At 69.2% G+C, this 56782-nt stretch carries 53 protein-coding genes and 1 tRNA gene (1 of these 54 cut by a window edge); 31 read left to right on the top strand and 23 right to left on the bottom strand.

Translation table 11 applies throughout. The features are described from left to right. Window positions 1-999 carry the 3' portion of an AMP nucleosidase gene (locus AX750_RS19115; RefSeq protein ID WP_066718848.1) on the top strand. It extends 456 nt beyond the left edge of the window, so only the last 999 of its 1455 coding nucleotides appear in the window; its start codon lies beyond the left edge, outside the window; it ends in the stop codon at window positions 997-999. A gap of 20 nt (window positions 1000-1019) precedes the next feature. Here AX750_RS19115 and AX750_RS19110 read toward each other — a convergent pair whose 3' ends face one another. From AX750_RS19110 to AX750_RS19100, 3 genes are all read right to left on the bottom strand, one after another. Next, a complete protein-coding gene (locus AX750_RS19110) occupies window positions 1020-1952 on the bottom strand; it encodes an aldo/keto reductase (protein WP_066718851.1) in 933 nt (310 codons plus the stop codon). Window positions 1953-2063: 111 nt separating this feature from the next. Continuing rightward, complete coding sequence (locus AX750_RS19105; protein ID WP_066718853.1) at window positions 2064-2909, bottom strand: universal stress protein; 846 nt, start codon at window positions 2907-2909, stop codon at window positions 2064-2066. A 26-nt stretch (window positions 2910-2935) separates the two neighbouring features. Then, on the bottom strand, window positions 2936-3337 hold the full coding sequence (locus AX750_RS19100; protein WP_066718856.1) for a hypothetical protein: 402 nt from the start codon (window positions 3335-3337) through the stop codon (window positions 2936-2938). 135 nt (window positions 3338-3472) lie between these two features. On the opposite strand from AX750_RS19100, the gene AX750_RS19095 reads away from it, so the two are divergent. After that, on the top strand, window positions 3473-4312 hold the full coding sequence (locus AX750_RS19095) for a universal stress protein (RefSeq protein ID WP_066718858.1): 840 nt from the start codon (window positions 3473-3475) through the stop codon (window positions 4310-4312). A gap of 75 nt (window positions 4313-4387) precedes the next feature. Here the strand turns inward: AX750_RS19095 and typA are convergent, their stop codons facing one another. Next, complete coding sequence (typA, locus tag AX750_RS19090) at window positions 4388-6211, bottom strand: translational GTPase TypA (protein ID WP_066718861.1); 1824 nt, start codon at window positions 6209-6211, stop codon at window positions 4388-4390. 175 nt (window positions 6212-6386) lie between these two features. Further along, a complete protein-coding gene (locus AX750_RS19085; protein ID WP_197426567.1) occupies window positions 6387-7766 on the bottom strand; it encodes a TAXI family TRAP transporter solute-binding subunit in 1380 nt (459 codons plus the stop codon). Window positions 7767-7809: 43 nt separating this feature from the next. Between AX750_RS19085 and AX750_RS19080 the strand changes: the two genes are divergently transcribed. The 3 genes from AX750_RS19080 to AX750_RS19070 all read left to right on the top strand — a co-directional run bounded on the left by AX750_RS19080 (window position 7810) and on the right by AX750_RS19070 (window position 11773). Continuing rightward, complete coding sequence (locus AX750_RS19080; protein WP_066718869.1) at window positions 7810-8496, top strand: phosphoribosylanthranilate isomerase; 687 nt, start codon at window positions 7810-7812, stop codon at window positions 8494-8496. Continuing rightward, window positions 8493-9710, top strand: coding sequence for a tryptophan synthase subunit beta (gene trpB / locus AX750_RS19075; RefSeq protein WP_066718874.1), 1218 nt, complete (start codon window positions 8493-8495; stop codon window positions 9708-9710). The genes AX750_RS19080 and trpB overlap by 4 nt, the downstream gene beginning before the upstream one ends. A gap of 131 nt (window positions 9711-9841) precedes the next feature. After that, complete coding sequence (locus tag AX750_RS19070) at window positions 9842-11773, top strand: glycosyltransferase family 2 protein (protein ID WP_066718875.1); 1932 nt, start codon at window positions 9842-9844, stop codon at window positions 11771-11773. Here the strand turns inward: AX750_RS19070 and AX750_RS19065 are convergent. Further along, window positions 11718-12311: an SCO family protein gene (locus AX750_RS19065; RefSeq protein WP_066718877.1), complete on the bottom strand. Its 594-nt coding sequence runs from the start codon at window positions 12309-12311 to the stop codon at window positions 11718-11720. The two genes, AX750_RS19070 and AX750_RS19065, sit on opposite strands and share 56 nt — an antisense overlap. 45 nt (window positions 12312-12356) lie before the next feature. Further along, entirely contained in the window at window positions 12357-12542 is a 186-nt protein-coding gene (locus AX750_RS19060) for a hypothetical protein (protein ID WP_066718882.1), read from the bottom strand. Window positions 12543-12741: 199 nt separating this feature from the next. Between AX750_RS19060 and AX750_RS19055 the strand changes: the two genes are divergently transcribed. From AX750_RS19055 to AX750_RS19045, 3 genes are all read left to right on the top strand, one after another. Next, window positions 12742-13041, top strand: coding sequence for a PepSY domain-containing protein (locus AX750_RS19055; RefSeq protein WP_066718885.1), 300 nt, complete (start codon window positions 12742-12744; stop codon window positions 13039-13041). 34 nt (window positions 13042-13075) lie between these two features. Next, window positions 13076-13618 carry a hypothetical protein gene (locus AX750_RS19050; RefSeq protein WP_066718888.1) on the top strand — a complete coding sequence of 181 codons (543 nt, stop codon included), beginning with the start codon at window positions 13076-13078 and terminating at the stop codon, window positions 13616-13618. 205 nt (window positions 13619-13823) lie between these two features. After that, a complete protein-coding gene (locus tag AX750_RS19045) occupies window positions 13824-15524 on the top strand; it encodes an AMP-binding protein (RefSeq protein WP_066718892.1) in 1701 nt (566 codons plus the stop codon). A 64-nt stretch (window positions 15525-15588) separates the two neighbouring features. Here AX750_RS19045 and AX750_RS19040 read toward each other — a convergent pair. Continuing rightward, window positions 15589-15663 (bottom strand) — tRNA-Gly (locus AX750_RS19040). 110 nt (window positions 15664-15773) lie between these two features. Beyond that, window positions 15774-16862, bottom strand: coding sequence for a 2'-deoxycytidine 5'-triphosphate deaminase (locus AX750_RS19035; protein ID WP_066718895.1), 1089 nt, complete (start codon window positions 16860-16862; stop codon window positions 15774-15776). A gap of 198 nt (window positions 16863-17060) precedes the next feature. Here AX750_RS19035 and apaG point away from each other — a divergent pair, with 198 nt between their 5' ends. After that, window positions 17061-17453, top strand: coding sequence for a Co2+/Mg2+ efflux protein ApaG (apaG, locus tag AX750_RS19030; protein WP_066718897.1), 393 nt, complete (start codon window positions 17061-17063; stop codon window positions 17451-17453). After that, window positions 17450-18625 (top strand): acetylornithine deacetylase, encoded by a 1176-nt coding sequence (argE, locus tag AX750_RS19025; RefSeq protein WP_066718899.1) that lies wholly within the window; start codon window positions 17450-17452, stop codon window positions 18623-18625. Before apaG ends, argE begins: the two co-directional genes overlap by 4 nt. An 18-nt stretch (window positions 18626-18643) precedes the next feature. Here argE and AX750_RS19020 read toward each other — a convergent pair whose 3' ends face one another. From AX750_RS19020 to AX750_RS19005, 4 genes are read right to left on the bottom strand one after another with little or no spacing between them, the layout of a single operon-like run. Beyond that, window positions 18644-19363, bottom strand: a complete 720-nt coding sequence (locus tag AX750_RS19020) for an HAD family hydrolase (RefSeq protein WP_066718902.1) — start codon at window positions 19361-19363, stop codon at window positions 18644-18646. A gap of 25 nt (window positions 19364-19388) precedes the next feature. Next, window positions 19389-20396 carry an Hsp33 family molecular chaperone gene (locus AX750_RS19015; protein ID WP_066718904.1) on the bottom strand — a complete coding sequence of 336 codons (1008 nt, stop codon included), beginning with the start codon at window positions 20394-20396 and terminating at the stop codon, window positions 19389-19391. Continuing rightward, window positions 20396-21316, bottom strand: a complete 921-nt coding sequence (gene argF, locus AX750_RS19010) for an ornithine carbamoyltransferase (RefSeq protein ID WP_245282448.1) — start codon at window positions 21314-21316, stop codon at window positions 20396-20398. Before argF ends, AX750_RS19015 begins: the two co-directional genes overlap by 1 nt. A 50-nt stretch (window positions 21317-21366) precedes the next feature. Continuing rightward, the gene (locus tag AX750_RS19005) at window positions 21367-22593 is read right to left on the bottom strand and encodes an aspartate aminotransferase family protein (protein WP_066718911.1); all 1227 of its coding nucleotides are present in this window, start codon (window positions 22591-22593) and stop codon (window positions 21367-21369) included. Window positions 22594-23155: 562 nt separating this feature from the next. On the opposite strand from AX750_RS19005, the gene AX750_RS19000 reads away from it, so the two are divergent. Beyond that, window positions 23156-23713 carry a GcrA family cell cycle regulator gene (locus AX750_RS19000; RefSeq protein WP_066718914.1) on the top strand — a complete coding sequence of 186 codons (558 nt, stop codon included), beginning with the start codon at window positions 23156-23158 and terminating at the stop codon, window positions 23711-23713. A gap of 69 nt (window positions 23714-23782) precedes the next feature. Here AX750_RS19000 and AX750_RS18995 read toward each other — a convergent pair whose 3' ends face one another. The 5 genes from AX750_RS18995 to AX750_RS18975 form a co-directional block, all read right to left on the bottom strand. Next, a complete protein-coding gene (locus tag AX750_RS18995; protein ID WP_066718917.1) occupies window positions 23783-24832 on the bottom strand; it encodes an amino acid ABC transporter permease in 1050 nt (349 codons plus the stop codon). Then, window positions 24829-25992, bottom strand: coding sequence for an ABC transporter permease subunit (locus AX750_RS18990; protein WP_156446482.1), 1164 nt, complete (start codon window positions 25990-25992; stop codon window positions 24829-24831). The genes AX750_RS18995 and AX750_RS18990 overlap by 4 nt, the downstream gene beginning before the upstream one ends. A gap of 125 nt (window positions 25993-26117) precedes the next feature. Beyond that, the gene (locus AX750_RS18985; protein ID WP_197426569.1) at window positions 26118-27149 is read right to left on the bottom strand and encodes an amino acid ABC transporter substrate-binding protein; all 1032 of its coding nucleotides are present in this window, start codon (window positions 27147-27149) and stop codon (window positions 26118-26120) included. A 99-nt stretch (window positions 27150-27248) separates the two neighbouring features. Continuing rightward, on the bottom strand, window positions 27249-28292 hold the full coding sequence (locus AX750_RS18980; protein ID WP_066718923.1) for a GMP reductase: 1044 nt from the start codon (window positions 28290-28292) through the stop codon (window positions 27249-27251). A 114-nt stretch (window positions 28293-28406) separates the two neighbouring features. Then, a complete protein-coding gene (locus AX750_RS18975) occupies window positions 28407-29477 on the bottom strand; it encodes a DMT family transporter (protein WP_067254853.1) in 1071 nt (356 codons plus the stop codon). Window positions 29478-29779: 302 nt separating this feature from the next. Here AX750_RS18975 and AX750_RS18970 point away from each other — a divergent pair, with 302 nt between their 5' ends. Next, on the top strand, window positions 29780-30889 hold the full coding sequence (locus AX750_RS18970; RefSeq protein ID WP_245282447.1) for an AbrB family transcriptional regulator: 1110 nt from the start codon (window positions 29780-29782) through the stop codon (window positions 30887-30889). Window position 30890: 1 nt separating this feature from the next. Here AX750_RS18970 and AX750_RS18965 read toward each other — a convergent pair whose 3' ends face one another. Beyond that, a complete protein-coding gene (locus tag AX750_RS18965; protein ID WP_066718929.1) occupies window positions 30891-32060 on the bottom strand; it encodes a glycosyltransferase in 1170 nt (389 codons plus the stop codon). Between the two features lie 179 nt (window positions 32061-32239). On the opposite strand from AX750_RS18965, the gene AX750_RS18960 reads away from it, so the two are divergent. Beyond that, window positions 32240-33268: a glycosyltransferase gene (locus AX750_RS18960; protein WP_082735346.1), complete on the top strand. Its 1029-nt coding sequence runs from the start codon at window positions 32240-32242 to the stop codon at window positions 33266-33268. Window positions 33269-33277: 9 nt separating this feature from the next. On the opposite strand, the gene AX750_RS18955 is transcribed toward AX750_RS18960, so the two are convergent. Both AX750_RS18955 and AX750_RS18950 read right to left on the bottom strand, forming a co-directional pair. Next, window positions 33278-35668, bottom strand: coding sequence for a Wzz/FepE/Etk N-terminal domain-containing protein (locus tag AX750_RS18955; RefSeq protein ID WP_156446483.1), 2391 nt, complete (start codon window positions 35666-35668; stop codon window positions 33278-33280). Between the two features lie 81 nt (window positions 35669-35749). Beyond that, window positions 35750-36838: an endo-1,4-beta-xylanase gene (locus AX750_RS18950; RefSeq protein WP_066718934.1), complete on the bottom strand. Its 1089-nt coding sequence runs from the start codon at window positions 36836-36838 to the stop codon at window positions 35750-35752. A 136-nt stretch (window positions 36839-36974) separates the two neighbouring features. Here AX750_RS18950 and AX750_RS18945 point away from each other — a divergent pair, with 136 nt between their 5' ends. After that, a complete protein-coding gene (locus AX750_RS18945) occupies window positions 36975-38234 on the top strand; it encodes a hypothetical protein (RefSeq protein WP_066718937.1) in 1260 nt (419 codons plus the stop codon). Here AX750_RS18945 and AX750_RS18940 read toward each other — a convergent pair. Then, entirely contained in the window at window positions 38209-39099 is an 891-nt protein-coding gene (locus AX750_RS18940) for a DUF6492 family protein (RefSeq protein WP_066718940.1), read from the bottom strand. The genes AX750_RS18945 and AX750_RS18940 overlap by 26 nt on opposite strands. Further along, window positions 39096-39902 carry a WecB/TagA/CpsF family glycosyltransferase gene (locus AX750_RS18935; protein ID WP_245282446.1) on the bottom strand — a complete coding sequence of 269 codons (807 nt, stop codon included), beginning with the start codon at window positions 39900-39902 and terminating at the stop codon, window positions 39096-39098. The genes AX750_RS18940 and AX750_RS18935 overlap by 4 nt, the downstream gene beginning before the upstream one ends. A 419-nt stretch (window positions 39903-40321) precedes the next feature. Here AX750_RS18935 and AX750_RS18930 point away from each other — a divergent pair, with 419 nt between their 5' ends. From AX750_RS18930 to ybeY, 17 genes are all read left to right on the top strand, one after another. After that, window positions 40322-41068: an SDR family NAD(P)-dependent oxidoreductase gene (locus AX750_RS18930; protein WP_066718944.1), complete on the top strand. Its 747-nt coding sequence runs from the start codon at window positions 40322-40324 to the stop codon at window positions 41066-41068. 9 nt (window positions 41069-41077) lie between these two features. Then, window positions 41078-42337: an allantoate amidohydrolase gene (locus AX750_RS18925; protein WP_245282445.1), complete on the top strand. Its 1260-nt coding sequence runs from the start codon at window positions 41078-41080 to the stop codon at window positions 42335-42337. 87 nt (window positions 42338-42424) lie between these two features. After that, window positions 42425-43636, top strand: coding sequence for a 5-aminolevulinate synthase (hemA, locus tag AX750_RS18920; RefSeq protein WP_066718949.1), 1212 nt, complete (start codon window positions 42425-42427; stop codon window positions 43634-43636). A 149-nt stretch (window positions 43637-43785) separates the two neighbouring features. Further along, complete coding sequence (gene hslV / locus AX750_RS18915; protein WP_245282444.1) at window positions 43786-44355, top strand: ATP-dependent protease subunit HslV; 570 nt, start codon at window positions 43786-43788, stop codon at window positions 44353-44355. Further along, on the top strand, window positions 44352-45428 hold the full coding sequence (locus AX750_RS18910) for a hypothetical protein (RefSeq protein ID WP_066718952.1): 1077 nt from the start codon (window positions 44352-44354) through the stop codon (window positions 45426-45428). Before hslV ends, AX750_RS18910 begins: the two co-directional genes overlap by 4 nt. Next, on the top strand, window positions 45425-45967 hold the full coding sequence (locus AX750_RS18905; RefSeq protein WP_245282443.1) for a GNAT family N-acetyltransferase: 543 nt from the start codon (window positions 45425-45427) through the stop codon (window positions 45965-45967). Before AX750_RS18910 ends, AX750_RS18905 begins: the two co-directional genes overlap by 4 nt. Next, window positions 45964-47274 carry an ATP-dependent protease ATPase subunit HslU gene (gene hslU / locus AX750_RS18900; protein WP_066718955.1) on the top strand — a complete coding sequence of 437 codons (1311 nt, stop codon included), beginning with the start codon at window positions 45964-45966 and terminating at the stop codon, window positions 47272-47274. Before AX750_RS18905 ends, hslU begins: the two co-directional genes overlap by 4 nt. A gap of 24 nt (window positions 47275-47298) precedes the next feature. Next, the gene (murJ, locus tag AX750_RS18895) at window positions 47299-48870 is read left to right on the top strand and encodes a murein biosynthesis integral membrane protein MurJ (protein ID WP_066718961.1); all 1572 of its coding nucleotides are present in this window, start codon (window positions 47299-47301) and stop codon (window positions 48868-48870) included. Between the two features lie 90 nt (window positions 48871-48960). Continuing rightward, window positions 48961-50022, top strand: coding sequence for a tryptophan--tRNA ligase (gene trpS / locus AX750_RS18890; protein WP_066718963.1), 1062 nt, complete (start codon window positions 48961-48963; stop codon window positions 50020-50022). 92 nt (window positions 50023-50114) lie between these two features. Continuing rightward, window positions 50115-50609: a universal stress protein gene (locus AX750_RS18885; protein WP_066718966.1), complete on the top strand. Its 495-nt coding sequence runs from the start codon at window positions 50115-50117 to the stop codon at window positions 50607-50609. Window positions 50610-50718: 109 nt separating this feature from the next. After that, the gene (locus AX750_RS18880) at window positions 50719-51279 is read left to right on the top strand and encodes a NifU family protein (RefSeq protein ID WP_066718969.1); all 561 of its coding nucleotides are present in this window, start codon (window positions 50719-50721) and stop codon (window positions 51277-51279) included. Window positions 51280-51346: 67 nt separating this feature from the next. Next, window positions 51347-52030, top strand: coding sequence for a tRNA (adenosine(37)-N6)-threonylcarbamoyltransferase complex dimerization subunit type 1 TsaB (gene tsaB / locus AX750_RS18875; RefSeq protein WP_066718972.1), 684 nt, complete (start codon window positions 51347-51349; stop codon window positions 52028-52030). Window positions 52031-52096: 66 nt separating this feature from the next. Beyond that, window positions 52097-52594 carry a GNAT family N-acetyltransferase gene (locus AX750_RS18870; RefSeq protein ID WP_066718983.1) on the top strand — a complete coding sequence of 166 codons (498 nt, stop codon included), beginning with the start codon at window positions 52097-52099 and terminating at the stop codon, window positions 52592-52594. Between the two features lie 19 nt (window positions 52595-52613). Beyond that, window positions 52614-53423, top strand: coding sequence for a lysophospholipid acyltransferase family protein (locus tag AX750_RS18865; protein ID WP_067254850.1), 810 nt, complete (start codon window positions 52614-52616; stop codon window positions 53421-53423). Between the two features lie 106 nt (window positions 53424-53529). Continuing rightward, window positions 53530-54915 carry a tRNA (N6-isopentenyl adenosine(37)-C2)-methylthiotransferase MiaB gene (gene miaB / locus AX750_RS18860; RefSeq protein ID WP_066718989.1) on the top strand — a complete coding sequence of 462 codons (1386 nt, stop codon included), beginning with the start codon at window positions 53530-53532 and terminating at the stop codon, window positions 54913-54915. Between the two features lie 207 nt (window positions 54916-55122). Further along, a complete protein-coding gene (locus tag AX750_RS18855; RefSeq protein WP_082733163.1) occupies window positions 55123-56220 on the top strand; it encodes a PhoH family protein in 1098 nt (365 codons plus the stop codon). Further along, window positions 56217-56782: rRNA maturation RNase YbeY (gene ybeY, locus AX750_RS18850; protein ID WP_082737733.1), on the top strand; the 566-nt coding region annotated here is incomplete at its 3' end. The genes AX750_RS18855 and ybeY, both read left to right, overlap by 4 nt.

Below are 56782 nucleotides of genomic sequence, written 5' to 3'. Positions count from 1 at the left end.
GGCGACGAGATCGCCGACGGCACCTTCGACATCGTCGAGGGGCAGCCGCGGCCGCTCTCGCTGTTCGACGCGGTGCGCGTGGATTACTCGCTGCGCCGGCTGGTGCATTACACCGGCACCGACTGGCGCGCGGTGCAGCCCTGGGTGCTGCTGACCAATTACCACCGCTATGTCGACCAGTTCGTGCGGCTGGGGCTGGCCGAGATCGAGGCCGGCACGGCGCAGGCGCTGGTGACGCCGGGCGGGGTGCGGATCGAGCGCGACGGGATCGATGTCAGCGCGGCGGAGCGGGTGATGTCGGCCCCCTGGCACCGTTTCCAGATGCCGGCCTATCACCTCATCCGCGAGAACGGGCAGGGCGTGACGCTCGTCAATATCGGCGTCGGCCCCTCGAACGCCAAGAACATCACCGACCATCTCGCGGTGCTCAGGCCCCATTGCTGGCTGATGGTCGGCCATTGCGGGGGTCTGCGGCAGACGCAGATCATCGGCGACTATGTCCTCGCCCATGCCTATCTGCGCCAGGATGGCATCCTCGACGAGTTGGTGCCGCCGGACGTACCCGTCCCGGCCCTGGCGGAGGTCCAGGTCGCGCTGCAGGAGGCAGCGGCCGAGGTCACCGGCGAGAAGGGCGACCAGCTCAAAAACCGGCTGCGCACCGGCACCGTGGTGACGCAGGACGACCGGAACTGGGAGCTGCGCTGGACCAAGGAGCGCCGGCGGATCAACCTGTCGCGCGCCATCGCGGTGGACATGGAGTCGGGCACGATCGCGGCCCAGGGTTACCGCTTGCGCGTGCCCTATGGCACGCTGCTCTGCGTCTCCGACAAGCCGCTCCATGGCGAGATCAAGCTGCCGGGCGCAGCCAACGCGTTCTACGAACGCGCCGTCAGCGAGCATCTGCGGATCGGGCTCGCGGCTCTGGAGAAGCTCAAGAAGGCCGGCTCGACGATCCATTCGCGCAAGCTGCGCAGCTTTGACGAGCCGCCCTTCCGCTAAAGGCGGCGAGACCGCGGGTCCTACGCGGTGATGCGGTCGATCTCGGCGAGCTCGTCCGCCGTCAGCGCCCAGTCGGCCGCCTTCACATTGGCGGCGATCTGCTCGGGCCTGGTCGCACCGGCAATGACGCTGGAGACGACCGGCTGGGCCGCGAGCCAGGAGAAGGCGAGCTCGACCAGCGTCCTGCCGCGCGCCTCGCAGAAGTCGGTCAGCGCCTCGATCTTCGCCCAGTTCGCCTCGCTGAAGATCTGGCCAGCGCGCTCGGGCAGCTTGGTCAGCCGCGCCCCGTCGGGCATCGGGGCGTTGCGCTTGTACTTACCTGTCAGCGCGCCGTTGGCGAGCGGGAAATAGGGCAGCAGCCCCATGCCGTAATGCTTCAGGGCGGGTATCAGGTCCTTCTCGGCGCCGCGCTTGAGAAGGCTGTACTCGTCCTGTGCCGAGGCGAAGCCGGTCAGGCGCAGATCGCGCGCCGTCCATTGCGCGTCCGCGACCTGCCAGCCCGGCATGTTGGAACAGCCGACATAGCGGACCTTGCCTTGGGTCACGAGATCCTCGAGCGCACGCAGCGTCTCGTCGATGGGCGTGAGCGGGTCGGGCGTGTGGAACTGGTAGAGATCGAGCCAGTCCGTCTTCAGCCGCGTCAAGGATTCCTCGACGGCGCTCATGATGTAGCGGCGGGAACCGCCCTGCCCGCCATGGAACATCTTCATGCCGAACTTCGAGGCCAGGACGATGTCCTTGCGGCGCGCGCCCAGAACCTCGCCCAGCACACGCTCGGATCCCGCCTTCTCGCCATAGATATCGGCGGTGTCGAACAGGGTGATGCCGTGCTCGATCGCGGCATCGACCACCTTGCGCGTGGCCTCGTCGTCGATCCGGCCGCCGAAATTGTTGCAGCCGAGGCCGACGAGCGACACGCGCAGGCCGGAACGGCCGAGATTGCGGAACTGCATGGAACTCTCCCCTCAACGAGAGAGTGAAGAGGACCAGAGCCCGGGAGCGCCGGCAAGGTCGCAGCGAGGCCGTCCCGGCTGCGCCGGACGCAGGGCGGGCGCAGCCGACTCTCAGTGGGACATCAGGCAGCAGACCGGCGTGGTTTCGATCAGGTCGCGCGTCACCCCGCCGAAAATCCATTCACGCAGGCGGCTGTGCCCATAGGCGCCCGCCACGATGAGGTCGGCATTCTGCAGCTTCGCCAGATCGGCGATCTCGGCTGCGACGGTGGCGCTGCTCTTCGGCCGCGTCACCACGCGCGCCGCGATGCCGTATTGCGCGAGATAGCCGCAGACATCCTGCGCGCCGTCATCGGCCGGATCGGCACCGACGGAGAGGACGGTGACGACATCCGCCCGGACGAGGAAGGGCAGTGCATCCTGTACGGCGCGGCGCGACTCGCGTGTGTCCTTCCAGGCGATGACGACGCTTCTTGCCGCGAGCCTCTCCACCTCCTGCGGGACGATCAGGATCGGCCGGCCCAGCTCGAGGACCACGTCCCCCGGGGCGACGCCCATGCGGCCGAGCGGCGGATCGCCGCCGCCCTGGCGGGCGAGAACGACGAGGTCGGCCGCCCGCGATTGGGTGAGGACGAAGCCGGCCGGAGCATCCACTGCGCTGCGCCAGTCCAGCGCCACACCGTCAGCAGCCCGGCGGAACAGGGCCTGAGCCTTGGCGAGATCCTCCTCCATCACGGCGCGGGCATTCTCGACCAGCACTGCATCGACCATCCCGGCGCCGTCCCCGTAATAGGGCAGCTCGAGCTGATCGGCGCCGGTGCCGATGAGGCGGCAGGAGAGGCAGCGGGCCAGCTGTGCGGCAAAGCGGATGGTCGCTTCCGCCCCCGTGCCGAGATGGACGGGAGTCAGGAGCGTGCCGAAGCCGAGGGGCTGGGCGGTGGAGCGGGTGTCTGACATGGACTTCGTCTCCAAGGGCCGGGCTGTCAGGCGCCGGCCGGAGCGGGTGCCGCAACGGCTCGGAGGGCGACGACCTTGTAAGGCCTGAAGTCGCCGTCCTGGTCGCGGATCGAGACATATTCGCCGAGCTGGAAGCGATGGCGGTCCAGCTTGTAACCGACCTCGTCATCGTCGCTGGAGGCGTCGTCATAGTCGATGCCCCAGCTCGCACCGCCCTCGCCGCCGGCGCGGTGCAGCAGCCAGCCATGGCGGTCGGGCTCGTTCGGCGCGAAGCGCCGGACGCGGCATTTGTCGCGAGCGGCATGCCACTCCTCGGCCAGGAGCCGGCCCTCGGCATCGAGCGGCGCGGTGATCTCGTAGCCATCGCGGGCATTGCCCTCGGGCTGGGCGGGCATGCGGCCCAGATGAAGCGTGATGCGGTGAAGCATGATGACGTCTCCTCCGTCGGTGGCCGACGGATCGCACTGTCCCACCGATCGGGAGAAGCCGGGTTGATCCAGCGCAAGGGCGTTGCCGCCGGTTCGGGCATGCTGCCGGCAAGAGCAACCCGTGGAGGATCCGTCATGCCCCTGTCGATCAAGAGCGTTCTCGTCGGCTTCACCGAGGACGGACGCGGCAATCACAGCTCGGCCGTCGCCTACGCGATCTCGCTGTCTCAGGTCGCCGACGCTCACCTGACGCTGGAGGCCGCCTCGATGCGCTATGCGGTGCCGGGCTCGCTGGTGGGCGCCTTCGGTGCCGAGCTGATCGCGCATGAAAACCGCCGCATCAAGGAACTGGCCGAGGCCTTCGCCGAACAATCGAAGGGCCGGGCCGACCTCGCCGGCGTCGTCTGCAGCGTCGAGACCCCGTCCCTCGTCTTCGCCAGTCTTTGCGACCGGCTGCTTGCTCATGCCCGCGTCCACGACGTCACGGTGCTCGACATGGAGACCGATCCGGTTCAGCGCGACCGGGGGCTGATCGAGGCGGCGCTGTTCGACAGCGGTCGCCCCGTCCTCATCGTGCCCCCGGGCTGTGAGCGCCATGCCGGCAAGCGCGTCCTGATCGCCTGGGACGGCGGCTCCTCGGCGGCGCGGGCCGTGGCGGACGCGCTGCCCTTCCTGAAGGAGGCGGAGGAGGTCGAGATCCTCACCGTCACCGGCGAGAAGGATCTGGCCGGCCTGCTGCCAGGCGCGGACCTCGCCCCGCATCTGGCCCGCCACGGCATCAAGGTGAGCGTCCGCAATGTCGCGCTCGGCGAGGCGGATGTCGCCAGCGAGATCCGCCAGGCGGCCAGCGGCTTCGCCGCCGATCTGATCGTCTGCGGCGCCTACAAGCATTCGCGCCTGCGCGAATGGCTGCTCGGCGGCGTGACGCAGTCCTTGCTGCAGGAATGCCGCCTGCCGATCCTGATGAGCCACTGAGCGCGGCGGTTCCTTCCGAAACGACGAAGGGCGGGCCTTGCGGCCCGCCCTTCGCAATCCTCCGGAGCGCCCGGTTCAGGCGACGTCCTGCTTCATCTTCTGCGAGCGCTTGCGCTCGTTGGGGTCGAGGATCGCCTTGCGCAGGCGGATCGACTTCGGCGTCACCTCGACCAGCTCGTCATCGTCGATCCAGGCCAGCGAACGCTCCAGCGTCATCCGGATCGGCGGGGTCAGGCGCACGGCCTCGTCCTTCGAGGTGGTGCGGATGTTGGTGAGCTTCTTGCCCTTGAGCACGTTCACCTCGAGATCGTTCTCGCGGGTGTGCTCGCCGACGATCATGCCCTGATAGACCTTCCAGCCGGGCTCGATCATCATCGGGCCGCGATCCTCGAGGTTCCACAGCGCATAGGCCACGGCCTCGCCGGTTTCCATCGCGATCAGCACGCCGTTGCGGCGGCCGCCGATCTCGCCCTTGTAGGGCATGTAGTCATGAAACAGGCGGTTCATGATCGCGGTGCCGCGGGTGTCGGTCAGCAGCTCGCCCTGATAACCGATCAGTCCGCGGGTCGGGGCGTGGAAGGCCAGGCGCAGGCGGTTGCCGCCGGAGGGGCGCATCTCCAGCATGTCGGCCTTGCGCTCGGACATCTTCTGCACGACGACGCCGGAATGCTCCTCGTCGACGTCGATGATGACCTCCTCGATCGGCTCGAGCAGCTGGCCGCTCTCGTCGCGCTTCAGCACGACGCGCGGACGCGAAATGCCGAGCTCGAAGCCCTCGCGGCGCATCGTCTCGATCAGGATGGCGAGCTGGAGTTCGCCGCGTCCGGAGACGATGTAGCTGTCCTTGTCGGTCGCCTCTTCGACGCGCAGCGCGACATTGCCCTCCGCCTCCTTGAGCAGGCGGTCACGGATGACGCGGGTCGTGACCTTGTCGCCTTCCGTGCCGGCCAGCGGCGAGTCGTTGACCATGAAGGTCATCGAGACGGTCGGCGGGTCGATCGGCTGGGCCTTGATCGGCTCGGTGACGGACGGGTCGCAGAAGGTGTCGGCGACGGAGCCCTTCACCAGACCGGCGATCGAGACGATGTCGCCGGGGATCGCTTCCTCGATCGGCGTGCGCTCGAGGCCGCGGAAGGCGAGGATCTTGGTGATGCGGCCGGTCTCGACGGTCGAGCCGTCGCCGGAGAGCACCTTGATGGTCTGGTTCGGCTTGGCCGAGCCGGAGACGACGCGGCCGGTGATGATGCGGCCGAGATAGGGGTTGGCCTCGAGCAGCGTGCCGATCATGCGGAACGGGCCTTCCTCGACGCGCGGCTCCGGCACATGGCTGAGGATGAGGTCGTACATCGGGGCGAGGCCCTGGTCCTGCGGACCCGCCGGATCATGCGCCATCCAGCCCTGCTTGCCCGAGCCGTAGAGGATCGGGAAATCGAGCTGCTCGTCGGTAGCGTCGAGGGCGGCGAAGAGATCGAAGACCTCGTTGATGACCTCCTGGACACGGGCGTCGGGCTTGTCGACCTTGTTGATCGCCACGATCGGACGCAGGCCGAGCTTCAGCGCCTTGGAGACCACGAACTTGGTCTGCGGCATCGGACCCTCGGCGGCGTCGACCAGGACGATGGCCGAATCGACCATGTTCAGGATGCGCTCGACCTCGCCGCCGAAATCGGCGTGGCCGGGGGTGTCGACGATGTTGATGCGCGTATCCTTCCAGACGACCGAGGTCGCCTTGGCGAGGATGGTGATGCCGCGCTCCTTTTCCAGATCGTTGGAGTCCATCACGCGCTCGATGACGCGCTGGTTGTCGCGGTAGGTGCCCGACTGCTGCAGCAGCTGGTCGACGAGCGTGGTCTTGCCGTGGTCGACGTGGGCGATGATGGCGATATTGCGCATGGACATGCGGGAAGGGCCTTTGTCATGGCCACAAGCCGGCGAGGATCGAAGCCCTGCCGGCGCAGCCCGTCTCGAGGAAACTGGAATTCGCTGCGCTGCACATAAACGCTGACGGGCGTTTGGGCAACCACGAAGGGCCCGCAGCCGCGGCGCAGGGTGAATCGCGGGCGGTTTCCGCCCGTCAGATCTGGACGGCGGCCGCCCGGATCTTCGCCTCGACGACCGCGCGGCTGACCTGGTCGAAGACCAGACGGTAGGCGGCGATGGCCGAGGAATCGAGATTGCCCTCGCCGAAATCGCCGAGGACCTCGAGCAGAATGGCATCGGCTTGGGCGCGGTAGTTGTCGAGCGCCTCGAGATCGGTCGTCGCGCGGATCTGCGGCAGGATCGCCAGAAGCCGGTCGAGCCCCATCATGGCTTGGCGGCGGCGGGCCGCGCTCTCGCGCCCGAGCAGACCGGCCGCGCCGGTTCCCAGGAGCGAGAGTCCCATCACGCCGAGATAGAACCAGTCGCCATAGCGTTCGAAGAAGGTCTTCTGCTCGCCATCGATGAAGGCGGCCGCGCCAGCATGGACCGGCAAGGGCGCGTCCTTGTCCGTCGCCGGTGTCTCCAGCGCCTGGATCTGCGGCAGTTCGGCCGCCAGCGTGACCCGTAGGCCGAGCAGGGCGCTGACCAGATTGCCGACGACATCCTCGTCGAGGTCCTGCGCGGCGACGAGGCGCGAGGTCACCGCGATGGTCGGCAGGTTCTCAGAGGGGCGCGGGGGGTCGCCGCCGAGCGCGCCGCGCACGATCTCGCCGGTCTCGATGGTGCGGATGCGGGCCGCCAGCGCGTCCGCCTCGCGGATCGGGATCAGGACGGGGTCCTCGCCCCAGGCCGAGCGCAGCCGCCCGGCGCCGTCCCCGCCCGCCCGCGCGCCCACCGCGTTGACGGTGAAGAAGGCGTCGATGCGCCGTTCTTTCGCCGCGGGCACGATCTCGTCGGGTGTGAGCCCGACAATCTCGACATCCTGCGGGCCGACCTCGTACTGCGCGAGCACCAGCCGGAGCAGGGCGATGTTGCCCTGCGGATTGCGCACGACGCCGACGCGCCGGCCGCGCAGATCGGCGATGCGGCCAATGCCGCTCTCCTTGTCGGTGATCAGGAAGGGAAAGGAGCGGCGGGTGATGAGCGCGGTGTCGGCCTTGGCCGGCAGGGCGATGTCGGGCCGGACGATGGCGAGCTCGGCATCGCCCGCATCGACCTTGCGCGCGCTCTCCTCGGACCCTTCGGTCAGGATCAGGCGCAGACGAATCTGGGATTTCTCGCGGTTCAGGCCCTGTACGAAGCCCGCCGCCATGCGCGCATCCTCCGAGCCGAGCGGCCCGACAGCGAGGCGCAAGGTGCGCGGCTGGCTGACGACATAGAAGACAGCTGCGGTGACGCCGGCGAGCGCCAGCAGCCCCGCGAGAATGGTGAAACCGCGCCGCCCCTTGCCGAACAATCGAGTCCGCCCGCCCTGTCGCCGCTTCGTTTCGCCGGCACTGCCTGGCCGCGCCAGCTTTGCTTCGCCCGTCATCATGTCGCAAGTGCGGCGACGATCACCTTCGTGTAAAGCCGGGCACATGTCCGCTTCCGCCCAGCCCCTCGCCATCAAGATCTGCGGCCTCTCGACACCCGAGACGCTGGAGGCCGCGCTGGCGACCGGGGTCGAGATGATCGGCCTCGTCTTCCATCCGAAGAGCCCGCGCTTCGTGCCGCCAGAAGAGGCGGCCGCGCTGGCCGCTATGGCGCGTGGCCGTGCCGAGATCGTGGCGCTGGTCGTCGACCGCGACATCGCCGAGCTCACGGATCTCGTCGAGGCCGTCCGGCCGGACTGGCTGCAGCTGCATGGTCGCGAGACTCCCGAGGCAGTGCGCGCCATCAGGGCCGCGACCGGGCTGCGGGTGATCAAGGCGCTCGGCATCGCGGACCGGCACGATCTCGCCGCCTTCGCCGCCTATCAAGGTATCGCGGACCGTATCCTGCTCGACGCCAAGCCGCCCAAGGACGCCGCCTATCCCGGCGGGCACGGACGGACCTTCGACTGGTCGATCCTGGCGGCGCTCGACCGGACTTCGCCCTTCATGCTATCGGGCGGGCTCGATCCGGTGAATGTCGCGCAGGCCATCGCGATGGCACGGCCCTGGGGCGTCGACGTTTCCTCCGGGGTGGAGCGGGCGCCCGGCGTCAAGGATGTCGACCGGATCACGGAATTCGTCGTCGCGGCCCGCGCCGCGGCGGCCGCAGCAGCAGAGGCAGGCCGGACATGAACGCCCCCCAGAACCCGAACACCTACCGCTCCGGCCCGGACGAGAACGGCCGCTTCGGCCTGTTCGGCGGGCGCTTCGTCGCCGAGACGCTGATGCCGCTCGTGCTCTCGCTGGAGAAGGCCTATGAGGCCGCAAAGGCCGACCCCGGCTTTCAGGCCGAGATGGCGAGCTATCTCAAGCATTATGTCGGGCGGCCCTCGCCGCTCTATTTCGCCGAGCGCATGACCGAGCACCTCGGCGGCGCGAAGATCTATTTCAAGCGCGACGAGCTCAACCACACCGGCGCGCACAAGGTGAACAACGTGCTCGGCCAAATCCTGCTGGCACGGCGCATGGGCAAGAAGCGCATCATCGCCGAGACCGGCGCCGGCCAGCACGGCGTCGCCACCGCCACGCTCTGCGCCCGCTTCGGCCTGGAATGCATCGTCTATATGGGCGCGGTCGACGTCGCGCGGCAGGCGAGCAACGTCTTCCGCATGAAGATGCTCGGCGCCAGCGTGGTGCCCGTGCAGTCCGGCACCAAGACGCTGAAGGACGCCATGAACGAGGCGCTGCGCGACTGGGTGACCAATGTCGCGACGACCTTCTACTGCATCGGCACGGCGGCGGGTCCGCACCCCTATCCCGCGATGGTACGCGACTTCCAGTCGGTGATCGGCAGCGAGACCCGCGAGCAGATGCTGGCGGCGGAGGGCCGCCTGCCGGATTCGCTGATCGCGGCGATCGGCGGCGGTTCGAACGCGATCGGCCTGTTCCACCCCTTCCTCGACGATCCGAGCGTCAGGATGTGGGGCGTCGAGGCGGCCGGCCACGGCCTCTCGACCGCCCAACACGCCGCCTCCCTCACCGGCGGCAAGCCGGGCGTCCTCCACGGCAACCGGACCTATCTGCTGATGGACGACGACGGGCAGATCAAGGACGCGCATTCGATCTCGGCGGGGCTCGACTATCCCGGCATCGGACCGGAGCATGCCTGGCTGCACGACACCGGGCGCGTCACCTACATCTCCGCGACCGATGACGAGGCGCTCTCGGCCTTCCAGCTCTGCTCGAAGCTCGAGGGCATCATCCCGGCGCTGGAGCCGGCCCATGCGCTGGCCAAGGTGATCGAACTCGCCCCGACCCTGCCCAAGGACCACCTGATGGTGATGAATCTGTGCGGGCGCGGCGACAAGGATATCCCGCAGGTGGCGGAAATCCTCGGCGGAATGTGAGCCGAGGACCCGCTGCGACCCGAAAATCGCGCCGCCCCTCTCGACTCCCCGCTCCGATCCGGCAACCATGAGTTGTCCCGGGCCAATCAGGCCCGGGCAGTCTCGTCGTTGCGTGGGGCGGAACCGGGCCAGTGGGGGGCAGCGGTCACGAGGGGCATCCGGATGGTCCGGCGACGGCTTCGGCCGGCCTGCCGGTGGAGATCGCTTTTCTCGCAGGCCGGGGCATTGCGCCGGTCCAACTCGCCGAGGCGGCCCGTCGTGCCGAACGCCGGCGCAGCGAGCCGGCTCGCGAGGTGTTCGCAGCCGGGCTGATCGACGAGGAGAGCTACTACCGCGCGCTGGCGGCCGAGCTCGGCCTGCCCTTCCACGCTGGCCCCTTCGCCCCGAGGCCGGGCGGCGAGCATGAGGCGATCCTGCGCGGCGGCATCGCGCCCGTTCGCTCCGACAGCTCCAGCGGCCCGCGATTCGTGATGGCTCCCGAGGGGCCGGCCCTGCGTGCCATGCTCGAATCCGGGCCGCGCCGGCGCGACGATGTCGCTGTGGTGACGCCGCGACGCTTTCATGCCGCGCTGCGCGAGGCCAATGCGGACAGGCTCGCGCTTCGCGCCGCCAATCTCGATGCGCCCGGCCTCGCACGCGACAGTGCCAGGACCGGCTCGAGCCGAGGCCAGCGGATCGCCGCGACCCTTGCGGCGGCGGCCGTCCTCGCCGGCGCGGTGGTCGCGCCGCTCGAAACCTTCTTCGCGGTGGCGCTGCTGCTGGGGCCGCTCTTTCTCGGGCTGATCCTGCTGCGGCTGGGAGCGGCGATCGAGCAACCTCTTCCCGATCTCTGGCGCCAGCATCGCTGGCGTGTCGACGACAGCCGCCTGCCCGTCTACACGGTCGCGATCCCGCTCTACCGGGAGGAGGCGGTGCTGGCGCAGATGCTCACCGCGCTCAAGAGGCTCGACTATCCGCCGGCGAAGCTCGATATCCGTCTGCTGATCGAGGCGGACGACATCGGCATGCAACGCGCCTTGGCGCGGATCGCGCTGCCGCCGCAGATCGCGGTGACGATCGTGCCTCCAGGCGAACCGCGGACCAAGCCGAGGGCACTGAACCTCGCCTTGATCGAGGCCCGCGGCGCACTGTTCACGATCTTCGACGCCGAGGACATTCCGGATCCGCAGCAGCTGCGCATGGCGGCGGCGCGCTTCCTGCGGGCCCCGGAGGATCTCGCCTGCCTGCAGGCCCGGCTGGTGATCGACCATCCGGAAGAGGGATTGCTGCCAGCCCTGTTCGCGCTGGAATATGCCGGGCTGTTCGAGGTGCTGAACCCGGGCCTGCTGCGCGCGGGACTGCCGATCATGCTGGGCGGCACCTCCAACCATTTCCGTACCGACGCGTTGCGGGCGGTCGGCGGCTGGGACGCCTGGAACGTGACCGAGGATGCCGATCTCGGCGTCAGGCTGGCGCGGGCCGGTTACCGCATGGGCGATCTGCCCTCGCAGACGCGCGAGGAGGCCCCGCTGACGCTGAGGGCCTGGCTGAAGCAGCGCTCGCGCTGGATTAAGGGTTACATCCAGACGCTGGTGACGCATTCACGCGCGCCTATCGCGGTGCTGCGCGAGGCCGGCCCGCCGGCCAGCTTCGCCTTCCTCTCGCTCGGATTGGGGACGATCGTCACCGCGCTGGCCTATCCGGTCTTTGCGGTGGCCGCCTTTCTGGCCTGGCGCGAGGGCTCCCTCTTCGCGCCGACGCATGTCTTCGGCAGCGTGGCCTCGGCACTGGCGGTCGGGGTCTGGCTGTTCGGAGCCGTCGCGCTGTTCCTGCCGCCGGCGCTGGGCGCGCTGCGGCGCGGTTCACCGAAGCTGCTGCTGCTGCTCCCCCTGCTGCCGTTCTACTATGGGCTCGTCTGCATCGCGGCCTGGATGGCGCTGCACGAGTACCGGGCGCGCCGCTTTACCTGGAACAAGACGACCCATGGTCTGGCACGGCGGCGCGCGCCGCTCGCTGAACCCGGCGGCGCTAGAGGTGACGCAGCCATTCCTGCGCCGCCTGCGCCGGCGGCTGTTCGACATTGAAGGCGCCGATGAAGCGGCCGTCCTTGCCCATCAGATAGACCAGTGCAGTGTGGTCCATGGTGTAGTCGTCACCCTGGAGGGGGACCTTGCGGGCATAGGCGCGATAGGCCCGGATCATGGCGTCGATGGCCGGCCTGTCGCCGCTCAGCCCGACGATGCGCGGATCGAAGGAGCCGAGATAGCTCTTCATGATCTCGGGCGTGTCGCGCTCGGGATCGACCGTCACGAAGAGCGCGCGCAGCTTCTCTCCCTTCGGCCCGGCCGCGCGCAGCACCTCCGATATCTCGAAGAGCTTGGTCGGGCAGATGTCCGGGCAGTGGGTGAAGCCGAAGAAGACGAGGAAGGGCGCGCCCTGCAGATCCTTGTCGGTCAGCGACCGACCCTCCTGTGTCGTCAGGGTGAACGGCCCTCCGACGCTCGCCGTACCCGTGCCGGAGGCGCCCTGCCGGCTCGGGGCGAAGGTGATGATGGCGGCAGCGGCGAGGACGAGCGCGCCGGCGAGAAAGACGACGAGGGGCAGGATGAGACGGCGGTTCACGGGAGCGGTCCTGTCGGGAGCCTGGGAGCGGCGCGGCGTTGCGCCTCAGAAACAGGCGACGATGGCGGCGATGAGGCCGTCGGTGAAAAGACGGGCGCCCTCGCGCCACCAGAGCAGCACTCCGGCCAGGAACAGCGTCAGGGCGCCGCCGCAGAGCAGTGCGATGCCGAGCCGCGACGGTGCGGGGTCGGCCGGGGCACTGTCCGTCTGTCCGGTCTCGAGGGGGCTCATTCAGCGGATATAGCGCTCCGGGACGCTCGCCGGAAGCGTCCTCCGCGCCGCACGGCTCGGCGCAGGACGCTCGCGAACGGCGGCAGGGCGATCCGGTTCCGTCGGGCGGCCGGGGTTATTTCGGGAACGTTCGCCTCAGCTTGCCGTTTCTTTGAGCATCAGCGGCCTCGGGCCGCCCTGCCTCACGGAGACCCTACCCATGAAGAAGCTGCTCATCGCGACGATGATCGTCTCGGCGACCTCGTTCGGCGTCCTGGCGCAGACCTCGACGACCTCGCCCATGCCCGCGCCGAAGGCGGAAGCCGACAAGAACGCGCCGCTGCCGGGCGCCAACAGCTTCACCGAGGGGCAGGCCAAGAGCCGGCTCGAAGCCAATGGCTATTCGGACGTCTCCGGCCTGAAGAAGGACGAGAACGGCGTCTGGAAGGGCATGGCCACCCATGCCGGCGCCAAGGTCAACGTCTCCGTCGACTATCGCGGAAACATCGTCCGCAACTGATCCTTCCCATCCACCTGCCTGCTCGGAGGTCACCATGACCCGCACCATCACCCGTTCCTATGACAGCTACGCCATCGCCGCCGACGTGGTCGAGAAGCTCGAGACCGCCGGCATTCCGGCCTCGGACATCAGCCTCGTCGGCCGCAATGAGCGCGGCGAAGAGAGCAACGCCGCCGAGGGCGCCGGCATCGGCGCCGGCGTCGGCGGCGCCGCTGGCCTGCTGGCCGGGCTCGGCATGATCGCCATCCCAGGCATCGGCCCGGTCGTCGCGGCAGGCTGGCTCGCCGCCACAGCGGCTGGCGCCGTCGCGGGTGCCGCCGCCGGCGGCCTCGTCGGCTCCTTCATCAATGCCGGCGTCGACGAGGAGGATGCGCATTACTATGCCGAGACCGTGCGACGCGGCGGCAGCGTCGTCTCGGTCAAGACGAGCGAGTCGCAGGCCCCGGCCGCCGAAGCGATCATGGATGGCGCCACGCCGATCGATCGCGACGCTCGCCTCGCCCAGTATCGCCAGGAAGGCTGGTCGCGCTTCGACGAGAAGGCCGAGCCCTACCGCGCCACCGCGCCGGTGATCTGATCTCGCATCCGATCACGACGACAACCTCCGGGGCTCGCGCCCCGGAGGTTTTTTGTATGGGAACGCCATACAGGCACCTGTCGGCACGAAAACGCAGAGCCGGCGGCCTTGCGCCGGGCGAAGCCGCCGCTACCCTCGCCTTTTGCCAGGACCATCATGAGGGCAGGTCTTCTGATGGGCGGCAGACAGGCAGGCCGACCCGACGATGAACACCGATGAAGCCGCCTATTTCGAACGCCTGCGTCAGCTTCAGAGCGCGGCATGGCCGCCTGGGATCGCCCGCGATCCGCATTACCCCCTCGGCCCCATCGCGATCAGCGACCATCTGCGCGAATGGGCTCGGCGTCAGCCGGACAAACCAGCCTGCATCTTCTACGGACGCGCCATCACCTATCGCGAACTCGACGATCTGAGCGACCGCTTCGCAGGACTGCTGCACGAACATGGCGTGCGGCAGGGAGACCGGGTGGCGGTCTATCTGCCTAACTGCCCGCAATTCATCCTGGCCTTCTTCGGCATCCTCAAGCTCGGTGCGGTGCATGTGCCCGTGAACCCGATGTTTCGCGAAGCCGAACTCGCCTATGAACTCAACGATACGGGCGCGCGGGCCATTCTCTGCCTCGACAGCCTGATGCCACCGCTTCGGCAGGTGCGCGACCGGACGCAGGTTGAAGCCGTCTTCGTGACGAGTTTCGCCGAGATGCTGCCCGCCGAACCGAGCTTTCCCGTGCCCCCAGCGCTGGTGCAGCCCAAAGTCGCTTGCGAGGATGCCATCGATCTGCTGCCGGCGCTGGCCCGTGTGACGGCGCCGGCTCCCGCCTTCGCGCCGGATCTCGATGCGGTCGCTGCGCTGAACTATACCGGCGGCACGACGGGCATGCCGAAGGGCTGCATCCACACCCAGCGTGACATGCTCTACACCGCAGGAACGTCCCTGGCGGCGAGCTTCCAGCTCTCGCCCGACGATGTGGTGCTGAATTTCGTACCGATCTTCTGGATCGCCGGCGAGGACACCGGGCTGCTCTTTCCACTCGTCGCGGGCGCGACCCTCGTTTTGATGGCGCGCTGGGATGCGGTGGGCTTCATGACGGCGGTGGAGCGCCACAAGGCGAGCTTCGCCTATCTGCTCGTCGATAACGCGGTGGAAATTCTCGACCACCCCCGGACGCCATCCTTCGACCTAACCTCGCTGCGCAAGGTGCGCGTCTCGTCCTTCGTGAAGAAGCTCAATCCGGATTTTAGGGCCCGCTGGCGGGCACTGACGGGGGCCGACATGATCGAGGCCGCCTGGGGGATGACCGAAACCCACACGATGGACAGCTTCACCATCGGCATGCAGCAGGACAATTTCGACCTGCTGTCGCAGCCGGTCTTCGTCGGTCTGCCGGTGCCCGGCACCGATTTCAAGATCTGCGATTTCGACAGCGGCGCGCTGATGCCGTTGGGCGAGACCGGCGAAATCTGCGTGCGCACGCCTTCGCTGTTCAAGGGCTACTGGAACAAGCCCGAAGCCAGCGCCGAGGCGATCCGCAACGGCTTCCTGCATACGGGCGACATCGGTGTCATCGACGAGCAGGGCTATCTGCACTTTCTCGGGCGCCGCAAGGAGATGCTCAAGGTCAAGGGCATGAGCGTCTTCCCGGCCGAGATCGAGGCCATGCTCGGCCAGCATCCCGACATCGCCGGATCGGGCGTGATCGGCCGCGAGGATGCCGAGCGCGGGCAGGTGCCGGTCGCCTTCATCGCGCTTGGCGAACAGGCGGTGGGGCTGGACGAAGCGGCGCTCTCGGCCTGGTGCCGCGAGCGCATGGCCGGTTACAAGGTGCCCGAAATCAGGCTGGTCAAGGCCTTGCCAATGACGGCGACCGGCAAGGTCAAGAAGGAGGAGCTGCGAACCCTGCTGTGAGGGTCGCAGCCTGGCCCACGCTGTCGTCGCCAGCGCTTCATCGCAGATCGTCAGGAACAAATGTTGGAGCGGGCGATCGGGATCGAACCGACGACATTCAGCTTGGGAAGCTGACGTTCTACCACTGAACTACGCCCGCATGCGTCGGCGCGGCCCGGGGGCGGCGCGAAGCAGCATGTTCATAGCGCCTGATGCGGCGGGTGTCATCCGGGAATCGCGGGCGGCGCCATGCCAGGCGGCGTGCCGCGCTCAGTCGTGAAAATGCTTGGAGAGCTTGAGCGCCTGGCCCTGATAGTTCGACTTCAGCCCGGCGCCATAGAGCGCGGCGGGGCGGCTCGCCATCGCCTCATAGACCAGCCGGCCGACGATCTGGCCGTCCTCGATGATGAAGGGCACGTCGCGCGAGCGCACCTCGAGCACGGCGCGCGCGCCCTGCCCGCCGGCCCCGCTATGGCCGAAGCCGGGGTCAAAGAAACCGGCGTAATGCACGCGGAACTCGCCGACCAGCGCGTCGAAGGGCGTCATCTCCGCGGCATAATCCGGCGGGACATGCACGGCCTCCTTCGAGGCGAGGATGTAGAACTGGCCGGGATCGAGGATGAGCGCGCGCGAGCCGTCGCTGGGGATCGGCTCCCAGAATTCGGAAGCGCGGTAGGCACCGACGCGGTCGACGTCGATCAGCGCGGTGTGGTGCTTGCCGCGATAGCCGATCAGCCCGCCGAAGCCCGAGAGATCGACGCTGACGGCGACGCCGCCCTGGAAGGAAGGCTCGGCCGCCGTGACCAGCGTCTCGCTTTGATGAAGCTCGCCGAGCGCCCGGTCGTCGAGCCGGCTCTCGCCGGCGCGGAAGCGGATCTGCGAGAGGCGCGAGCCCGAGCGCACCAGCACCGGGAAGGTGCGCGGCGAGATCTCGATGAAGAGCGGCCCCTCATAGCCGTCCTCGACCAGATCGAATTCGCGGGCGCGGTCGGTGATGACGCGGGTGAAGACGTCGAGCCGGCCGGTCGAGCTCTTCGGGTTGGCCGCCGCCCGCAGGCCGGCGGGGAGCTTCAGCCCCTCCATCAGCTCGGCGATGTAGACGCAGCCCGTCTCCAGCACAGCGCCGCGAGTCAGGTCGATCTCGTGCAAGGCGAGCTCATCGAGCCGGCGCCTGACCGTCCGGTCCGGCCCCGGCAGGAAGCTGGCGCGGACGCGATAGGCCTTCTCCCCAAGGCGCAGATCGAGGCTGGCGGGCTGGATCTGTCCTTCGGCCGGCGGCTGGGCGAGGCGGATCGCCCCCGCCTCGACGAAGGCCTGGATGCAGTGGTCGGGCTGGATGCCGGGCTGGAAGGTCAGCATGCGAAATCCCGGAAGGACAATCGGTCACGCCTAGCGAAGCCCGACGCAAAGGCCAAGCGCGGACGCCGCCGCGAGGATGCGCGGAAGCGGGTTGTCCACGCGAGATTGACCGGCTGCGGCATTGACCCTTCCGCCCCGGCGTCGCTAACAAGTCTGCGGCCCGCCGGGCCGGGCGCATCAGGGACGGAGCCGTTCGCGATGTATCAGGCTGAGACGCAGGGCGTGCGGGTCACCGCCGTGCCGAGCTTCATGGAGGGCGAATCCTCCCCGGCGCAGGGCCGCTATTTCTGGGCCTATACTATCGAGATCCTCAATCTCTCGGCGCAGACCGTGCAGCTGATGAGCCGGCACTGGTTCATCACCGACGGGCGGGGCGAGGTCCATGAGGTGCGCGGCGAGGGCGTCGTCGGGCAGCAGCCGGTGCTGCGGCCGGGCGAGAGCTACAGCTACACCTCCGGCTGCCCGCTGATGACGCCGGACGGCTCGATGCGCGGCTTCTATGCCATGCTGGCGGAGGACGGCACGATCTTCGATGTCGAGGTGCCGCTGTTTCCGCTCGATTCCCCTTATGTGAAGAAGGTCCTCCATTGACCCTGTCCGCCTCCACGGGCCAGCGCCTGGCGCCGCTCGACATGCTCGCCCGGCTCGTCGCCTTCGATACGGTGAGCCACAAATCCAATCTGGAGCTGATCGCCTTCGTCGAGGACTATCTCGCGAGCTGGGGCGTCTCCTCGATCCGCATCCCGAACGCCACCGGCGACAAGGCGGCGCTGTTCGCCACGATCGGTCCCCCGGACCGGGGCGGCATCCTGCTCTCGGGGCACACCGACGTGGTGCCGGTGGAGGGCCAGGCCTGGAGCCGCGACCCGTTCACGCTGCATATCGAGGATGGCAAGGCCTATGGCCGCGGCGCGGTCGACATGAAGGGTTTCATCGCTCTGGCGCTGGCGCTCGTGCCGGATTTCCTGGCGGCGGATCTCAAGACGCCGATCCACCTCTTCTTCTCCTATGACGAGGAGGTGACCTGCCTCGGCGTCGTCGACGGCATCGCCCGCATGGGCGTGGATCTGCCGAAGCCCCGCGCCGTCATCGTCGGCGAGCCGACCTCGCTCGAACTCGCCGACGCCCATAAGGGCATCCGCACCTTCTTCACCACCATCACCGGCGCCGCCGCCCATTCCTCCAAGCCGCATCTGGGGGCGAGTGCCGTTCATGGCGGCATCCGGCTCTCGGCCGGGCTCGTGGCGATGGCCGACGAGCTGGAGGCCAGGCCCGACGGCAGCGGGCGCTTCGATCCGCCCTACGACACCGTCCATGTCGGCAAGTTCCATGGTGGCATCGCCCGCAACATCCTGGCCGATCGCTGCGACCTCTCCTGGGAGGTCCGCACGCTGCCGGGCTCCGATCCGGAGGACGTGCCGGCGCGCTTCGCCGCTTTGTCGCAGCAGGTGCTGGAGCGCATGCGCAAGACCGCGCCCTCGGCGACGATCGAAACCGTCATGAGCTCGGACGTGCCGGGGCTGGCGCCCGATCCGGGCTCGGAGGCCGAGACGCTGGTGATGCGGCTCGCCGGCCGCAACCGCACGATCGCGGTCGCCTATGCGACGGAGGCCGGGCATTTCCAGCGCGCGGGGCTGCCGACGATCGTCTGCGGGCCGGGCTCGATCGACCAGGCGCATCAGCCGGACGAGTACATCACGCTGGAGCAGTTCGCCGCGGGCGAGGCCTTCATGCGCAAGCTGATGGCGGAGTGCAGGGGGTAGGGTCCGCGCGGCGGCGACCTATCCGGCCGCCGCCTCCGCCTCGATCAGCCCGACCAGTTCGTCGAGCGCCGACAGCCGGGCGAGGCGGCGATAGCGCGGCGCGCCGACCGGCTCTTCGGCATGCTCCAGCGCCCAGGTCAGCTCGTGCGGGATGTGGACGGCCCAGGAGCCGGCGGCAAGCGCCGGCAGAACGTCCGATTTCAGCGAATTGCCGACCATCATCGCGCGCTGCGGGCCGTCGCCATGCCGCTCGAAGATGCGGCGATAGACCTCCGGCGTCTTGTCGCTGACGATCTCGACGCCGTGGAACAGCTCGCCGAGGCCGGACTGCGCCAGCTTGCGCTCCTGGTCGAAGAGATCGCCCTTGGTGATCAGGACAAGGCGATGCGTAGAAGCGAGCCGCTCCAGCGTCTCGCGCGCCTGCGGCAGGGTCTCGACCGGATGGGCCGCCATCTCGCGGCCGGCGGCCAGGATCTCGCCGATGACGGAAGCCGGCACGGTGCCGTCGGTGATCTCGATCGCGGTCTCGATCATCGAGAGCACGAAGCCCTTAATGCCGAAACCGTAGAAGGCGAGGTTGCGGCGCTCGGCCTCGAGCAGCCGCCCGGAGATTTCGGCCGCAGCGCCATGGGCACCAAGCAAAGCGACGAAGCGCTCCTCGGTCAGGCGGAAGAAGCGCTCGTTCTGCCAAAGGGTGTCGTCGGCGTCGAAGCCGATCGTGGTGATGGGGCGCGTCATCGATCCCGCTCCCTTCGGCCGTCGATCAGGCTTCGGCGGACATGCCGTCCTCGACCTCGCCGGGTGTAAAGACATAACGCCGCGAGCAGAATTCGCAGGTCACGGCGAGCTGCCCGTCATCGGCGACCATCGCCTTGCGATCCTCCGGCGAGAACCCGCGGAGCATGCCGAGCACACGCTCGCGCGAGCAGCGACACTCCTCGCGGACCAGAACCGGCTCGAAGACGCGGGCGCCGCGCTCGTGGAAGAGCCGGTAGAGCAGCCGCTCGCTCTCCAGCAGCGGGTCGAGCAGCTCGTGATCCTCGATCGTCTCGACGAGCGAGCGCGCTTCCGTCCAGGCGTCGTCATCGATGCCGTCCGGATCCGAGGCGGTCAGGATCTCGTGGCCCTGCGGCGCATCGCCGGGATGGATGTCGGCGGCCCGCAGCCGGTCGATGGAATGCGGCATGAACTGCACGAGCAGCCCGCCGGCGCGCCATTGCCGGCCTTGCCCGGTGACGATCGAACCGACGCCGAGGCGCACCCGGCTCGGAATCTGCTCGGACTGGCGGAAATACTGGTGCGCCGCCTCTTCCAGGCTCTGGCGCGTCAGCGCCACGAGGCCCTGATAGCGCGTGGCGACGGAGCCCTGGTCGACCGTCATGGCGAGGTGGCCCTCGCCCAGCAGATCGCCCGTCGAGAGCAGGCCTGCGGCCTCGGCCTCCGCCAGCCGCTCCGCATCGAAATGGGCGACGGCGCGGTAGACATCCGGCGCGTTGAAATCGACGACGAGCATCGAGATCGGCCCATCGCTCTTGGTCTGGAGCTGGAAGCGGCCCTCGAACTTCAGCGCCGTGCCGAGCAGGACGGTCAGAGCCGCCGCCTCGCCGAGGACTCGCGCCACGGCGTCGGGATAGCCATGCCGCGCGAGGATGGTGTCGATCGAGCTGCCGAGCCGCACGACACGGCCGCGCACGTCGAGATCGGGCACGGTGAAGGGGACGACGCGATCGTCCAGCGCCGAGACCTCCGCGCCGCTGTCAGTGCCGTCCATCAGGCGGAGACCCCGCCGAAGCACCAGGCGAGGATGCCCTTCTGCGCATGCAGGCGGTTCTCGGCCTCGTCGAAGACGGCCGATTGCGGGCCGTCCATGACGGCGTCGGTGACCTCCTCGCCGCGGCTGGCCGGCAGGCAGTGCATGAAGATGGCGTCCTTCTCGGCCCGGCCGAGCAGGCGCTCATCGACCTGGTAGGGCCTCAGCAGGTTGTGACGCGTGCCTTCCTCGTCGCCCATCGAGACCCAGCAATCGGTGATGACGCAGTCGGCCCCCTCGACGGCGGCCTCCGGCTTCGTGCTCAACGACAGCCGGGCGCCCTGGTCCTTCGCCCAGGCGAGCAGAGCCGGCGGCGGCGCCAGCTCCTCCGGCGTCGCGATGGCCAGTTCGAAATCGAGCCGGCCGGCGGCGTGGATCCAGGAGGTCAGCACGTTGTTGGTGTCGCCCGTCCAGGCGATGCGCTTGCCCCTGATCGGCCCCTTGCGTTCCTCGAAGGTCATGACGTCGGCCATGACCTGGCAGGGATGCTGGCGCTTGGTCAGCCCGTTGATCACCGGAACGGTAGCATGCTCCGCCATCTCGACCACGGCGTCATGGTCGAGCATGCGGATCATGATGGCGTCGACATAGCGCGAGAGCACGCGGGCGGTGTCGGCGATGGTCTCGCGCTCGCCGAGCTCGATCTCGCGACCGGTCACCATCATCGGCGAGCCGCCGAGTTCGCGGATCCCGACATCGAAGGAGACGCGGGTGCGCAAGGATGGCTGTTCGAAGACCATCGCCACGACCTTGCCCTCGAGCAGACGGTCGGCGGCGGCCGCCGGGGTGCGGCGGCGAGCCTTGATCTCCTCGCCGGCGCGCAGGATGGCGCGCAACTCGGTCGCGGAGAAATCGGAGAGATCGAGGAAATGGCGCGTCACGGGCGCATCCTTCGCTTGCCTGATGGGGGCGGGGCCGGAGCGGGCCGGCTCTATTCAGCCGCGGGCCGCTTCAGCGAGGCTTCGACGGCGCTCGCGGCGCGGTCGAGACGCGCGACGGCCTCAGTGACATCGGCCTCGCCGATGATCAGCGGCGGCAGCAGGCGCACGACATTGTCGCCGGCGCCGACGACGAGAAGGCCGGCGGCGCGGGCCTCGGTGACGAAATCGGTGTTCGGCGTGTGCAGCTTCAGGCCGAGCATCAGGCCCTCGCCGCGGATTTCGGCGATGACCTGCGGATGCCTGTCCTTGAGCTCGGCCAGCGACTGCTTCAGACGCAGCGCGATCTGCCCGACCTTCTCAATGAAGCCCGGCGCCAGCACGACGTCCAGCACCGCATTGCCGACCGCCATGGCGAGCGGGTTGCCGCCGAAGGTCGTGCCATGCGTGCCCAGCGTCATGCCAGAGGCAGCCTCTTCCGTGGCGAGGCAGGCGCCCATCGGAAAGCCGCCACCGATGCCCTTGGCGATCGACATGATGTCGGGCGTCACGCCCGAGAGCTCATGGGCGAAGAACTTGCCGGTGCGGCCCACGCCGGTCTGGATCTCGTCGAAGATCAGCAGCAGCCCGCGCTCGTCGCAGAGCGTGCGCAGGCCGCGCAGGCATTGCGGCGGCACCGAGCGCAGACCGCCCTCGCCCTGGATCGGCTCGATCATGATCGCGGCCGTCTCATCGGTGATCGCGGCCTCGAGCGCCGCATGGTCGCCGAACGCGACCTGGTCGAAGCCGTCGACCTTGGGCCCGAAGCCTTCGATGTATTTCTGCTGGCCGCCGGCCGCGATCGTCGCCAGCGTGCGGCCGTGGAAGGCGCCCTCGAAGGTGATGATGCGGTAGCGCTCGGGATGGCCCTTCGCGGCATGGTATTTCCGCGCCATCTTGATGGCGGCCTCATTGGCCTCGGCCCCCGAATTGGCGAAGAAGACGCGCTGCGCGAAGGTCGCCTCGCAGAGGCGCCGCGCCAGCTTCTCGCCCTCCGGCATCGTGTAGAGGTTGGAGGTGTGCCAGATCTTCCCGGCTTGGGTCGTCAGCGCCTCGACCAGATGCGGATGGGCGTGGCCGAGCGCATTGACCGCGATGCCCGCGCCGAAATCGAGATAGCGGGTGCCGTCGGCGGTGATCGACCAGGGACCTTCGCCCCGCTCGAAGGCGACGGGCGCGCGCGCATAGGTCGGCAGCAGGACGGAGGGAGCGGCGGAAGCGGAAACGGGGGCAGAGGCCATGGGATGCGATCCTCGCGACGGCGATGGTGAAAACGGAATGGCGCCGGACTGAAAACGGTGGTCCGGGCGAGACGGCGCCAAAAGGGTGGCGGCCGAACGCGACCCGGCGACGACGTTATCGTCGCAGCCAGAGTCCGGTTTCTCGTCGCGCCGTCATCCGCATCGCTGCAAAGCCCTGATCCGCAAAACATAAGCGCCGCCCGAGAGGGCGGCGGCGTCGTTGCCGAACTATGCTAAAGGGCGCCGCCTCTGTCAATTCCGCAGCGGCCCGGCCCAGATTCCGCTGCCGGGAGGCAGTGTTGCCGAAAGGATTCGGTTTCGGGCGGATCGTCGAATCGACTGGGGAAAAAGCGATTTCCGATTCGCCGACTCTTGTCGCCGAGTCAGGGCATCTTGTAGGGTCGGCTTCGTCAGATACGACATTTCGTGCGGCGACCCCAGTATCCGTCAGTTTCGACTGTCACGGCTCCCGTCTTCGACGGGCGCCGGGGATATCGGATTCCGCCACGATCCGCCCATAGGACGGCTCCGCCAGGGGCCGGCCGAGATGACAGGTGAGCCGATGAACGAAGCCGGAGCATGGACGGAAGAGCGCGTCGAGCTTTTGAAGAAGCTCTGGAGCGACGGGCTCAGCGCCAGCCAGATCGCCGCCGAGCTCGGCAGCGTGACCCGCAACGCGGTGATCGGAAAGGTCCATCGCCTCGGCCTCTCCGGGCGCGCCAAGAACCCGGCCGCCGCAAGCACCCCGCGCGCGGCCGCCCCCCGCAAGGCCCCGACCCGCTCGCCGAGCCATCCGATGGGCGGCCCGTCGTCCAATCCGGGCGCGATGACGCGCGGCGCCAATGCGCTCGCGCCGCAATATGCGCCCGAGCCGGAGGCCCAGGCCGAGCCGGAGCCTGCCCCGTCGGAGGATGTGGTGATCCCCTTCTCCGAGCGCGTCACCATCATGGATCTGCGCGAATATATGTGCCGCTGGCCGATGGGTGACCCGACGACCGCTGAGTTCCGCTTCTGCGGCAGCCGCTCGCAGACCGGACTGCCCTATTGCAGCTACCATTCCCGCATCGCCTATCAGCCGGCGGCAGACCGCCGCCGCGATCGCAGCAAGGTTCGCGCCTGAGCGCAGCGCCTTCGTCTGATGCAGAAAAGCCGGCCTCGCGGCCGGCTTTTTCGTTGCGTGGACGCGGCCTCAGCGATGCTGGCGCCGGCCCAGCATTTCGAGGCGGCGGCTCCAGCGCGAGAGGGCGAAGCAGATCAGCCAGTAGATCGAGCCCGAGAAGACATAGGCTTCCATGTTCATGCCGACCCAGGCGGGGTCGGCCAGCGAGGCCTGGGCGATGCCGAGCAGGTCGAGGATCGAGACGACGAGCACGAGCGTCGTGTTTTTCACCAGCGCGATGAATTCGTTCGTCATCGCAGGCAGCGAGATCCGCAGTGCCTGGGGCAGGATGATCAGCCCCGTCGCCTTCCAGTAGGTCAGGCCGAGCGCGGTCGCGGCCTCGCGCTGGCCGGGAGGCAGCGCCTGCAGGCCCCCGCGCACCGCTTCGGCCATATAGGCCGCGATGACGAGGCCGAGCCCGATGACGGCGCGCGCCAGCCGGTCGATGCCGACGCCGCCGGGCAGGATCAGCGGCAGCAGGAGCGAGGCGAGGAAGATCACCGCGATGATCGGCACGCCGCGCCAGAACTCGATGAAGAGCACGCTGACCAGCCGGACCACCTTCAACTGCGACTGGCGCCCGAGCGCGAGCAGGATGCCGAGCGGGATCGCGATCAGGCTGGCATAGACCGAGATGAACAGGGTCAGCATCAGCCCGCCCCATTCGCGCGTCTCGACCCAGCGCAGGCCGAAGCCGCCCGCGAGCAGCCAGATCCCGAGAGGCGGCAGCACGACCAGCGTTGCGATCGCCAGTTTCAGTCTGAGGCGCTGCGGGGCGAGGACGATAGCCGCAATGGCGAGCACGAAGAGGATGCCGGCGAGATCGGCGCGCCAGCGTTCGCCCTGCGGGTAGAGCCCGTACATGAACTGGCCGAAGCGCGCCTTCACGAAGACCCAGCAGGCGCCCCCGGCGGTGCAGTCGGCGCGCGTCGTGCCGCGCCAGCTCGCATCGATCAGCGCCCAGCGGATGATCGGGATCGCGAGCCAGGCGATCGCCGCCGCCAGCAGCAGGGTGACCACGGCCGTGGCGGGCGTGCCGAACAGGCGCTGGCGCCAGAGGGAGACGGAGGCCGCGCTCATCGCGTCACCAGGGCGATGCGGGCGTTGTACCAGTTCATGAAGGCCGAGACGGCGAGCCCGATGACGAGATAGACGGCGAGCGTCATCGCGATGATCTCGATCGCCTGGCCGGTGTTGTTAAGCGCCGAGCCCATGAACAGGCTGACCACGTCGGGATAGGCGATGGCCGCGCCGAAGGACGAGTTCTTCAGCACGTTGAGATACTGGTTGGTCAGCGGCGGGATCATCACCCGCAGCGCCTGCGGGATGACGACGAGCCTGAGGATGCGGCCCGGGCGCAGGCCGAGTGCCGCGGCCGCCTCGGTCTGGCCGCGGGGCACGGCCTGGATGCCGCCGCGCACGATCTCCGCGATGAAGCCCGCCGTATAGGTGACGAGCGCCGCCAGCAGGGCGACGAATTCGGGGATCACGACGAAGCCGCCCCGGTAGTTGAAGCCGCGCAGCACGGGCACGTCCCAGCCCGTCGCCAGGCTCGCCCAGGTCACGGCGAGCGCCGGCAGAAGCAGCACAAGCCCGACACCGACCGCCACAACCGGCGCGTCCTGTCCCGTGCGCTCCTTGCGGCGACGGGCCCAGGCGGCGACCAGCGCCTGAGCGATCCAGGACAGAAGGATCGCCGCGACCGCCCAGCGGAACACGCCGGGCGCCTCGGGCAGCGGGATGGTGAGGCCGCGATTGTTGAGGAAGGCGACGCCGAAGACGCTGACGCTGTCGCGCGGCGCGGGCAGGGCGGCGATGACGCCGAAATACCAGAACAGCACGAAGAAGAGCAGCGGGATGTTGCGGACGAACTCGATATAGGCGCCGGCGATCGTCGAGAGCAGCCAGTGCGAGGAGAGCCGCGCGATGCCGACGAGGAAGCCGAGCGCGGTGGCGAGAGCGATGGCGACGACCGTCACCAGCAGGGTGTTGGCGACGCCGGCCCAGAACAGGTCCAACACGGTGCTGGAGCGGGTGTAGCCCGTCAGCACGAAGGGCACGTCGATGCCCGAATTGCGCCAGAGGAAGTCGAAGCCCGAGGCGATGCCGGCCTTGACCATGTTCTCCGAGGCGTTGCGCACGAAGAACACGGTCAGGGCCGCGAGCCCGAGCAGCAGCGCGGCCTGATAGACCACGTCGCGCACGCGCTTGTCGTTGAGGAGGGCGAGGGCTCTGGTCAAGAAGCGGCGCCAAGGGATCGTTGGGCGTCATTCTCGGGCGCAGCGTCGCTGCGACCCGAGAAGCTCATGACGCGGAGGCTGGTTTCCGAGATGGTCGGGTCAAGCCCGACCATGACGAGAGGCTCTCACTGGAAGGGCGGGGTGAAGAGCAGGCCGCCCTTGGTCCAGAGCTGGTTCTGGCCGCGCTCGAGCTTCAGCGGCGAGCCCATGCCGACGGTGCGCTCGAAGCTCTCGCCGTAATTCCCGACCTGCTTGATGGCGTTGTACATCCAGTCGTTGGAGAGCCCCATCATCGCGCCGAAATTGCCCTCGACGCCGAGCAGGCGGCGGACTTCCGAGTTTTTCGAGCTCGCCTTCATCTGGTCGACATTGGCGGAGGTGACGCCCAGCATCTCGGCGGCGATGGTGCCGTTCAGCACCCAGCGCACGATGAGCTGCCAGCGCTCGTCGCCCCAGCGGGTCACGGGGCCCTGCGGATCGTTCGAGATCGGCTGGGTCAGGATGATGTGGTCGCCGGGGACCTTGAGCTTGACGCGCTGGCCGGCGAGCGCGCCGACGCCGGCGGTGTAGGCGTCGCAGCGGCCGGCGTCATAGGCGGCGATGGCGTCGTCGTTCTTCTGGAAATTGGTGATGGTGACCTTGAGGTTGCGCTCCAGGAACCAGTCGGAGGCGTTCTTCTCCTCGGTCGAGCCGGCGGCGACGCAGATCGAGGCGCCGTCGAGATCGGCCGCGCTCTTGGCGTTGGTCGCCTTGCGGACGATGAAGGTCTGGCCCTCGTAAAAATTGATGCCCTGGAAGTTCAGGCCGAGCGAGGCGTTGCGCGAGAAGGTGATCGTCGAGTTGCGCGAGAGCAGGTCGACCTGGCCCGACTGCAGGATCGGCCAGCGCTGCTGCACCGAGGTCGGCGTGAACTTGACCTTCTTGGCATCGCCGAGGACGGCGGCGGCCAGCGCCTTGCAATAGTCGACGTCGAGGCCGGTCCACTCGCCCTTGTCGTCGGCGAAGGAGAAGCCGGGCAGGCCGAGATGCACGCCGCATTCGATGTGGCCGCGGGCCTTGATCGCATCGAGCGTCGGGCTCGGGGCAAGCTGCTGGGCGCTCGCTAGGGAGGCGCTCGCCGCCAAAGCGGCGGTGGCCGCCAGAACTGTCTTCATCATCGTCGTCTCTCCCCCGGGCCCGTTGCGGCCTTCGGCTTCTCGAAGGGCGCGACTATGCAACAGCCGGGCCGGCGGCGGTAGAGCGGGCCAAGGCGATTTTCAGCTGCCGAAAACGGTGTTGAGCTGGCTGCCGACCATGATGAAGGTGGTGCGCTTGGGCACCTCCTTGAGCCGGACGGCGCCGATATAGGTCATCGCCGAGCGCACGCCCCCCATCAGCTCCTGCATCGTGCCCTCGACCGGGCCGCGATAGGGCACCTCGACGGTCTTGCCCTCGGAGGCGCGGTATTTGGCGACGCCGCCGGAATAGCGCTTCATCGCCGTGTCCGAGGACATGCCGTAGAAGGTCATGCCGACGGGCACCTTCTCGCCGTCGCGTTCCTCGTAGCGGATGTCGCCTTCGCATTCGTCATGACCGGCGAGCATGCCGCCGAGCATCATGAAGTCGGCGCCGGCGCCATAGCCCTTGGCGAGGTCGCCCGGCACGGTGACGCCGCCATCGCCGCAGACCAGGCCCTTGAGCCCATGGGCGGCATCGGCGCATTCGATGATCGCCGAGAGCTGCGGATAGCCGACGCCGGTCATCTTGCGGGTGGTGCAGACGGAGCCGGGGCCGATGCCGACCTTGACGATGTCGGCGCCGGCCAGGATCAGCGCCTCGGTCATGTCGCCGGTGACGACATTGCCCGCCATGATGACGGCATCGGGATACTCGTCCCGGGTCGCCTTGACGGTCTCGACGAATTTCTCGGTGTAGCCATTGGCGACATCGAGGCAGATCTTGTCGATCGGCGACTGGGCGTGGACCCGGGCGAGCTTGTCGTGGTCCGCCTCGGTGGTGCCGAGCGAGAAGAAGGCGTTGACCGATTCCGGCTCGCGGAAGAAGGCGGCGAGTTCGTCGGGGCCGTAATGCTTGTGCAGCGCCACCATGGCGCCGTGGCGGAACAGGGCACGCGCCATCTGCATGGTGCCGACGACGTCCATGTTCGCTGCGATCAGCGGAAACCCCGTCCAGTCGCGGCCCGTATGGGCGAAGCGGAAGGAGCGGAAGACGTCGACCTCGGCGCGGCTGCCGAGCGTCGAGCGCTTGGGGCGGATCAGGACGTCGCGGAAATCGAGCTTCGGGTCGTTCTCGATGCGCATGGGCGGCTCCTTCGCGTCGGGACTGCACGCGCGCGACTGAGGCCGGATCGGGCCCGCGTGCGCCGATTCATAACCCCGGCGGCGGCTGCCGGGCAATGCAGGGGGCGGGTCTCGTCAGGGTGCGGCCGGCTCGCGCGGCAGGGTCCGGGCGTTCTTGCGGATGGTGTAGAGCGTCGCGCCGATCACGATGGCCGCCCCGATCCAGGTCGACAGCGCGGGAATCTCGGCGAAGAAGACGAAGCCGGTGAAGCTCGCCAGCAGCAAGCGGCTGAAATCGAGCGGGGCGAGCGCTGCCGCCTCGCCGACCTGATAGGCCCGCGTGATCAGCCACTGCCCGGCCGTGCCGAACAGGCTGAGCACGATCAGCCAGAACCATTGCGTGGCATCGGGCGGCACCCACCAGAGCCAGGTCGGGATGGCCAGCGCGACCATCATCACCATGCCCTGCCAGATCAGGATCGTGTCGGTGCGCTCGGTCGCAGCCAGCATGCGGACACTGACGGTGATGCCGGCATTGAGCAGCGCGCCGGCCACCGCGAGCAGGGCGAAGGTATCGAGCCCCTCGCTGCTGGGCTTGAGCATGACCAGCACGCCAAGGAAGCCGATCACGGTCGCGATCCAGCGACGCGCGTCGACGACCTCCTTCAGGACGATGACCGCGGCGATGGTGACGAAGAGCACCTGGCTGAAGCCGATCGCCGTCGCCTGCGCCAGCGGGATCTGGATGACGGCGGTGAAGCCGCAGAGCATGGCGGTCAGCGTCAGGATGCTGCGGATGACCTGCAGGCCCGGCCGGCGCGTGCGCAGCATCGGCCGCAGGCCGCCGCGCGACATCGCGAGCAGCACGAGGCTCATCACGATCTGGCGGATCAGCAGGATTTGCACCAGCGGGATCACCCCGCCGACATGCTTGATGGCGCCGACCATCACCGCATAGACCAAGAGCGCCGCCATCATATAGGCAGAGCCGCGCAGATTGGGGCTGGCAACGCTCCACCAACGCGTCAGGCGGGCCCGCCGGGAACGCACGGCACCCACGGCTGCAGCCGGCTCGAGCGTGGGAGGCGGCTCTCGGCTTGCGACAGGCTCCGCCGTGTCGAGGACGCGCGGGGGTGGCTCGATTTCGGCCGAACCCTCGCCTTGCGCCAGGCGATCTTCGCGCCCGGTCTGCCGTTCTTCGCTCATCGTCCTCGACCGTCGGCAACGGGCGTCGCGGCCCGGCCGGGTGTTCCCCCATGAGAGTGATCGAGGAAATCGCGGAGTCGCGCCAGAGCCGGCCGCACATGCCGGGGTTGTGTCGCGGCGATGCGCCGGAGGGACAGATGCGGCATGTGCCGCCCGGACTTTCGCGCTTCGCGCCTGCGGTCTAGGAGGGCACCGCCTCGCCACCACGCCGGAGCCTGCATGTCGGCCGCTTCCCGATCCGCTTTCCCGAGCACGCGCCCGGCCGTCGCGCCGGGCGTCGCGAGCCGGGCGGGCCGCCTGCGGTGAGGACCCTGCTGAGCGATTTCGTCGAAGGTTTGCGCGGGCTGCATCCGGCGCGCTTTCCCTATCGGCGCTTCGCGCTGGCGCTGCTGATCGGCGGGCTGGGCGGCTATCTCTTCGTGCTGGGGCGGCTGCCTTTGCCCTGGATGCTGGGCTCGATGGTGGCGTGCACGGCGGCCGCGCTGCTGCGCTGGCCGGTGGCGGCCCCCTCCGTCATCCGCCCGCCGATGACGATGGTGATCGGCGTGATGCTCGGCGCCGGCTTCAAGCCGGAGGTGATCGCGCAGCTGCCGAACTGGCTGCCGACGCTGGCCGGGCTCGTGCTGTTCATGATCGCCTGCGCCCTCGCCTGCGTCGCCTATTTCAGAAAGGTCGCGGGGTTCGATCCGATCACCGCCTTCTTCGCCGGCATGCCGGGCGGGCTGATCGAGATGGTGACGCTCGGCGAAGAGAAGGGCGGCGATGCGCGCATCATCGCGCTGATCCACTCCGCCCGCATCCTGCTGGTGGTGATGACGCTGCCCTTCATCGTGCAGTGGATCGGCGGCGTGCCGATCGGCGGCAACCGCGTCGCCGGGCCCTCCGTCTTCGCGACCCCGCTCCTGGCCGAACTCGTCCTGCTCGCCTGCGGCATCGCGGGGATCGTGCTGGGCGAATGGCTGCGTCTGCCGGCGAAGTTCCTGCTCGGGCCGATGATCGTCAGCGCGATCGTCCATGTCTCGGGTCTGAGCGACTCGGTGCCGCCCTTCGAGATCGTCAACGCCGCCCAGTTGATCCTCGGCATCACCATCGGCTGCCGCTTCGTCGGCACGGCGCCGCGCACCATCCTGCGGGTGCTGGCGCTGTCGGCCGGTTCGACCGTGATCCTGCTGTCGCTGACGCTCGCCTTCGCCTGGCTGGTCGCGAAAGTCTCGGTGCATGGGCATGTGCCGCTGATCCTGGCCTATTCGCCTGGTGGGCTGGCCGAGATGAGCCTGATCGCGCTGGCGCTGCACACTGAGGTGGCCTTCGTGGCCGCCCACCACATAATCCGGGTCTTCCTGGTGATGATCAGCGCCGGGCCGTTGTTCGGGCTGCTCATCGGGCGCGGCCCCTCCAAACCGGGCTCTTAGCTCAGGCCCGGGCCGCGGCGAGGCCCCGTTCCAGCCCCTCAGCCAGGGCCTGGCGCTGACGATCCAGGAAAGCCGCCCCATTGAGGCGCTGGCGATCGCCGGCCCGGATCGCGGCGAGCCGGGCGACCAGTTCATCCGCAAAGGCGCGGGGATCCTCGGCCTGCGTGACATTGGCCGGCATGTCGGAAAAACCACGGCAGGAGAGCGGCGTCGCGACCGCGGGCAATCCGAGAGCGAGCGCTTCCACCGTCTTGAGCTGAACGCCGGTGCCGGCGCGGCTGGTCAAAGCCACGATCCGGCAGGAGCGCAGGAAGGCGTCGGCGGCCGGGACGCGTCCGAGGAAGCGCACGCCAGGCGGTGCCGTCACGCCCGGCGGCAGCCGGCCCGCGACCGCGACGGTCACATCCGGCGGCAGGAGCGGGCAGACCTCGCGCAGGAACCAGTCGAGGCCGATGAAATTGGGCGTCCAGGTCCAGGTGCCGATGAGCCCAACGTCGTGAGCCGGCTCCGGCTCGGCGACCGCGGCCGTCTCCGGCGCCGCCGCGACAGGGAGCAGGGGCAGCGCGGCCGAGCGGGCCGCCAGCGCGGGGCCGAGGGCGGCGCGATCCTCCTCCGCCAGCGTCCAGACGAAGCGGCAGTCGCGCCAGAGCCTGCGCTCGATCTGCTCCAGCAGGCGCGCCTCGCGCCGATAGAGCCGCTTCAGCACGGGATTGCGGGCATGGTTGGCGCTCTGGCCCGCCGAGACATATTCGATGTTGTGCTCGACCAGCAGGCAGGGGGCGAGACGGAGCAGATCCGGAAAGGCGCCGGGCAGCATGACCGAATTCAGCACGATGGCGTCGAAAGGGCCTTCGGCGCGGACCGTCTCGACGAGGCGGCCGGCGCCCGCCAGGCGCAGCTTGGCGCAGGCGACGGGCAGGCGCAGGCGCAGGGCGGCCGCGATCCAGCGCAGGCGCAGGCCGGGGGACGCCACGGCGTTTTCGATCTCGGTCCTGGCGATGATGCGGGAACGGTCCGGATCGGCCGGCTCCTCGCCCGGCCGCAGGAAGCCGAAGGCCGTGACCTCGTGCCCGGCGCCGCGCAGGGCGTCGAGGATCGCGGCATTGGCGATCTCGAAGCCGGTGTCGGGCCGGGCGACGGGAACCAGTGCGGTGAGGAAGGCGAGACGCAAGGGAAGAAGCCCGGCCGGAGAACCATCTGCGGCGCACACCGCAGTCGCAGCAAGGCCTCGCCCGCGGGCGCGGGTCAAGCGCGGCGCGCGAGCATGATCAACGCTTCATGGCCCGGTCCACCGCCGATCCAGCCATCGCGATCACGGAACCTTAAGCGCGGCGGGCGATGATGGACGCGATGAATGCCCTCGACCCGATCCGCAACCGCGCCGCTGCGCTCTTCACGACGCCGGAGCCCTTCAGCGTACTCGCCAGCTCTCCCGAGGCTACGCTGGCGGGTGTCGACAGCGTCGTCTGCGTACCGACCTTTCGCCGGCCCGACCTGCTCGAGGCGACATTGCGCTCGCTCGCGGCCCAGCAGGGCGGGCATGATGTCGCTATCATCGTCGTCGAGAACGAAGGCATTGAACAGGCTGGTGCGCAACGCGCCGCGTCCCTGCTCGCGCAGGGGCTGTTCAAGGGGTTCGTCATCGTCGAACCGCGTCAGGGCAACTGCAAGGCCTACAACGCCGCCTGGCGCTGCGCGCTGACGCGCTTTCCGGCGCTGAAGCAGGTTCTGGGCATCGACGATGACGAGACCGCGACGCCGCTCTGGCTCGACGCCTTCCTGAAGGCTGCGCGTAGCGCCCCGGCCGAGTTGTTCGGCGGCTCGGTGACGCCGGACTTTGAGGATTCCTCGCGCGCCTGGCTCTCCGCCCACCCGGTCTTCCGCTCTCATTATGCCGCCTCAGGCCCGATTCCGATCCTGTTCTCGAGCGCGAATTATTTGATCCGGCGAGAGGTGCTGGAGCGGCTCGGATACCCGTTCCTCGACGAGCGTTTCGACTTCACCGGTGGCGGCGACAGCGATTTCTTCACGCGGGCGAAAGCGGCCGGCTTCCGCTTCTGGTGGGTGCAGGAGGCGGCGCAGCGCGAGACGATGCCGGCCCGGCGCAGCGAATTCGGCTGGATCCAGGCCCGCGCCCTGCGCAACGGCGCGATCTCCGCGGCCATCGAGCGGCGGCTGCGTCCGGGAACCTCCGGCCGGCTGCGCGTGCTGGCCAAGTCGCTGGCGCTCCTCGGCGCCAGCCTGCCGCGCGGCCTCGCGCTCGGCCTGAAGACGGGGTCTGCCGTGATCGGCCTCTATCACGCACAGGTGGCGGCCGGACGCCTGCTGTCGGAGTTCGGCGTCGCCAACGAGCAGTACCGCAAGCCGGAAGCGAATTGAGGCCGGTGCTCAGGCCTCGTTGACGACGAAGCCGCGCAGCTTGTCGGCCTGTTCGCCGAGCGCCGCCGTCGCGCTGGCGAGATCGCCCTCGCCGACCGCGCCCTCGCGCAGGACGAGGACGATGTCGTCCGCGACCTCGGCGAAGCGAAGCGCGAGACCGTCCGTCCCGACCGCGCCGCCATCGATGATGATCGGGCCGAAACGGCGGGCCTTCTCTAAGAAGCCGCTCCCGATCTGCTCGACGCCGACCAGATCGGTCCGGCCGACGCGGGGCAGGAAGAACAGGCCGGTGCCCTCGTCCTGCAGCGCCGCACGCACGAGCCCGACCTTGCCCGTGACGATGTCGTGGAGCCCGAACTGAGCCTCCGGTGCATAGATACGGGTCAGGGATTCCTCGCCCAGGCTCGCATCGACCAGCATCGCCGGCAGGCCGGCCTGCGCCGCATCGAGCGCGAGATTCAGCGCGAGCGTCGAGGCGCCCGCATGGGGACGCAGGGCGAGCACCAGAACCCGCCGATGGTCGCCGCCGGAAGCTTGCGCCGCGAGGGCGGAGCGCACCGTCCGCACCGCCTTGGCGAAGCCGGCATTCGGCTTGTCGAGCACATCGACCAGATGCGTCTTCGCCTGGAAGACCGAGCGGATCTCGCCATCATCACGGCGCCAGCGGCGGTGGCGGACGGCCGGCAACGTCGCCAGCAGCGGGGCGGCGGCGGTCCGCAGCAGATCGGGCACGCGCTCGGCCTGCCCACCGTTGATCGCGACGAGGCGACGCCAGCCGGCCTTGGCCGCCGCAGGACGCGGCGCGACGGCCACGGCCGATGGCACCGCCATCAGCGGGGCCGGGACGGGCTTCGCTTCGGCTGGAGCGGCGGCCGCAGGCGGCTGGGCCGCTTCGCTCTCCTCCGCCTGTCGGACGGGGCGCCGCGGAAGGGGCAGCGGGCCGAACAGAGCGAGCCCGAGCGCCAGCGCGACACCGGCCCCGCCGCCGGCGATGCCGCCGAGCAGCGCCAGCGTGCGCCGGCTGATGCCGCTTTTCTCGAGCGGCGGCATGGCGGCGCCGATGACGCGCGCATTGGTGGTATCGATGCCGGCGAGCTCGCCCGTCTCGCGGGCGCGACGCAGGAAGGCGTCGTAGACGACGCGCGAGGATTCGACCTCGCGCTCGAGCTCCCGCAGCTCGACCGAGGCGCGGCTGGCGGCATATTGCGAGGCCGTCAGCTGATCGACACGGCGCGCGATCTGGCGCTCGGCCTCGACGGCGCGATCCAGCTCGACCTTGGCGGACCGAGCGATGCGGGAGAGTTCGTCCGAGATCTGGCGCCGCGCGTCGCGGGTCTGGGCCTGGGCGGCGGCGAGGGCGGGGTGGCGGGCGCCGAGCGAGGCGAGCAGGTCGGCCTCCTTGGCCAGGGCCGCGCCGAGCTGGGCACGCAGCGCCGTCATGGTGTTGGAGGCGACGGCCTCGGGGATCGCGCCGGCCTCGATGCCCGCCGGACGGGTGGCGATGATCTGGTCGTATTTGGCGCGCGCCTCGGTGACGCGGGTGCGCGACGCGACGAGCTGGGCGTTGTTGAGCGCGAGCTGCTCCTCCGTCATCGAGCGGCCGGCGCCGACTCCGACGATGTTGTTGGCCTCCTTGTAGCGCTCGGCCTTGTCCTCGGCCGTGCGCAGGCGGTTGCGCAGCTCCTCGAGGCGCGAGGTCAGCGAGGCGGTGGCGCGCTGGGCGGCCTCGGCCCGGACCTTGGCCTGGTTTTCGAGATAGGTCTCGGCCAGGGCATTGGCGATGCGGGCGGCTTTGGCGGCCTCGCGCGAGGTAACCGAGATGTCGATGACGAAGGTGCGCTCGCCGCGGCGGACGCTGACGTTCCGGTCGAGGGCCGCCAGCGCATAGACGAGCCCGTCATGATCGGGCGCGCCGCTCTTCGGCCACCACTCGGCGATCAGGCGGCCCAATCCCGATTTCGGGGCCTCGCCACCGAATTCCGGGTCCTTGTCCAGCCCCTCGCTCCAGACCACCGGCGTCTTGATGCTATCGGAGGCGATAATGCGCGCCTGGCTCTCGAGATAGCTGGTGATCGAGGTCGGGTCGCCACCGGTCGCGTTGGGCGAGACTTCGTTCTGGAGCACGCGCAGGTCGCGCGGGTCGATGAAGAGCTGGGCGGTCGAGACGTATTTCGGCGGCAAGAGCAGGCTCGCCAGAGCGGCGAGCACGAGGCCGAGGACGGCGCAGAGCAGAATGAGCCCCTTGCGCGCCCAGAGGGTCCGGACAACCCAGGCCGGATCGGTGAGCTTCGCCATGACGGCCGGCACCGCCGCGGGCGCGGCCCGGCGCTCGCGGCGATCACGCCTCGGCTCCGGCTCGCTGACGGCGGTCTCGTTGGTGAACATGACGCTACGCTTCACTCTTCCAGTCCTCGCCGGACGCCGGGACGGGAGCGTCTCGGCACGGGCAACATCGTCTCGCTCGCTCTGTCGCGGCGGGCGCTAACTCTGGCCTCGGCGATAGCGGTCGAGCACCGCCATCATCGGTTTGGGCCGGAAATCGGCATCCAGCGGCAGGGGTCGGGCTCTAGCCTTGTCCTGACGCGGAAAGGTCTCGTGGATCCAGGAATAGCGGTCGCTCAGGCCCCAGGTGACGATGGCCTTGGGCCGGCGGACGGAGGCGATGGCGTTGAGGAACGTCCCGACCAGGCTCGCGGCGGCCCGGTCGCGCGTCGCGGCATCGGCGGGGAGCTTCCAGTCGATCACGTCGAGTTCGGTGATCTCGACGTCGAGGTCGAGCTTGCCGAGCTCGACCATGAAGTTTTCCAGCCCGTCGATGTCGAGCGGGCGGTCGGCATAGAGATGCGCCTGCATCCCGATGCCGTGGACGGGGATGCCCTTGTCCTTGAGCCGGCGGCAGAGATCGAGCGCGATGCGGCGGCGCGCCGCCGTACCGGCGCCCGGCTCCTCGAAGTTGAAGTCGTTCAGCACGAGCCGCGCCTTCGGATCGGCCGCGGCCGCGGCGCGGAAGGCGATCTCGACATGGGCGGGCCCGAGCAGCCGCTGCCAGATCGTGTCGCGCATCGGTTCACCCGGCAGCGGCTCGAAGCGGATGACCTCGTTGACCACGTCCCAGGTCGCGATCCTGCCCTTGTAGCGGTCGACGACCGTGCTGATGTGCTCGACAAGCTCGCGCTCGGCCTCGGCCCGGCTGGTCATGTCCCTCGCCCAGGGCGGCAGCGCCTCGCCCCAGAGCAGGGCATGGCCACGCAGGGCCTGGCCGTTGCGCTCGGCGAAAGCGACGATCTCGTCGGCGCCCGAGAAGTCGAAGCGGGCGCGGTCGTGGCGCAGCGCCTCCCATTTCAGGTCGTTCATCGGGACGATGACGTCGCAATAGCGCTTCAGCGCCTCGCGATAGCGCGGATCGGCCCGGAAGGTCTCGATCTGGGCGGCCGACCCGATGGGTATCGGCCGCGCCGCGCTGACGCCGGCGGCTTGCGCGAAACCGGTCGCGGCCAGACCCGCGGCGGCGGCCAGCGCAGCGCGCCGGGTCAGGCCGTCGATGTGTCGATCCGGATCGGGCTGTCGCATGAGCGGGGACGGTTCCGTTTCGTTTAGGGTCGTTCAACGCCTGTCGGCTAGGGTGGCGCCTCGACGCCGTCCGGATGAGGCAGAAGCCGGGCCAGACGGGCCCACGCGCATCCTGCGCGCCGCGAAAACGGACCTCATGCTGCCAGACCGCGCCGCCATTTTCGCCTACCTCACCATCCTGAGCGGCTCAGCCGGCCGGCTCGTGATCTCGCTTGTCTACTTCCTCATCGTTGCGAATACGTTGACCCTCGGCGAATTCGGTCTGTTCGCAACGGCATCGGCCACCGGCCTCATCCTGTCGCGCATGCTCGCCTTCGGCTTCGTCTCGCCGGTCTACCGGGTCGCGACGGTGAAACCACGGCTGCTGGGGGCCTATCTGGCAGGGTTTTCCGCTCTCGCCCTGCTCTCGCTGCCAGCGATCGCCGCGGTCGCCGCCCTGGCCTATGTCTTCCTCTTCGCGGAGCGGCTCGCGGCGCTGCCCTTCGCGCTGATCCTGGTCGCGGAAATCCTGTGCTGGCGGCTCGTCGAGGTCGTCGCGATCGTCAACAACGGGCTGCGGCGCTTCCGCCAGGCGGCCCTGCTCGTCATCCTCGGCTCATCGCTGCGCACGGTCGCCGCGCTGCTGTTTGCGGCTTTCGGCCGGCACAGCCTCGAGATCTGGGTCTTGGCCTATCTGGCGGCCACGACGGCGACGCTGAGCCTCGCGCTGATCTTCTTTCTGCCACCGCTGCGGTTGCGCTTCGTCCGCCGGCTCTATCCGCGCCGAATGGCGGACGCCGTCTATGCCGGGGCGGCCGAAATCGTCTTCTATGTCCAGGCCGAGCTCGACAAACTGCTGATGCTGGCGCTGGCCGGGGAACGCATCGCCGGGCTCTACGCCATCGCCATGCGCGTCATCGACCTCACCGCGATGCCCGTGCGCAGCTTCAACCAGATGCTGGTCCAGAAGATCATGAAGGACCGGGGTTTCGCCGGCGGGGCCGGCCGGCTCGCGCTGGTCGAGGCCGGCATCGCCACCATCTCGATCGGCGGGCTGCTGGCGGTGATCATTGCGCTCTGGCCCTTCCCGGGGCTGCTGGGCCGGAACGTCAGCGAAGCGGCCTATCTCTTCCTGCCGCTGCTTCTGGTCCCGGCCTTCCGCAATCTGGTCGAATACCATGCCGAGCTGCTCTATGCGCGCGAGCGGACCGGCTCGCGGATCGCGCTCCTGCTGGCGATCACCGGGCTGAAGGCCGCCCTGCTCTCCTGGGTGATGCTGCGCTTTCCGGCAGACGACGCCTGGGCTCCCTGGCTCAATCTGGTCTTCGGCGCGGTGTATGTCCTGTCGGCGGCGGTGACCTACAGGCTGCTGGCGCAGGCGGGGCGCGGCGTCACTGCGTCTCGAACAGGGCCCTGATCGCCTCGACCGGCTCGCCGATGAAGGACTGCACGCCGACGGCGACCTGCCAGGGCTCCAGCACTTCCTCGAAGGAGCGCAAGCCCTCGATCGCCCCGGCCTCGCCGCCCCAATAGACCTTGCAGAGTTCGCGCGGGTCCGGCCAGTGACGCGCCCGGTCGAGCCCCAGCACGCGTTCGACGAAATAGCCGTAGATCACATATTCCGAGAAGCCGCGGCGCGAGGCGATGGCACTGACCCAGTCGCGCCCGCTGGTGCTCTCGATATGGTCCATGAGCGCGCGGACGTTGTCGCGGCGCCAGCTCACCATGTTGTTGATGTAGTCGGGGCTCGGAAAATCCGGCGCGGGCAGGCCGAGCAGACCCGCCGCGCTGTCGCACCAGCCGCGATGTTCGCGCATCTCCGCGGCGATGCCGTCGGGCTTGCGGTAGAGCCGCACGCCGTCCTGCGTCGCGAGGCTGGCGACGTCGAAGGGCCGCAGGAAGAGCATGTCAGAATCGGCGAAGAGCACGACATCCTCGTCGCTCTTCAGCGGCAGGGCGAATTTGCGCAGCTGCTGGGCATGCCAGCCGCGCAGCGGCGGGACGCCGCGCAGCAGGGCGCGGGGGCCGGTCCAGACGCGACGGCGACCGAGGCTGAGCGGATCGGGCCAGGATTTCAGCCAGACCGGCAGCAGCTCGAATTCGGCGATGACGCGGCGGCGCGGGCCTTCGAGCGGGCGAAACAGGGCGACGTCGGCATCCTCGACCAGCAGATAATGCGCGGCGTGGCCGGTGACGAAGCGGTCGATGCTGGCGCAGAGCAGCCGGCAGCGCTCGACATCGCCGGCATAGCTCGGCGTCGCGATGGCGAAGCTCTGCGTCACGGCTGCGGCCTGCCGGTCCGCAGGCGCTGGCGCAGGATGCGCAGCAGGAAGAGCGGGTTGCCGAGGATGTAGCGGCGCCAGAGCCGGGCCGGCTCGCACCGGAGCCGGTAGAGCCATTCCAGCCGCGCTCGGCGCCAGGCTTCCGGCGCGCGCGGCACCTCGCCTGCGAGGAAATCGAACAGCGCGCCGACACCGGCCGCGACCGCCGCATGCTGCGGGCCTAGCGTTTCGGCGATCCAGCGCTCCTGGCGGGGATTGCCGAGGGCGACGAGCAGGAGATCGGGCGGGGCGGCTTTCAGGGATGCGAGCAGTACGGCTTCGCCTGCGGCGTCGAAGAAGCCGTCGCCGGCGACGCGGAAGCAGTGACGGGGATAGCGCTCGGCCAGCTTCGCAGCGGCCCGCTCGGCCACGCCGGGCCTCGCGCCGAGCAGAGCGATGGTCAGCGCGCGGGTCTCGGCCTCGAGCAGGGCCGGGATGAAGTCCGTTCCGTTCAGATTGGCCGGGAAGCTGTCGCCATGGAGCAGGCGGCTCCCCAGATCGACTCCGATTCCGTCCGGCAGGACGAGGAAGCCCGCAAGCTGCCGCAGCAGAGCCGGATCGGCCGCTGCGATGTTGACGAGGTTGGCGTTGCAGAAGGCGAGCTTGACGTGTCGGCCGCTGCTCATCGCCTCCGACAACTCCGCCAGCGCCGCGCTGCGAGACAGCAGCGCAACGGCAATGCCGCCGATGTCGCGCTGCGCGATGCCGGCCGGCCGCGCCGCCGGCATCGGAGTGTTGCGAGGGAGGGTGAGGCTGGCGGGCAAGGCTCGGGCGATCCTGGAGGAGGTCAGTCGGCGGCGTCTCGCGCCGATGGTCGGCGCCTCTTGGTCATGACGCAATGCCGGCGGGAATCAAGGCGAAGACGGCGGGGTGGTGAACGGCCTCTTCAGCCGATGCGCGAGGCCGGGTTAACCGGCAAAGCCCCTGAAATCACGCGATGTTCCGGAACGGGGCGGCGGCGCGGCGCCGGCTCGCGGAAGATCTCGCGCCCTGTGCGGGATCGGCACGGGAACAGGCCGCGCGTCCCGCTTCGGAACAGCCCAGGCCACAACAGCGGATCGGCGATCATGGTTAACGAATCGTTGCGGCCCGGCACCAGCAAGGCATCGACGCCGCCCGCGCGATCTTGTCCCTGCGGCCTTCGACCCCCTAGGGTGCGCCTCCAACGAGTCAGGGGCCGACCATGAACCAGATCGATCTGCAGGGAAGAACCGCCATCGTCACCGGAGGCGCGCAGGGCATCGGCCGCGCCGTGGCGGAGCGCTTCGCCGCCAGCGGCGCCTATGTCGCGATCTGGGACCTGGACGGCGCCCTCGCCGCCAAGACGGCAGCGGAGATCGGCGGGACGGCGACCGGGCTCGGGATCGACGTCACCGACGCGGCAGCGGTGAAAGCCGCCGCCGACGCGCTGGAGGCCAAGCAGGGCAGCGTCGACATCCTCGTCACCAGCGCCGGCATCGCCGGGGCCAATCTGAAGACCTGGGAGTATCCGCTCGACGAATGGGCGCGGGTGATGAAGCTCAATGTCGACGGCACGCTGCATTGCTGCCAGGCGGTGATCCCCGGCATGATCAAGCGCAACTACGGGCGTCTCGTGCTGGTCGCCTCGATCGCCGGCAAGGAGGGCAACCCCAACGCCTCGGCCTATTCGGCCTCGAAGGCGGCGGTGATCGCGCTGACCAAGTCGCTCGGCAAGGAGCTCGCGACGCAGGACATCGCGGTGAACTGCATCACACCCGCCGCCGCCCGCACCCGCATCTTCGACCAGATGACCGAGGAGCATATCGGCTACATGCTCGCCAAGATCCCGCGCGGGCGCTTCCTGCTGCCCGAGGAGGTCGCCTCCATGGTGGCCTTCCTCGCCTCGGCCGAGAACAGCTTCACCACCGGCGGCGTCTTCGACCTGTCGGGCGGCCGGGCGACCTACTAGGACCACATGATGGCAGCCTCGCTTCCCTCCGCCGCCGTCCTTGGCGCGCGCGCCTTCGCCGCGCTCGAAGGCCTCGCCCGCTTCTCCGACGAACCCGGCAAACTGACGCGGCTCTATCTGTCGCCCGCCCACCGGCAGGCGGCCGAGTGGACGAAAGGCGCGATGGAGGTCGCGGGGCTGACCGCCTTCATCGATGCGGCGGGGTCGGTCCAAGGCCGACGCGAGGGTCCGGTTCCTGGCGGGCCATCCGTCATGATCGGCTCCCATATCGATACGGTGAAGGATGGCGGGCGCTTCGACGGCAATCTCGGCGTCGTCGCCGGAATTCTCGCGGCGCAGGCGCTGCGTGATGCGGGAATCGTCCTGCCCTTCGCTCTTGAGGTGGTGGCCTTCGGCGACGAGGAGAATGTCCGCTTCCCGACGCATCTCTCCACCTCGGGCGCGCTGGCGGGCGATTACGACCCGGCCTGGCTCGAGGCGCGCGATGCGGACGGCGTGCGGCTCGCGGATGCGCTCGTCGCCTTCGGCGGCGACCCCGGCGGCATCGCCGGGCTGGCGCGCAAGCCGGGATCGGTGAAGGCCTATCTCGAGGTCCATATCGAGCAGGGGCCGGTGCTCGAGGTCGAAAACGAGGCCGTCGGCATCGTCACCGCGATCAATGCCCAGAGGCGCGCCCGCGTCCGCGTGACGGGCGAGGCCGGACATGCCGGCACCGTGCCGATGGCGCTGCGCAAGGACGCGCTGACGGCGGGGGCCGAGATGGCGCTGGCGCTGGAAGGAATCGCCGCCGGGCACGAGCAGGCGGTCGGCACGGTCGGCGTGTTCCAGGTCGAACCCGGCGCGACCAATGTCGTGCCCGGTGCGGTCTCCTTCACCGTCGACATCCGCTCGCCCCGCGACGAGACGGTCGCGGCAATGGAGGCGATCGTCAGGGAGCGCTTCGCCGCCATCGCGGCGCGGCGCGGCGTGGGGCTCGACATCACCACCTATGCCAAGGCTTCCGCGGTGCCGATGGATCCGACGCTGCAGGAGGCGCTCAGCGCCGGGATCGCCCGAATGGGCGTCAATCCGACCCCGCGACGTCTGCCCTCGGGCGCGGGTCACGACGCGATGGCGATGGCCGCGCTCTGCCCGGCCGCGATGCTGTTCGTGCGCAACGAGAAGGGCATCAGCCATTCGCCCCTGGAGGCCATGACCGAAGCCGATGCCGGCATCGCGATCCGGGCGCTGCTGGAGGCGATCCTTGAACTGGCGCGGCGCGAAAACTGATCGAGGTCAAGACGGGGCGCGACACCGCGTGCCATTTCGCCTGTCCGGCCCTAGGCTTTAGAAAGCGCGCGCCGCAGGAGGCAGGCGATGGACCACGAGACTTTCTTCCGCGAGGAGCTGGACGGCCTGCGCCGCGAAGGCCGTTACCGCGTCTTCGCCGATCTGGAGCGCCAGGCCGGCCGTTTTCCGCGCGCGACCTATCATGGCGAAGGTGGCCCGCGCGAGATCACCGTCTGGTGCTCCAACGACTATCTCGGCATGGGCCAGCACCCGGCCGTGCTGGCGGCGATGCACGAGGCGATCGAGCGCTGCGGCGCCGGCGCCGGCGGCACCCGCAACATCGGCGGCACCAACCACTACCACGTCCTGCTGGAGCAGGAGCTCGCCGACCTGCACGGCAAGGAAGCCGCGCTGCTGTTCAATTCCGGCTACATGTCGAACTGGGCCTCGCTCGGCACGCTCGCCTCGCGCATCCCCGGCTGTGTCGTGCTGACGGATGCGCTCAACCACGCCTCGATGATCGAGGGCATTCGCCATTCGCGGGCGGAACGGCACATCTTCGCCCATAACGACCCCGACGATCTGCGCCGCAAGCTCGCCGCGCTCGATCCGGCGCGGCCCAAGCTGATCGCCTTCGAATCGGTCTACTCGATGGATGGCGACATCGCTCCCATCGCGGACTTCTGCGACATCGCCGAGGAATTCGGCGCGATGACCTATATCGACGAGGTCCACGCGGTGGGCCTCTACGGGCCGCGCGGCGGCGGCGTCAGCGAGCGCGACGGCCTGGCCTCGCGCCTGACCGTGATCGAGGGCACGCTCGCCAAGGCCTTCGGCGTGATGGGCGGCTACATCACGGGCTCGGCGGCGCTCTGCGACTATGTCCGCAGCTTTGCCTCGGGCTTCATCTTCTCGACCTCGCTGCCGCCGCCGGTCGCGGCCGGCGCGCTCGCCGCGATCCGCCATCTCAAGCAGAGCCAGGAGGAGCGCGAGCGCCATCAGGAGCGGGTGGCGACGCTGCGCCGGCGCCTCGACGCCGCCGGGCTGCCGCATCTCGCCAACCCCAGCCACATCGTCCCGGTGATGGTCGGCGACCCCGTGCTGTGCAAGGCGGTCAGCGACGAGCTGCTCGAACGCTTCGACATCTATGTCCAGCCGATCAACTACCCGACCGTGCCGCGCGGCACCGAGCGGCTGCGGATCACGCCCTCGCCGCTGCACTCCGATGCGGATATCGACCATCTCGTCTCCGGGCTGAGCGCGATCTGGGGCCGGGTGGGGCTGCAGCGGGCGGCCTGAGGGCTGCTGCCGACCGCAAGGCGTTTCACGTGAATCGCCGCGGCGGCCCGTGTCGCCTGCGGGCGCAAGCGGTGCCACCCCTTGATACCGCGGGCGCCGCTGAACATGTTGGCGGCTCCCCTCCCGCGAACCGCCGAGGCCGAATCGCGATGTCAGACGCTTCCTCCGCCCCGACGATGCACGCGACCACCATCCTGATGGTGCGCAAGAGCGGGCGGGTCGTGATCGGCGGCGACGGGCAGGTCTCGCTCGGCCAGACCATCATGAAGGGCAACGCCCGCAAGGTGCGCCGGCTCGCCAAGGGTGCGGTGATCGCGGGCTTCGCCGGCGCGACCGCCGACGCCTTCACGCTGTTCGAGCGGCTCGAAAGCAAGCTGGAGCAGTATCCGACGCAATTGCTGCGAGCCTGCGTCGAGCTCGCCAAAGACTGGCGCACCGACCGCTATCTGCGCCGGCTAGAGGCGATGCTGCTGGTCGCCGACAAGGAGGTTTCGCTGCTGATCTCGGGCACCGGCGACGTGCTCGAGCCGGAGGCCAGCGAGCATGGCTCGGTGATGGCGATCGGCTCCGGCGGCAACTACGCGCTCTCGGCGGCACGCGCGCTGATCGATGTCGAGCCCGACGCCGAAGCGATCGTGCGCAAGGCGATGAAGATCGCCGGCGACATCTGCGTCTACACCAACCATTCGCTGGTGATCGAAACGCTGGAGGCGGCGTGATCCTGGAAGAGGACCTCGACGCCGCCGTCGAGGCCGGCGTCATCGACCGGGCCCAGGCGATCCGCATCGCCCATCTGGCCCGGCTGCGGCTTGCTTCGTCGCCGGCCTCGCCCGGCGCCGAGAGCCCATCCCGGCCGGACCCCGACGACGAGCGCTTCCGTCTGATCGGTGGGTTCAACGACGTTTTCGTCACCATCGGCGTCGGGCTTCTGGCGGCCGCGGTCCTGGGGCTTTCGAGCGTCCTCGGCTTCGGCCAGGTCTTCGCCTTGACCTCGCTGCTCGTCTCCTGGGGACTGGCCGAGTGGTTCTCGCGCCGGATGCGCCTCGCTTTGCCCTCGATCGCGCTGGCGCTGATGTTCGCCGCATCCGGCGGCTTTCTCGGCGTGGTCGCGATCGGGCTTGTCGCAGGAGACGGCTTCTCCGGTGCAAGAGCGGATGGCTGGGGCTATCTCGGGGCCGGGCTCGGCACGGTCCTGGCGGCCGCGCTCCACCATTGGCGCTTCCGCGTGCCGATCGACGGCGCGATCGGCGGGCTCGGAGGGCTGGCCATCGCAGCCGGGCTGATCGAGCGGGCCTCCCCAGGCTTCGTCGGCGGCCATCTGTATCCGCTCGCGCTCGCGGCTGGCCTCGCAATCTTCCTGGCGGCGATGCGGCTCGACCTCAGCGATCCGCTGCGTCGAACCCGCCGCTCGGACGTCGCCTTCTGGCTGCACCTGCTCGCTGCGCCGCTGATCGTCCACCCGGTCACGCAGGCTGCGATCGGCGATGTCGGCCGCATGGGAACGGCCGCCGCCGGCGCCACTTTGGCGGTGTTCGCGCTGCTCGCGCTGGTGGCGCTGGTGATCGACCGCCGGGCGCTGATCGTCTCCGGGCTGAGCTATGCCGGCATCGCGGTGGCGCATCTGATCTCGCGCGGCGGCTCCGGAGATCTGCATTTGCCGCTGACGCTGCTCGGGTTGGCAGTGGTGGTGCTCGCGCTGTCCGCAGGGTGGCGCAGCCTGCGGCGGCTCCTGCTGCCGCGCGTGCCGCTCGGTGGGCTGCGGGCGAAACTGCCGCCGGCGGAGCCCGCGTGAGCGCGCCGGTGTCCCATGACATCGCCTTCCGCCCTGTCGAGGCCGGGGATCTGCCTTTGCTCGCGCGCTGGGTTGCGCAGCCGCACTGGCAGGAGTGGTGGGGCGATCCGAAGACCGAAGTCGGCTACATCCGCGACATGATCGAAGGTCGTGACGACACCTGCTCGCCCTTCCTGATCATGCTTGATGGCGAGCCGGCGGGCTATATCCAGGTCTGGCGGATCGGTCCGCACCAGATCCCCGCATGGACCGCCGAGAGCCCCTGGCTCCTTGAGGTCCCGGCCGAGGCCGTCGGCGTCGATCTCTCTCTGGCCGATTCGCAGCGGCTGTCGCAGGGGATCGGCTCGGCCGCGCTGCGCCAGTTTGCGGTGAACCTCCTGGCCCAAGACCACGAGACAATCCTGATCGATCCCGACCCGGATAACGGGCGCGCCGTCGCCGCCTATCGCAAGGCGGGCTTCCGAGCTGTCCCCCATCTCGAAGGCCGGACGCCCGGCGTCCTCATCATGCAGTTCCAGCAGGATTCAGACCTGACATGACCTCTTTCTCCCCCCGCGAGATCGTTTCCGAACTCGACCGCTTCATCGTCGGCCAGAACGACGCCAAGCGCGCGGTCGCGATCGCCTTGCGCAACCGCTGGCGGCGGCAGCAGCTCGAAGGGCCGCTGCGCGAAGAGGTCTCGCCGAAGAACATCCTGATGATCGGGCCGACCGGCTGCGGGAAGACGGAGATCGCGCGCCGCCTTGCCAAGCTGGCGAATGCGCCCTTCCTCAAGGTCGAGGCGACGAAGTTCACCGAGGTCGGCTATGTCGGCCGCGACGTCGAGTCGATCGTGCGCGATCTGGTCGAGATCGCGATCGCGCTGGTACGGGAAACGCGGCGCAAGGACGTGGAAGCCAAGGCGCATCTGGCCGCGGAGGAGCGCGTGCTCGACGCGCTGGTCGGCGTCAATGCCAGCCTCGCCACCCGCGATTCCTTCCGCCGCAAGCTGCGCGCCAACGAGCTCGACGACAAGGAGATCGAGATCGAGATCGCCGCCGGTGCGGGCCCCAGCGCCCCGATGTTCGAGGTGCCCGGCATGCCCGGAGCCTCGATCGGCGCGATCAACCTCTCCGAGATGTTCGGCAAGGCTTTCGGCCAGAAGGGCAAGCCCCGGCGCGTCCTCGTCAAGGATGCCTATGGGCCGCTCCTGACGGAAGAAAGCGACAAGCTGATCGACCAGGAGGCGATCGTGCAGGCGGCGATCCGCGAGGTCGAGAACAACGGCATCGTCTTTCTCGACGAGATCGACAAGATCTGCGCCCGCGAGGGCAAAAGCGGGGCCGATGTCTCGCGCGAAGGCGTGCAGCGCGACCTGCTGCCGCTGATCGAGGGCACGACGGTGGCGACCAAGCATGGCGCGGTGAAGAGCGACCACATCCTGTTCATCGCGTCGGGGGCCTTCCACGTCTCGCGCCCGTCCGACCTCCTGCCCGAACTCCAGGGTCGCCTGCCGATCCGCGTCGAGCTCTCGCCCCTCGACGTCGACGATTTCCGGCGCATCCTGACCGAAACCGAGGCCAGCCTGATCAAGCAGAGCGTGGCGCTGATGGCGACCGAAGACGTGCGCGTCGATTTCACGCCGGATGCGATCGACGCAATCGCGCGCATCGCCGTGGATGTGAACTCCACCGTCGAGAACATCGGCGCGCGGCGGCTGCAGACGGTGATCGAGCGGATTCTCGACGAAATCTCCTTCACGGCGCCCGACCGCTCCAGTGAGACGGTGACGATCGACGCAGCCTATGTGCAGTCCCGCATCGGCGATCTCGCGAAGAACGCGGATCTGAGCCGGTTCATTCTGTAACCCACCGTTGAAGGAAGGGCGGCGATGCCGGCGGAACCCGCGAAGCTCGCCCGCAACTCGCTCGTCGTCGGGCTGGCGACGGTCTTGTCGCGCCTGCTCGGTTTCGCGCGCGACATGCTGATCGCGCGGATGCTCGGCGCCGGGCCGGTGGCGGACGCCTTTCTCGTCGCCTTCCGCCTGCCGAATCTGATGCGTCGCGTGCTGGGCGAGGGCGGGCTGAACGCGCCCTTCGTGCCGGTTTATCTCGATCTTCGCACCATGGAGGGCGCGCAAGCCGCGCGGCGCTTCGTCGGCGAGGCCTTCGCCTGGCTGGCGCTCGGCGTCGGGGCCGCCACGGGACTCGGCCTGCTGCTCGCGCCCTGGCTGGTGCTCGCCATCGCGGGCGGCTTCCATGACGCGCCCCAGACTCTCGCGATGGCAACGGCATACACGCGGATCGCGCTGCCCTTTCTCGCCTTCACCACGCTCGCTTCGCTGCTCGCCGCGGTGCTCAATTCGGAGGGACGCTTCCTCGTCGCCGCACTGGCGCCGTCCCTGCTCAACCTTGTCCTGATCGCCGCCCTGATCGTCGCGCTGACGACCGGCATGCCTTCGGTGCAGGGGGCCGCGCTGATCGCCGCCGCCGTCAGTCTCGGCGGCGCCCTGCACCTCCTGATGATCATCGTCGCGCTCTGGTACGGCAACATGCCGCTGGTCCGGCCGCGGCTGAGCTGGTCGCCCGCGATGACACGACTGCTGCGGCTGGGCGGCCCGGCCCTGCTGGCGGCATCGACTTCGCAGCTCGTGCTGCTGGTGTCGACCCAGATCGCCTCGGTTCAGCCGGGCGCAGTGTCATGGCTCTACTATGCCGACCGGGTCTTCCAGCTACCGCTCGGTTTCGTGGCTGTGGCGATGGGCGTGGTGCTGCTGCCGGCCATTGCCGTCTGCGAGACCAGCGGCGACGCGGCCGGCCGACGCGACATGATCAACCGCGCTCTGGTGCTGGGGCTGGCGCTGGCGATCCCCGCCGCCGTTGCCCTCGGCTGGCTGGCGGAGCCGATCATCTCCGTCCTGTTCGAGCGCGGTCGCTTCACCGAGATCGACCGCATCCGAACGGCCGCTGCGATGCAGGCCTTTGCCGCCGGCCTGCCATTCGCCGTCATCGCCAAGGTCTTCGCCCAGGTCTATTTTGCCCGCCAGACGCCGCGCTTGCCGCTCTATGCCGGGCTGGCGGCACTCGGCGTCGCGATCCTGGCCGGGCGGCTGTCGGTGCTCCCCATGCCTGCCACCAATGCCGCCGCGGCCGCGACGCTCGCCTTCGTCACGCAAGCCTGCGTGCTCGGAAGTTTCCTCGCGCGGGACGGACTCTGGCGACCGCGCCTGCCGCTGCTCAGGCCGATCCTGTCCGTGCTGGCTGCGAGCGTTCTCATGGTGGCGGCGCTCGCGGCGCTGATGCCCTGGCTGGAGGAAGCTCTCTCGACCCGGTCGGCGCTGCTGTGGCGCGTGGCCGCGCTTCTGACCCTGTGCTGCGCCGGCGGCCTCGTCTATGCGGCAGCGGGACGGATGCTCGGCGCCTTCCGCCTGCGCGAGCTCAGCCGCCTCGGCAAGCCCATCTGACGCCAGAGGCCAGGCTTGCCCTTGCGCCTCGGGCGGGCTTCGGCCAGAACGCGGCACTCCAGACGACCCCACCCTTGCGGGAGCGCCCCGATGGCGACCTTTCACCAGCGCGTCTTCTCCGGCATGCAGCCGACCTCGACGCTGCATCTCGGCAATTATCTCGGCGCGCTGACCAACTGGGTGGCGATGCAGGAGACGCATGAGTGCATCTATTGCGTCGTCGACATGCACGCGATCACGCAGGGCCTCGACGTCTGGGGCGGTCCGGCCGAACTGACGCGCGCCACCCGCGAGGTCACGGCGGCCTATGTCGCGGCCGGCGTGGACCCTCAGCGCAGCATCATCTTCAATCAGAGCCAGGTGCCGCAGCATGCGGAACTGGCCTGGATCTTCAACACGGTCGCCCGGCTCGGCTGGCTGAACCGGATGACGCAGTTCAAGGAAAAGGCCGGTAAGGATCGCGAGAACGCCTCGGTCGGCCTCTACGATTACCCCGTGCTGATGGCCGCCGACATCCTGCTCTACAAGGCGACGCATGTGCCGGTCGGCGAGGACCAGAAGCAGCATCTCGAACTGACGCGCGACATCGCCCAGAAGTTCAACAACGATTTCGGTGCGCAGATCGCGCAAAAGGGGCTCGGCACGGGCGAGCTCGGCTTCTTCCCGCAGCCCGAGCCGATGATCCAGGGGCCGGCGCCGCGGGTGATGAGCCTGCGCGACGGCACCAAGAAGATGTCGAAGTCCGACGCCTCGGACAATTCGCGCATCAACCTCACCGACGATGCCGAGACCATCGCCCAGAAGATCCGAAAGGCGAAGACCGACCCCGACGCGCTGCCATCCGAGGAGAAGGGGCTGGAGGGCCGGCCCGAGGCGGAGAACCTCGTCGGCATCTATGCCGGGCTCAACGGCCAGACCAAGGCGCAGGTTCTCGCCCAGTTCGGCGGCGGGCAGTTCTCCGGTTTCAAGGCGGCACTGGTCGATCTCGCCGTGGCGAAGCTCGCGCCGATTGCCGGCGAGATGCGCCGGCTCCTGGCCGATGTCAGCCATATCGACGGCATTCTCGGCGCGGGCGCAGAGCGGGCGGAAGCGATCGCCGCCCCCATCATGCGGGACGTCAAGGACATCGTCGGCTTCGTGCGGCGCGGCTGATCGGTGCGGCCCGACCTCAAGGCGCGGGCTTGCGCTGACGTTGCGGCGCGAGCCACCATGTCCGTTCCCGAAGCGGCGGCAGGGCGAGATCGATGGTAAAGCGACGGCGGTCCTACGAGACGGGCCATCGCCCGAAATTCCTCGCGGTCGTTGATGACAGCGTCGAATGCGCCAAGGCGGTCCGCTTCGCGGCGCGCCGCTGCGCGCGGCTGGGCGCCGCGATCGTGCTTCTGGGCGTCATCAAGCCGCCCGAGCACGAGACCTGGCTCGGCGTCGGCGAGGTCATGCAGGCGGAGGCCGAGGCCGAGGCCGAAAAGCTGATCGACGCCGCTGCGGAAGCGGTGCGCACCTTCGCCGGGCTGGAGCCGGAGCGCGTCGTGCGCACCGGCGACAAGGCGGACGAGGTGGTCAAGCTGATCGAGGCCGACGAGGACATCTCGCTGCTCGTCCTTGCCGCCGGTGCCGGCCGCGACGGCCCCGGACCACTGGTCAGCGCGCTCGCCGGCAAATCGGCCGCCAGCTTCCCGATTCCCGTCGCGATCGTGCCCGGCCACCTCGAAGACGAGGAAATCGACGCGCTGGCATGACGGTGCGCGCTGCGGCCCACCCGCTTCGCGCTGGAATGATTCGCGACAGGCGCCTATATCTCGCCGATGGAACGGCGGCCTTGAACCGTCCGGGACCGGAGACTCCAGCATGTTCATCCAGACCGAAGCCACGCCGAACCCGGCGACCCTGAAGTTCCTGCCCGGCCGCACCGTGATGCCGGACGGCACGCTCGAGTTGCGCGACGCCGAGCAGGCCGAGCGCTCGCCACTGGCGCAGCGCCTCTTCGGCGTCTCGGGCGTGTCCGGCGTCTTCCTCGGCGCGGACTTCATCACCGTGACCAAGGCCGGCGGCGAGTGGCCGCATCTGAAGCCTGCGATCCTCGGCGCGATCATGGAGCATTTCATGTCCGGCGCACCGGTGCTGGCGAGCGGCTCGCAGGCGGACGTTACGGAAGAGGGCGAGTTCTTCGCGCCCGAGGACGCCCAGACCGTCGAGACGATCAAGGATCTGCTCGAGACACGCATTCGGCCGGCGGTGGCTGGCGACGGCGGCGACATCACCTTCCGCGGCTTCAAGGACGGCACGGTCTATCTCGCGATGAAGGGCTCCTGCTCGGGCTGCCCCTCGTCCACCGCGACGCTGAAGCACGGCATCCAGAACCTGCTGCGCCACTTCCTGCCGGATGTGCGGGAAGTCGAGGCGATCTGATCACCTAGCCGCCTGTCGAGAATGACGTCCCGCGTGCAAGATTACCCGACAGGCAAGGCCTAGGCTGATGCGCATTCTCGCGATCGACACCGCGCTCGGCGCCTGCTCGGCTTGCGTGCTGGAGGCCGGGGCGGCCGAACCCGTCGCGATCGAGCAGGTCGCGATGGAGCGCGGCCATGCCGAGGCGCTGATGCCGCTGATCGAACGCGTGATGAAAGCTGTTCCGGGCGGGTTCTCGTCGCTCGGGCGTGTCGCCGTGACGGTCGGACCGGGCAGCTATACCGGCCTGCGCGTCGGCGTCAGCGCGGCGCGCGCGATCGCTTTCGCCGCGAAGATCCCAGCCGTGGGCGTGACGACGCTCGCCGCCTGCGCCGCGCCTCTGGTCGGCCGCGAGAGCGGGCGGGTGATCGCCGCCGCGCTCGACGCCAAGCACGGCCAGGTCTGGTTCCAGGCGCTGAGTTCGGAGGGCCGGCCGATCGTTGCCTTACGTCAGGTGAGCTATCGCGATGCGGCGCGCGCCATCGGGGCCGGTCCGGTCAGCCTCGTCGGCTCGGCTGCGCTGGCCGTCGCCAACGAGGCCTGGGCGATCGGGCTCGATGCGCTGGTGATCGACGATTCGCGGGCGCCCGACGTGACCTGGGTCGCCCGGCTGGGGTTGATCGCGGATCCGGAACAGGCACCGCCGCGGCCGCTCTATCTGAAGGCCCCGGAGACGACGCCGCAGGACCGCGCGCGCCTGCCGCGGCGCTGAGAAGGGCGAAACGCCCCGATGACGCAAGGGTATTTGCCGCGCCCCCGGGCTGTGCCATCAAGCGCCATGGACTGGCTGCGGCGACTCCTCCATCCCGAATCCTGCCCGGCGCGCACGGCGCGGCTCGACGCGCGCCACGCCCGCGACGTGGCGGCGCTGCATGGCCAGGGCGGCTTCGCGCGCGGCTGGGAGGCGGGCGAATGCGCCGCCCTGCTGAGCGACGCCAGCGTCGCGGCGGACGGTGTCTTCACCGGTCACCAGACTCGACCGGCCGGCTTCGTGATGTCGCGCCAGGCCGCCGACGAGGCGGAGATCCTCTCGATCGTGGTCGCGCCCGCCCATCGCGGCAACCGTCTGGGCGCCAATCTCTTGGGCGCCCACCTCTCCCGCCTGGCGGGGAACGGGGTCGCGCAGGTCTTCCTCGAGGTCGAGGATGGCAATGTCGCGGCCGAGCGGCTCTACCGCCATCTCGGCTTCCGCGAGGTCGGCCGGCGCAAGGGCTATTATCCGAAGCCCGACGGCAGCAGGGCCACCGCCGTCGCCATGCGGCTCGACCTGGCGTGACCCCGCCGCTGACGCCATGATGTCGCTGCCGCCCGGCGCGCTCCTGCGGGTCGCGGTTTTCGCCGCCGGCACGGTCGCGCTGCTGCCGGTGCAATGGCTGGTCATGCGGCTGGCGCCCGCCCGCGCCACCGCCATCCCGCGCCTGTTCCACCGCATGACCTTGCGCTGCCTCGGCGTAAGGCGGCGCGTGCGCGGCACGCCGCCGCCGAAGGGCGCGGCCGGGCTGATCGTCTCCAACCACGTCTCCTGGCTCGACATCTGCGTGCTCGGCGCCGAAAGGCCGCTCAGCTTCGTCGCCAAGAGCGAGGTGGCGGGCTGGCCGGTGATCGGGGTTCTCGCCAAGCTTCAGCGCACCGTCTTCATCGACCGGTCGCGGCGGGCGGCGACCGCCGACGTCGCGGCGACCATGGGCGAGCGGCTTTCCGCCGGAGAGGCGGTCGTGCTCTTCGCGGAGGGCACGACGGGCGACGGCACCCGCATCCGGCCGCTGCGTTCCTCGCTCCTCGGGGCGGCCCATGAGGCGCTGGGCAAGGGCGAGTCCGATGCTGAGGCGGACGTGGCCGTCTATCCGCTGACGATCAGCTATACGGGCTTTCACGGCATCGCGGGCGGACGCTTCGAACGCGCGGCGCTGGCCTGGTATGGCGACTCCCCGCTCGTTCCGCATCTGCAGGCGATCCTGCGCGCCGGGGCGATCGACGTCGAGCTCGCCTGGGGCGAGCCGATCGCGATGGGCCGTTCCACCTCGCGCAAGGAAGCGACCCGCCGGGCGCAGGAGACGATCCGCAAGGCGCGCCAGGAAACCGTCAGCGGGCGGCCGCTGCCGTGATGCCCGCTGCTGGCCCGGTCGTTGCTTGGCCCCCGGAGCCGTGCCGGGCGTTCCCTCGCGGCGCGATCCGGAGTAAGGAGACGGTTTGGAGACCAGACCCGGCGCGATGAAGAAAGTTCATATCAAGTCCTTCGGCTGCCAGATGAACGTCTATGACGGCCAGCGCATGGCCGACATCCTGGGCGAACAGGGCTTCGAGGAGACGGCGACGCCCGAGGGCGCGGACCTGATCCTGCTGAACACCTGCCATATCCGCGACCGGGCGGTGCAGAAGGTCTATACCGAACTCGGCAAGCTCCGCGACATCAAGAATTCGCAGAAGGCGGAGGGGCAGGACACGCGCATCATCGTCGCGGGCTGCGTCGCCCAGGCGGAGGGCGCGGAGATCCAGCGGCGGCAGCCGGCGGTCGATCTCGTCGTCGGGCCGCAGGCCTATCACCGCCTGCCCGAGCTTCTGGAGCAGGCGCGCGCCAGGCGCGTCGTCGATACCGACCTGCCGATCGACGACAAGTTCGGCCATCTGCCCGCGCCGCGGCCGCAGGCGATACGCCAGCGCGGCATCTCCGCCTTCGTCACGGTCCAGGAAGGCTGCGACAAGTTCTGCGCCTTCTGCGTCGTGCCCTATACGCGCGGCGCCGAGTTTTCGCGGCCGGTGGCGCAGATCATGGCCGAGATCGAGCGGCTGGCGGCCTCGGGGGTGCAGGACGTCACGCTGATCGGCCAGAACGTCAATGCCTATCACGGCGAAGGGCCGGATGGTCGCATCTGGGGCCTGGCGCGGCTGATGCACCGTGTCGCCGAGGTGCCGGGGATCGCCCGCATCCGCTACACCACGAGCCATCCGCGCGACATGGACGACGATCTCATCGCCGCGCATCGCGACCTGCCGCAGGTGATGCCCTTCCTGCATCTGCCGGTGCAGGCCGGCTCCGACCGAATCCTCGCCGCGATGAACCGCAAGCACAGCGCCGAGGATTATCGCCGGCTCATCGACCGAATCCGGCAGGCGCGGCCCGATATCGCGCTGTCCTCGGATTTCATCGTCGGCTTCCCTGGCGAGACGGATGCCGATTTCGAGGACACGATTCGTCTCGTCGACGAGATCGGCTTCGCCTCGAGCTATTCCTTCAAGTATTCGCCGCGCCCGGGCACGCCGGCCGCCGAGCTCGACGACGCCGTCCCGGCCGCGGTGATGGACGAGCGGCTGCACCGGCTGCAGGCCCGGATCGAACATCATCGCCAGGCGTTCAACCATGCGATGGTCGGACGCACCGTCGACGTGCTGCTGGAGCGGGCGGGGCGCCATCCCGGCCAGCTTGCCGGGAAATCGCCCTACCTTCAGGCTGTCCAGATCGAGACGGAGACGAATCAGATCGGCGAGCTCGTGCAGGTGGTGATCGAGCGGGCGGGCTCCAACTCGCTGTTCGGCCGCAAGGCCGAGGCGACCGGCGCTGCCGCAGGCAAGCCCTCCTCCGAGGATATCGCCGCGTGAGCCCCGTTCCGTTGCGTTCCACGCGTCCCTGTCATCAGCCTGCCACCGTCGCACCGGCTGATATGATCGTTGCACAGGGTAGACGACCCGGCCTCACGCTCCTGTCCGGCCGGAACAGGCGCCAGGGAGACGACGCCATTGGCACAGGCTGACACGACGACACCCCGCCCGGACCGCAGCCCCCGCCGCGAGGCGACGCCGACACGCATCGACGGGCTGACGCGGGATGGGCTGCCGGCGACCGAGGTGCTGCTCTCCTTCGACGACAACCGCCTCGCCAGCCTCGTGTTCGGCCATTACGACCAGAACCTCGCCCATCTCGAGCGGCGGCTGGGCGTGGTCATCAGCCCCAACGGCAACCATGCGACGGTCAAGGGGCCGCGCGAGACCGCCGAGCAGGCCGGGCGCGTGCTGAAAACGCTTTACACACGCGCCAAGGCCGGCGCGCCCGTGACCCTGGGCGAAGTCGACGGCGCGATCGAGGAAAGCAACGTGCAGCGCTCGCTGTTTCCGGCGGCCGATGCCGGCAAGGCCTCCTTCGACGCGATCGTCACGCGCAAGCGCGGCCCCGTGCGGGCGCGCAATGCGGCGCAGGACGCCTATCTGCGCCAGCTCAAGCGCAACGAGCTCGTCCTCGCCGAAGGGCCGGCCGGCACTGGCAAGACCTGGCTCGCGGTCGGCCATGCGGTGTCGCTGATCGAGCAGGGCGTCGTCGAGCGCATGGTCCTGTCGCGCCCCGCCGTGGAGGCGGGTGAGCGGCTCGGCTTCCTGCCCGGCGACATGCGCGAGAAGGTCGATCCCTATCTGCGGCCGATCTACGACGCGCTGAACGACTTCATGGAAGCGCGCCATGTCGAGCGCGCGCTGCAGACCGGCATGATCGAGATCGCGCCGCTGGCCTTCATGCGCGGCCGGACGCTGACCAATGCCGTGGTGCTGCTGGACGAGGCGCAGAACGCGACCTCCGTGCAGATGAAGATGTTCCTCACCCGCCTGGGCGAGGGCTCGCGCATGATCATCACCGGCGACCCCTCCCAGATCGACCTGCCGCCGGGCCAGCGCTCGGGGCTGATCGAGGCGGTAAAGCTGCTCTCGGGCGTCGAGGGCGTCGGCTACGCCAAGTTCGAGGAGGGCGACGTCGTCCGCCACGACCTCGTGCGCCGCATCGTCATGGCCTATGAGACTGCTGCCCGGCGCGAGCGCGAGGAGCGCGAGGAGCGCCTGCGCGCGCCGCTCCCGCAGGCGCCGGTGGAGGACGAGATGGATGGCCTGAAGCGGACCCTGTCGCGGGAGCGGCCGCGATGACCGATCGACCTCGCGCGCGGCGTTCGGCGCCGCGCCCCGAGATCCGTTCCGACAAGCCTCCCGTGCCGCCCGCACTCGCCCTGCGGGCGCAGTCGCGGCAATGGCGCGCGCTGGGCGACCTGCCGGCGCTGCGGGCCCATGCTACAGAGGCGATCGAGGCCGCGCTGGCCGTGGCTCCGGTCAAGCCCCTTCCTGGCGCCGAACTGAGCCTGCTGCTGACCGACGACCGGCGCATCCGCATCGTCAACCGCGACTGGCGCGGCTTCGACAAGGCGACGAATGTCCTGTCGTTCCCGGCCGCTCCGGCAGACCGGATCGGTGCGAGCCCCGTCCTCGGCGACATCGTCATCGCCTATGAAACGGTCGCGCGCGAGGCGGAGGCCGAGGGCAAGGCCATCGCAGATCATTTCAGCCATCTCGTGATCCACGGCCTGCTGCATCTGCTTGGCGAAGATCACGAAACCGAAACGGAGGCCGAGCGGATGGAAGGGCTCGAAGTCGCGGCTCTGGCCCGCCTCGGAATCGCCGACCCCTATGCCGACGGCGAACTCGTCACCCCGCC

Origin of the sequence: Methylobacterium sp. CCH7-A2, from assembly GCF_001557075.1 — a bacterium.
Classification (GTDB): domain Bacteria; phylum Pseudomonadota; class Alphaproteobacteria; order Rhizobiales; family Beijerinckiaceae; genus Allobosea; species Allobosea massiliensis.
Note: the sequence above shows the minus strand (reverse complement) of the source record. Positions and strands in the feature narration are given on the sequence as shown.

Coding starts and splice junctions, on each gene's coding strand:
- AX750_RS19110 (WP_066718851.1), bottom strand. CDS start 1,952: ATGCAGTTCCGCAATCTCGGCCGTTCCGGCCTGCGCGTGTCGCTCGTC.
- AX750_RS19105 (WP_066718853.1), bottom strand. CDS start 2,909: ATGTCAGACACCCGCTCCACCGCCCAGCCCCTCGGCTTCGGCACGCTC.
- AX750_RS19100 (WP_066718856.1), bottom strand. CDS start 3,337: ATGCTTCACCGCATCACGCTTCATCTGGGCCGCATGCCCGCCCAGCCC.
- AX750_RS19095 (WP_066718858.1), top strand. CDS start 3,473: ATGCCCCTGTCGATCAAGAGCGTTCTCGTCGGCTTCACCGAGGACGGA.
- typA (WP_066718861.1), bottom strand. CDS start 6,211: ATGTCCATGCGCAATATCGCCATCATCGCCCACGTCGACCACGGCAAG.
- AX750_RS19085 (WP_197426567.1), bottom strand. CDS start 7,766: ATGATGACGGGCGAAGCAAAGCTGGCGCGGCCAGGCAGTGCCGGCGAA.
- AX750_RS19080 (WP_066718869.1), top strand. CDS start 7,810: ATGTCCGCTTCCGCCCAGCCCCTCGCCATCAAGATCTGCGGCCTCTCG.
- trpB (WP_066718874.1), top strand. CDS start 8,493: ATGAACGCCCCCCAGAACCCGAACACCTACCGCTCCGGCCCGGACGAG.
- AX750_RS19060 (WP_066718882.1), bottom strand. CDS start 12,542: ATGAGCCCCCTCGAGACCGGACAGACGGACAGTGCCCCGGCCGACCCC.
- AX750_RS19055 (WP_066718885.1), top strand. CDS start 12,742: ATGAAGAAGCTGCTCATCGCGACGATGATCGTCTCGGCGACCTCGTTC.
- AX750_RS19050 (WP_066718888.1), top strand. CDS start 13,076: ATGACCCGCACCATCACCCGTTCCTATGACAGCTACGCCATCGCCGCC.
- AX750_RS19045 (WP_066718892.1), top strand. CDS start 13,824: ATGAACACCGATGAAGCCGCCTATTTCGAACGCCTGCGTCAGCTTCAG.
- AX750_RS19035 (WP_066718895.1), bottom strand. CDS start 16,862: ATGCTGACCTTCCAGCCCGGCATCCAGCCCGACCACTGCATCCAGGCC.
- apaG (WP_066718897.1), top strand. CDS start 17,061: ATGTATCAGGCTGAGACGCAGGGCGTGCGGGTCACCGCCGTGCCGAGC.
- AX750_RS19020 (WP_066718902.1), bottom strand. CDS start 19,363: ATGACGCGCCCCATCACCACGATCGGCTTCGACGCCGACGACACCCTT.
- AX750_RS19015 (WP_066718904.1), bottom strand. CDS start 20,396: ATGGACGGCACTGACAGCGGCGCGGAGGTCTCGGCGCTGGACGATCGC.
- AX750_RS19005 (WP_066718911.1), bottom strand. CDS start 22,593: ATGGCCTCTGCCCCCGTTTCCGCTTCCGCCGCTCCCTCCGTCCTGCTG.
- AX750_RS19000 (WP_066718914.1), top strand. CDS start 23,156: ATGAACGAAGCCGGAGCATGGACGGAAGAGCGCGTCGAGCTTTTGAAG.
- AX750_RS18995 (WP_066718917.1), bottom strand. CDS start 24,832: ATGAGCGCGGCCTCCGTCTCCCTCTGGCGCCAGCGCCTGTTCGGCACG.
- AX750_RS18985 (WP_197426569.1), bottom strand. CDS start 27,149: ATGATGAAGACAGTTCTGGCGGCCACCGCCGCTTTGGCGGCGAGCGCC.
- AX750_RS18980 (WP_066718923.1), bottom strand. CDS start 28,292: ATGCGCATCGAGAACGACCCGAAGCTCGATTTCCGCGACGTCCTGATC.
- AX750_RS18975 (WP_067254853.1), bottom strand. CDS start 29,477: ATGAGCGAAGAACGGCAGACCGGGCGCGAAGATCGCCTGGCGCAAGGC.
- AX750_RS18960 (WP_082735346.1), top strand. CDS start 32,240: ATGAATGCCCTCGACCCGATCCGCAACCGCGCCGCTGCGCTCTTCACG.
- AX750_RS18950 (WP_066718934.1), bottom strand. CDS start 36,838: ATGCGACAGCCCGATCCGGATCGACACATCGACGGCCTGACCCGGCGC.
- AX750_RS18945 (WP_066718937.1), top strand. CDS start 36,975: ATGCTGCCAGACCGCGCCGCCATTTTCGCCTACCTCACCATCCTGAGC.
- AX750_RS18930 (WP_066718944.1), top strand. CDS start 40,322: ATGAACCAGATCGATCTGCAGGGAAGAACCGCCATCGTCACCGGAGGC.
- AX750_RS18925 (WP_245282445.1), top strand. CDS start 41,078: ATGGCAGCCTCGCTTCCCTCCGCCGCCGTCCTTGGCGCGCGCGCCTTC.
- hemA (WP_066718949.1), top strand. CDS start 42,425: ATGGACCACGAGACTTTCTTCCGCGAGGAGCTGGACGGCCTGCGCCGC.
- hslV (WP_245282444.1), top strand. CDS start 43,786: ATGTCAGACGCTTCCTCCGCCCCGACGATGCACGCGACCACCATCCTG.
- hslU (WP_066718955.1), top strand. CDS start 45,964: ATGACCTCTTTCTCCCCCCGCGAGATCGTTTCCGAACTCGACCGCTTC.
- murJ (WP_066718961.1), top strand. CDS start 47,299: ATGCCGGCGGAACCCGCGAAGCTCGCCCGCAACTCGCTCGTCGTCGGG.
- trpS (WP_066718963.1), top strand. CDS start 48,961: ATGGCGACCTTTCACCAGCGCGTCTTCTCCGGCATGCAGCCGACCTCG.
- AX750_RS18885 (WP_066718966.1), top strand. CDS start 50,115: ATGGTAAAGCGACGGCGGTCCTACGAGACGGGCCATCGCCCGAAATTC.
- AX750_RS18880 (WP_066718969.1), top strand. CDS start 50,719: ATGTTCATCCAGACCGAAGCCACGCCGAACCCGGCGACCCTGAAGTTC.
- tsaB (WP_066718972.1), top strand. CDS start 51,347: ATGCGCATTCTCGCGATCGACACCGCGCTCGGCGCCTGCTCGGCTTGC.
- AX750_RS18870 (WP_066718983.1), top strand. CDS start 52,097: ATGGACTGGCTGCGGCGACTCCTCCATCCCGAATCCTGCCCGGCGCGC.
- AX750_RS18865 (WP_067254850.1), top strand. CDS start 52,614: ATGTCGCTGCCGCCCGGCGCGCTCCTGCGGGTCGCGGTTTTCGCCGCC.
- miaB (WP_066718989.1), top strand. CDS start 53,530: ATGAAGAAAGTTCATATCAAGTCCTTCGGCTGCCAGATGAACGTCTAT.